Origin of the sequence: Janthinobacterium woesei, assembly GCF_051380875.1 — a bacterium.
Taxonomy (GTDB): Bacteria; Pseudomonadota; Gammaproteobacteria; order Burkholderiales; family Burkholderiaceae_D; genus Janthinobacterium.
Window position 1 is genome coordinate 227783 of the sequence record NZ_JBNYXW010000005.1, and the last position, 54777, is coordinate 282559.

The following is a 54777-nucleotide window of genomic DNA, read 5'->3' on the forward strand; positions in this document are numbered from 1 at the left end:
TGCCGGGGATGTCGGCCACGTATTCGAGCAGCAGGGCGAAGTCGGCGATGTCGCCGCCTTCCATCACGCCCCGGTAGGCGTTCACATTCTGGCCCAGCAGGGTGATTTCCTTGACGCCCTGGGCGGCCAGGCCAGCCACTTCCGTCAACACGTCTTCGAAGCGGCGCGAGACTTCTTCGCCGCGCGTGTAGGGCACCACGCAGTAACTGCAGTATTTGCTGCAGCCTTCCATGATGGAGACAAACGCCGAGGCGCCGTCCACCTTGGCTGGCGGCATGTGGTCGAACTTTTCGATTTCCGGAAAGCTGATGTCGACCTGCGAAGTGCCGCTGGAGCGGCGCAGGGCGATCATTTGCGGCAAGCGGTGCAGGGTTTGCGGGCCGAAGACCATGTCGACATACGGCGCGCGCTTGACGATGGCGTCGCCTTCCTGCGAGGCCACGCATCCGCCCACGCCAATCAATAGATTCGGGTTGGCGAGTTTGAGCTCGCGCAGGCGGCCCAGGTCGGAAAACACTTTTTCCTGCGCCTTTTCGCGCACGGAGCAGGTATTGAGCAGGATGACATCGGCTTCTTCGGGGTGTTCCGTGCGCACCAGGCCATCGGAGGCGCCCAGCACATCGGCCATCTTGTCCGAGTCGTACTCGTTCATCTGGCAGCCGAAGGTTTTAATGAATACTTTTTTCTGCATGGAGTCGGGTACTTTATTGGTTGTGAGCGGTAGTGCGCTGCAAATAAGAAGGCTGGGCAGGATGCGGCAGCGCAGGGCGTCGCTTAGGGCGGGGTGCCATGCAAGAGCGCGTGGATGACCGGCCGGGCGCACCTGGCTGCCCGGTGGCAGGCTCGCTGCAAGTTCAGGCCATAGTTTAGCGTAAATCGCCTGGTCCGGCCATGTTGCACTTACCTTGCCGACAAGGTTTCGGCGCGCCTGCGCCGCTCATTGCAGTGATGCCATAAAGCATTTGTTACCATATAGCATCATTGATTTGTAACAAGTTGCTGCAAAGCCTTGTGTGCGGCCGCAGGCGTCCTAATGTGTTGAAATGGCATCGTTGTTTACGCAACCAGCACCTTAATTGATATTTAACAATCGAGAAGGTTGTGCAAGGCGCAGATGCTGCCTGTTTGGACTAGTATATTGTCTCATATGCAATTCATTTCAGCCAATTGCAGTACGTTTTACTCACGCGGCAAGCTGTGCACGTCGGCTGGACGTGGCTGTGCGAGTCCTGTGCAGGCAGCACGATAGGAGGTGTAGGGGCTGACGGTTTTTGAAATACTTTTAAACACTCTAAGCCAGCCTTAAGTTCGTATCGCCATTCTTTCAACATTCACTAGACGAGGAAAAATCATGGCACATCATGCATTAGCATCGCAAGAGACTTACAACCCTAACCACCTGCTGGACATTCTGCTGAGCAAGATGCAGTTGAAAAACGACGCAGCCCTGTCGCGCCTGCTTGAAGTGGCGCCACCGGTCATCAGCAAGATTCGCCATCACCGCTTGCCGGTCGGCGCTTCCCTGCTGATCCGCATGCACGAAGTAACGGGCATGAGCATCCGTGACCTGCGCGACTTGATGGGCGACCGCCGCACCAAGTATCGTTTGTCCGACGCCCAGGGCCGTCCAAAAGCGGAAGACCGCGGCGATGCGCAAGAATCGAATTACGCGCACTGATGTGGTGGTCGCGCGCTGACTGTGCCGCTTGCATATTTGCTGGTGGTAACAGGCTGGCGTGGACCGGGCAGAATGGAAGTAAAGCAGTACCCATAGCGGCTTTCGCCTCGCAGCGAGAGCCGTTTGCGTTTACGGCGTTTACGGCTTTGCTTGCTGAATCAGCTTAATAATGCCGTCGTAATTTCGTCGTAGCGCAGTTCCGTTTCGCGGAACAGTTGCAGATACGTTTCCTCTTCCAGGCCCAGCGCCTCCCACGCGACCAGCGAGACGCGCGGCACCATGTCGTCGCCCGCCTGCGCCAGGTCCAGCGCGCAGACGATGGCATTGGCCACGTGGATCAGCGCTGCCAGGAAACCGGCGCCCGGCGTTTCCGGTTGCAGATAGTTGCCGATTGCCAGGCGCATGGTGTCGGAAAAATTCCAGTGCTCGGCCAGCGCCACGCCCGCCTGCACGTGGTCCACGCCCAGTACGCTTCGCTCGGCCTCGAGCAGGCTGCAATCGTTCGCCGCCTGATGCGCGATCACTTGCGCGTACTGGGCGGGAAAGCTGCTGACCAGCACCAGGCGGCCGATGTTGTGCAGCAAGCCGGCCGTAAAGGCGTAATCCTGGTTGAAGCGGATCTGCCGCGCCAGCACCTTGGCGCAGCCAGCCGTGGCCACCGAATGGCGCCAGAAGGCCTTGTCGTCGAAGCCCGGACAGCGTCCTTCCGGGAAGCAGCCGGTAATGGCGGCCGAGGTGATCAGGCTGCGCGTGGTCTGGAAGCCCAAGTACGTGATGGCTTGCTGGATGGTGGTGGCTTTTACTTGCAAGCCGTATTGCGAGGAGTTGGCCAGGCGCAAGGTTTTCGCCGTCAGGGCCTGATCGTACGAGACTTTTTTTGCCAGCACGGAAATATCCACGTCTTCCTGGTCGATGCTGTTGAGCAGTTCCATCACCACGGCGGGCAGCGAAGGCAGGTCGTCGAGGTGGGCGACGATGTCGTCGAACGTCAGCTGGGCACTCATGCCGCGCCTCCCGTGTCCAGGCGGTACGCCGTCACATAGCTGCGCAGCAAGGTGGTGGCGGCCTCCCCGGGATCGTCCGGATCGTGCTTGCGGAACAGATAAGCCAGCCGTTCGCGGTAGGCTGCCTGCTGTGCGGCCACTTCCTCGGGCGGCGGCGGCGGCGCCTGGATCGGCAGCATGTCGATGCCATGGCGCGGCATCAGGGCCAGCATATTTTCTGTCAGTACCGCGCCTTGCGGCAATAGTACCTGTCCATGCGCATCGAGCAAGACATCCGACAAGACCATGCCAGGACGAACTTGTTCCAGGGGTAGATGTTGATGCGTGACCGCCATGACGACTCCTTTGATGATTGCGGGATATTACCATTGCCTTGGCGCAATGTCTCAACCTGCATCAATGTCCGTGCTGATGACAGGGCTGCTGTAAATCTTGCCAATAAGCATGTCATACCGTACATTTCATCCAGGCTGTTGCATTGCTGACGTATCTGCGCCCGCGCCGCGGGCCGGCGGCTGGCCCCGGGAGTGTTGATTGATGGTGAGTATCCAAGTCCGGCTGACCATGCTTTTTGTCGTGATCGTCACTCTGGTGCTGGGCATTTCCGGCAGCTATACCCAATATACCCTGAGCAAGGAGCTCGAATCGGGCAGCGCGCGCCTGCGCAGCGGCGTGCTCACGCGCTTGCAGACCAGTTTGCCTTCGGCCCTGTGGGACCTGGATAAATCCAAGGTCGACAGCATCGTCGCGGCCGAAATGCTGCCGCCGGAACTGGTCGGCATCCGCGTGTATGACGCTTCGGTGGGCCTGTTCGCGGGCGAAGTGCGCGACGCCACCGGCACCCTGGTGCCTTTGGAGGCGGAGGTGGCCATCGGCGGCACGCCCGTCGAGGCGCCGCTGGTATTTCGCGATGCCATGGTGGCCACCGGCGCCAAGCCGGTGATCGTGGGCAAGGTTATCGTCAATTTCAGCCGCGAGCAGATCGAGGCCACCTTGCGCAGCGAAGTGCGGCGCAAGGTGGTGGAGGTGTTGCTGCTTGACATCATTCTCGTGGGTGCCCTGGCGCTGAGCCTGCGCATCGTCTTTGGTCCCTTGAAACAGTTGCGCGACGGCTTGGTCGATCTGGCCACGCGCGGCAGCGACGAAGTCGAGGAGCTGCCGGAAAACCGGCGCGACGAACTGGGCGATGTGATTCGCGGCTTCAATGCCGTGCAGCGCAAGCTCAAGTCCATTATCGAAGGCAGCCGCCAGGCCGAAGATGTGGCGCGCCGTTCGCAGCAGGAAACGGCGCAGGCCATGGATGAGCTGCGCCGCGCACAGGAATCGTTGCTGCAGTCGGAGCGGCTGGCGTCGCTGGGCAGCCTGGTGGCCGGCGTGGCGCATGAAATCAATACCCCGGTCGGCATCGCGCTGACCAGTGCTTCCGTGCTGAAGGAAGCCACCGATGCCATCAGTGCGAAGGTGGCGGGCGGCGTCGTGAAGAAGACCGATATCGTGCGCTACCTGGAGACGGCCGGCGAGAGCGCGCGTTTGATCATGAACAATGCCTACCGCGCCGCGCACCTGATCCACAGCTTCAAGCAGATTGCCGTCGACCAGGTCAGCGAGGCGCGCCGTTTGTTCGAATTGCGCGACTATATCGGCGAAGTGATATCGAGCCTGCAGCCCACCTTGAAAAAGACGCGCATCGCCATCGATATCGATTGTCCGCCAGACATCATGCTCGACAGCTATCCCGGCGCGCTGGCGCAGGTACTGACCAATCTGGTGCTCAACTGTGTCGAGCACGCCTTCGATGCGGACACGGCCGGCAGCATCCATATCGGCGTGCGCCCCGACGGCGGCTGGATAGCCATGCAAGTGCGCGACAATGGCCGCGGCATCGCGCCGGACATGCTCGACCGCGTCTTTGACCCGTTTGTCACCACGCGGCGCGGGCAGGGTGGCACGGGACTGGGTCTGAATATCGTATTCAACTTGATTGCCAAGCAGTTTGGCGGCACCATCACGGTCAGCAGCACGCTGGGGCAGGGCGCCGTGTTCCTGCTGCGCCTGCCCAAGGTGACGCCGTTGCCGGAAGGCGCTGCCAGCGCAGCGGCCGGCCTGGCATAGGCAAGGAGAAAAGCATGGAAAATGGTCAAAACAGTCAGCAAGTGGCATTCTTGCGCGGTATCAATGTGGGACGCGGCAAGCGGGTGGCCATGGCCGACTTGCGCAAGCTGCTGGGCGACCTGGGCTTTGCACAGGTGCGCACGGTGCTCAATAGTGGCAACGTGGTGTTTGACGCCGGCAAGGTGGCGCCAGCGGACGCTGCCGCACGCATCGAAGAGGCACTGGTGCTCAAACTGGGCGTGGCGGCGCGCGTGACGGTGTTGTCGGCCAGCCAGTTTGCCGAACTGATGGCGCAAAATACCCTGGTACCGGCGGCCGATGCGGCCCGTTTGCTGGTGCTGGTGCTGAACAATCCGGCCGATGTGCAGCGCCTGGCGCCGCTGTTGCAGCAGCCGTGGCAGCCGGAAGCGCTGGCGCTGGGCCAGTGGGCCGCGTATGTCTGGTGTCATGATGGCGTGCTGGCCAGCAAAGTGCTGGCGGCGCTGGGCGCCTTGCTGGGTGATGGCGTCACCTCGCGCAACTGGGCTACCATGCTTAAATTGAAACTATTGCTGGACGGGCCCGAAGTGGCCGCGCATGCCAGCGTCAAGGAGACATAATGGCGCACATTACTGGGCAATTCGACGTTGCCATCAGCCCGGAAACGTTGTCGGACACGGCCGCGCAGTCCGGATTGGGGCGTTTGTCGCTGAATAAGCGCTACCACGGCGCCCTCGATGCCAGCGCGCAGGGCGAAATGCTCAGCGTGCGCGCCAGCGTGGCCGGTTCGGCCGGCTATGTGGCGCTGGAGCGGGTCGACGGCACTCTGGACGGACGCCGGGGCAGTTTTTATCTGCAGCACAGCGGCAGCATGACGCGCGGCACTCCTACCTTGTCGGTCACGGTGGTGCCCGATACGGGCACGGGCCAGTTGCTAGGCCTGTCTGGCAGCCTGGCCATCCGCATCGAAGGCGGCAAGCACTATTACGACTTCAGCTACGACATTTCTGAGGTGCAATGAACTGGGATATCGTCAAGGGCGTCTTGATTTTGCTGCTCGCCGTCAGCGTGGTGGGCACGGCCTTCGTACTCATTTCCGCATCCGGCCCGGACAAGGCGGGCTGCATCGCGCGCGCCCTGAAGTCAGGCATTCCTGTCGGTAATATCGAAAGAGTCTGCCGCTTGCTCGACAAGTGACGCCGCTAAAAAAAATCCGCGCAAGGCGGAATTTTTTTACGGCAGTGCTATCGCACCGTCAACATTGGGTCAGCTATCGAATTTTTCCTGTTTTTCACTGTGCATGCCAAACGCCAGCAAGCCCAGTCCCACCAATAACATCGAGACCATGCTCGCTTCGGGCACGGGCGGCGGCACGTTCGCTTGCTGTGCGGCCGGGGGCGCGGCGGCTTTGAACGGCGCCAATGGATTCTGGTGCGCGCCAGCGCTGCTCCAGTGCATGGCTGCATTGACGCTGTCGCCCTGGGCCAGCAGGCGCGCATACGGCAAGTCCGGCGTTTCCCAGCCGGTATAGTTATTCAGGCTGATGCTCTCATCGATCGCGATACGCTCGCCTGCTTCACGCAGCTTGCCGGCGTCGCTGACTGCCGCCGCGCTCCATGCACTGGCCGACAGCGCCAGCATGGCCACGCAAAGCGGCTGAATTATCCTCATCTTGATCTCCCTGGTTCACTGTTTGGCGCAGCCGAGAGCGGCTTGCGCATGGACAGACAATGCGCCTGTACGGGGGCGCATCATGATTTTTCTGTTGACACCTTATTACATCACAATTCATGGCAATTTTGCTACATATATTTGTTATTTATTACGAATATTTATCATTATGATAGCTGCAATGCTATCGTTGCCACGCACTTCGCATGAGCCCGCTATCGGGCGGAAAACACTGTTGTTTTCTGGAGCGAATGGCCAGCAGGAAAACAATATATTGATTAATATATTGTTTATCGGATGATGTTCAACACTACCGCCTGTGGGAGGGCATGATGGAAACTGTCGCAACGCAAGAAGCAGATTACAACCTCGACGCCATGCGCGAATCGGCCTATAAGGCCAGCTCGCTGCTCAAGACCATGGGCAATGCCGACCGCTTGATGCTGCTGTGCCAGCTATCGCAGGGCGAGCATTGCGTCAGTGACCTGGAGCAAAAAGTGGGCATCGGCCAGCCGACCTTGTCGCAGCAGCTTGGCGTGCTGCGCGAAGAGATGCTGGTGGCCACACGGCGCGACGGCAAGCAGATTTATTACCGCGTCTCCAGCGCGCCCGTGCTGGCCGTGCTGCAAGTGCTGTATGCGCAATTTTGCGCGCCACGGCCCCTGTTCAACGACGAAGCGTACTGAGATCTGCCATGCATATCGACTGGCAGCACTTCACGCCGTGGGTTTCGCTGGCCGGCGGCATGCTGATCGGCCTGGCTGCCGCGATGTTGATTTTATTCAACGGCCGCATCGCCGGCATCAGCGGCATCGTGGGCGGCGTGCTGCGTCCGCGCCAGGGCGACCTGGGCTGGCGCATCGCCTTTCTGGCCGGCCTCATCGCCACGCCCCTGCTGTGGCAGTGGTGGCACTCCTTGCCGCCAGTGCAGATCGACGCGGGCACACCTGCCCTTGTCGTCGCCGGCTTGCTGGTCGGCGTGGGCGTACGCTATGGTGCCGGCTGCACCAGCGGCCACGGCGTGTGCGGCCTGTCGCGTTTGTCGCCCCGCTCGCTGGCGGCCACCGTCGCCTTCATGGCGGCCGGTTTCCTGACCGTCTATCTGCTGCGCCACGTATGCTGAAAATGGTGTTCTCCCTGTTGAGCGGCCTGGTCTTTGGCGTGGGCCTGATCGTCTCCGGCATGAGCAACCCGGCCAAGGTGCTGGGTTTTCTCGACCTGGCCGGCGCCTGGGACCCGTCGCTGGCGTTGGTGATGGGCGGCGCCATCGCCGTTGCCATGCCCGCCTTCTGGCTGGCGCGCCGGCGCCAGCAAGCGATCCTGGGCGGGCCCATGCAATTGCCGGGCGCGCGCCAGATCGACCGGCGTTTAGTGCTGGGCAGCCTGGCCTTTGGCGCGGGCTGGGGCATTGCCGGTTTCTGTCCCGGTCCCGCCCTGGTATCCCTGCTGGCAGGGCAAGCCAAAGCCTGGATATTCGTGTGCGCCATGCTGGCCGGCATGGCCCTGTTCGAGGTGCTGGAGTGGAACAAGGCACGCCGCAAGGCTGCGCCTGCCGCCTGAGACGGTACAATCTGGCGCATCGCCACTCAGGATGCCCCACTTACCATGAAGACCGTGATTCAACGAACAAGCATGCGCGCCGCCTTGCTGTGCAGCGTGCTGGCGCTGGCTGCCTGCGGCAGCTTGCTGAAGAAAGAGGCGCCACCGCCGTCCGCGCCCGTGGCCGACACCTTGCCCAATCCGCAAGTGCTGCTGCTGGGCGAGGTGCATGACAATGCGCAAGGCCACCGCCTGCGCATGGCCGAACTGCAGCGCCGCGTGGCTGCCGGCTGGCGTCCCGTCATTGTCATGGAGCAGTTCGACCGTGAAAACCAGGCATTGCTGACGCGCGCTGCGCGCGAATGCGCCGACCCCGACTGCATCATCCGCGTCATGGAACAGCCGCGCTGGGACTGGAGCTTGTACCGGCCCGTGCTGGACCTGGCCATCAGTTACCAGTTGCCCCTGATCGCCGCCAATCTGTCGCCCGTGGATGCTTCGCGCATCGTGCGCGATGGCATCAAATGGTCGATGCCGCAGGCCATGCTTGGTACGTATCTGGCCACGCCCGTGCCGGCCGATATCCTGGAAGGGCAAAAGAAGGAAATCCAGGAAAGCCGCTGTAATATGCTGCCCGACATGATGCTCGACGGCATCGTCAACGCCCAGGTGGCACGCGATATCTGGATGGCTAAGCTGATCCGTGACCAGGCGCCGCGCGATGTGGTGTTGTTGGCCGGCAATGACCACGTGCGCAAGGATATCGGCGTGCCCCGCTGGCTGAAATTGGCCGACCCGCAACTGAATGTGCGCAGCATCGGCTACCTGGAGCAGGGCGGCAGCAGCTACCGGGGGGCGTTTGACTTGACGCAAACCATGGCGCCGCAGCTGCGGCCTGACCCTTGCGCGAAGTTTAAATAATCATTGCTGCACACGCACCAGGGCGCTGACCCGGCTGGCCGTTTCCAGCAGTTTCGGCAAGCTGTGCTCCAGCAGATGCGCCACGGACGGCCCCGCCGTCTGGCCGCTGACATTGATCGCCGCCACGACTTTGCCGCTGCGATCGAACACCGGTGCGGCCAGGGAGACCAGGCCCTGTTCCAGTTCCTCTTGCACCAGGCTCCAGCCCTGGCGGCGCACCTGGGCAATTTCTTCCATCAATGCATCGATATCGACCAGGGTGGCCGGCGTCAGTTTCAATAAGGCTATCTTCGACAGGCGCGCGCGCAGGGCATCGGGCGCCAGGCCTGAGAGCAAGACCCGGCCCATCGAGGTGCAGTACGCGGGCAAGCGGCTGCCGATGCCCAGGTTGATCGACATGGTGCGGTGCGCGGACAGGCGCACCACGTAGACGATGTCGTCGCCGTCGAGCACGCTGGCCGAGCACGACTGGCGCAAGGATGCCATCAATGCTTCCAGCAGCGGCTGCGCCTGCGTCCACACTGGCAAGGAAGACAAGTAGGCGTAACCTAGGTCCAGCACCTTCGGCGTCAGACGAAACAGCCGCCCGTCCACTTCCACATAACCGAGATGCAGCAAGGTGTGCAGGATGCGCCGCGCCCCGGCGCGCGTCAGTTGTGCGCGCTCGGCCACTTCGCTCAGGGTTTGCCGCGGCGCCTCGGCGCCGAAGCTGCGCAGCACGGCCAGGCCGCGTGCAAACGATTGCACATAGCTGTCGCCGGGACGCGGCGCGGCGTCGGTCGCGGCGGGTTCTTCAGCGGAAAGTGAGGCGGTGCGGCGTTCGCTCATGGGGATTCCAATTCGTCAAGGTGGCAATTATAGCCATGTGGGTGGTCGAAACGGCAAATTGACAAGCGCGGTAATCAAGCATATTCTCACGAATAAGTTCTAAATGCGAATATTTGTTCTACCTACGAACAAATGACTGACTGGTTTTATTTGGAGGAGACAGAAGATGATCGATAAACTGCGTTCCAGCGTCCTTGATGCGCTGGCCGATATTCACGATGGCGCCACCGTCATGATTGGCGGCTTCGGCGGCGCCGGCCAGCCAGCCGAGCTGATCGATGGCTTGATCGCCCACGGCGCGCGCGAGCTCGTCATCGTCAACAACAATGCGGGTAATGGCGATACGGGCCTGGCTGCGCTGCTAAAAAACGGGCAAGTGCGCAAGATCATCTGCTCGTTCCCGCGCCAGGCCGATTCCCACGTGTTCGACGCCCTGTACCGCGCGGGCAAGCTGGAGCTTGAATTGGTGCCGCAGGGCAACCTGGCCGAGCGCATCCGCGCCGCCGGCGCCGGCATCGGCGGCTTCTTTACGCCCACGGGCTATGGCACGGACTTGGCCAAGGGCAAGGAAACGCGCGAAATCGACGGCCGCATGTATGTGTTCGAGTCGCCCATCCACGCCGACTTCGCCCTGATCAAGGCCGAGCAGGGCGACCGCTGGGGCAATTTGACTTACCGCAAGACGGCGCGCAACTTCGGGCCGATCATGGCCATGGCCGCCAAGGTCAGCATCGCTTCCGTACATGAGGTGCTTGACCTGGGCAGCATCGATCCCGAACACGTCATCACGCCGGGCCTGTTCGTGCAGCGCATCGTGCAAGTGCCGCGCACGGCCACCGGCCCCGCCGGCTTCAAAGCCGCTTGAAAGAGAGTCAACAATGAATAAATGGAATCGAGACCAGATGGCGGCCCGCGTGGCGGCCGATATTAATGAAGGCGCCGTGGTCAACCTGGGCATCGGCTTGCCGACCCTGGTGGCAAACCACTTGCCGGCTGGCGCGGACATCATCCTGCACAGCGAAAACGGGGTGATCGGCATGGGTCCGGCACCGGCGCCCGGCGAGGAAGACTACGACTTGATCAACGCGGGCAAGCAGCCCGTTACCTTGTTGCCCGGAGGCAGCTATTTCCACCACGCCGACAGCTTTGCCATGATGCGCGGCGGCCACCTGGATATTTGCGTGCTGGGCGCCTTCCAGGTGTCGGCCACGGGCGACCTGGCCAACTGGCACACCGGCGCGCCAGACGCCATTCCCGCCGTGGGCGGGGCCATGGACCTGGCTATCGGTGCGAAGAAAACCTGGGTCATGATGGAACTGCTGACCAAGGCGGGCGAGAGCAAGCTGGTGCAAAACTGCACCTATCCTCTGACGGGCATCGCCTGCGTCAGCCGCATCTACAGCGACCTGGCCGTGATCGACCTGTCGCCCGAGGGCGCCGCCGTGATCGAGCTGGTCGACGGCATCAGCTTTGAGCAGTTGCAAGCCTTGACGGCCGTGCCGCTGACGGACGCCCGCTAATTCACTATCAATAAACTTTCTTGGAGGAAAGCACATGACTCACGCCTATATCTGCGACGCCCAGCGTACGCCATTCGGCCGCTACGGCGGCAGCCTGTCCGGCGTGCGCGCCGACGACTTGGGCGCCGTGCCCATCCGTGCCTTGATGGCGCGCAACCCGAACGTGGACTGGGAAGCCGTTACCGACGTGCTGTACGGCTGCGCCAACCAGGCGGGCGAGGATAACCGCAACGTGGCGCGCATGGCGGCCTTGCTGGCCGGCTTGCCGATTGCCGTGCCGGGCGCCACCCTGAACCGCCTGTGCGGCTCGGGCCTGGACGCGGTCGGCAGCGCGGCCCGCTTCATCAAGAGCGGCGAGGCGGGCTTGATGATCGCCGGCGGCGTGGAAAGCATGAGCCGCGCACCGTTTGTGATGGGCAAGGCCGACAGCGCCTTTTCACGCGGCATGAAAATGGAAGACACGACCATCGGCTGGCGCTTCGTCAATCCCCTGATGAAGGCGCAATACGGCGTCGACTCGATGCCGGAAACGGCGGAAAACGTGGCGACCGAGTTTGGCATCAGCCGCGCCGACCAGGATTTGATGGCCTTGGCCAGCCAGGTAAAAGCCCTGGCCGCGCAAGAGGCGGGCGTGTTCGACAGTGAAATTTGCCCCGTCAGCATCGCCCAAAAGAAGGGCGAGCCGATTATCGTCAGCCGCGATGAACACCCGCGCGCGACCACCCTGGAAACATTGACGAAGCTCAAACCCGTCGTGCGTGCGGACGGCACGATTACGGCCGGCAACGCTTCCGGCGTCAACGATGGCGCGGCGGCCCTGCTGCTGGCCGACGAGGCCAGCGCGGCGCGTTTCGGCCTGACGCCGCGCGCGCGCGTGGTGGCCATGGCGACGGCTGGCGTGGCGCCCCGCGTCATGGGCATCGGTCCCGCACCGGCCACCCTGAAAGTGCTGGCCATGACGGGCTTGACGATGGCCGACTTCGACGTCATCGAACTGAACGAAGCGTTTGCCGCGCAGGGCCTGGCCGTGATCCGCCAGCTGGGTTTGCGCGACGACGATCCGCGCATCAACCCGAACGGCGGCGCGATTGCGCTCGGCCATCCGCTGGGCGCCTCGGGTGCGCGCCTGGCCATGACGGCCGTCAACCAGTTGCATCGCACGGGTGGGCGCTATGCATTATGTACCATGTGCATCGGCGTCGGCCAGGGCATCGCGCTGGTGCTGGAACGGGTCTGATCGTTCCTTTGGATAATGCAGTCAGTAAGTATTTATGCGTATGGCCAGTGGCCGCGCAGCGCTATTACTAGCGCGTATGATGTAAAACCAGCCTGGGCAATCAGGCTGGTGTTGGCTTTTTTACACGAACAATAAGACTGATATGACTACCCCCGATACTTCGCACGACATTGCACAGCTGACTTCCCAGCAGCGCATCAAGGCCATCATTGGCGCTTCCTCCGGTAACCTGGTCGAATGGTTCGACTTCTACATTTATTCCTTCTGCGCGCTGTACTTCTCGCACGCCTTCTTCCCTTCCGGCAACGCCACCACGCAGCTGCTGCAGACGGCCGGTATCTTTGCCGCCGGCTTCCTCATGCGCCCCGTGGGCGGCTGGCTGTTTGGCCGCATCGCCGATAAATACGGCCGCCGCCAGTCGATGATGATTTCCGTGCTGATGATGTGCGGCGGCTCGCTGATGATCGCCGTGTTGCCCACCTATGAAACCATCGGCGCTTTCGCCCCATTCCTGCTGCTGGTGGCGCGTCTGTTCCAGGGCTTGTCCGTGGGTGGCGAGTACGGTACCAGCGCCACCTACATGAGCGAAGTGTCGGAACCGGGCAGACGCGGTTTCTTTGCCTCGTTCCAGTACGTGACCCTGATTGGCGGCCAGCTGCTGGCGCTGCTGGTGCTGGTGGTTCTGCAGCAATTGCTGACCCTGGAAGAGTTGCGTGCCTGGGGCTGGCGCATCCCGTTCGTCTTTGGCGCGCTGGCGGCACTGGTTTCGCTGAACCTGCGTAAATCGCTGACGGAAACGACCACTGCCAGCGAGCGCAAGGACAAGGACGCGGGCAGCCTGCGCGGCTTGCTCAAGCACAAGCGCGCCTTCGTCACCGTGCTGGGCTTCACGGCCGGCGGCTCGCTGGTGTTCTACACCTTCACTACCTACATGCAGAAATACCTGGTCAACACGGCCGGCATGGATACCAAGACGGCCAGCGCCGTCATGACCTGCGCCCTGCTGGTGTACATGATCTTGCAGCCCGTGTTCGGCGCCTTGTCGGACCGTATCGGCCGCCGCACCTCGATGCTGTTCTTCGGCGGCCTGGCCACCCTGTGCGTGCTGCCCATCATGCATGCGCTGAAAGACGTCACCAGCCCGTACGCGGCGTTCGGCCTGATCATCATCGCCCTGGCCGTGATCAGCTTCTACACCTCGATCAGCGGCTTGATCAAGGCGGAAATGTTCCCCATCGAAGTGCGCGCGCTGGGCGTGGGCCTGTCGTATGCGGTGGCCAACGCCCTGTTCGGCGGCTCGGCCGAATACGTGGCGCTGCAGTTCAAGGCCTGGCACGTGGAAGAGTACTTCTATTGGTACGTCACCGGCATGTGCCTGATTTCCTTCATCGTCGCCATCCGCATGCCGGACCCAAGCCGCTCGGGTCTGCTGAAATAAATGTTGGCGTAAAATAAGTGGCACTGCGTGGGCGGCACCGCGGTGCCGCCTTTTTTCTTCCCGCCTTTCCACCGTGCCGATCAGGAGTTTCCATGCCGTATGTTATTCCCGCGCCCATCCAGCCCAGCGTACCCGTCACCGGCAGCGACGCCAGTTTCCCCGTCCACCGCGTGTATTGCGTGGGCCGCAACTATGTCGACCACGCCAAGGAAATGGGCCACACGGGCCGCGAGGCGCCGTTTTTCTTCATGAAGCCAAGCGACGCCGTGCTGCCGGTAGCGGCGGGCACGACGGGCGAACTGCCGTATCCATCGCAAACGCAGGATTTCCAGCACGAAATGGAGCTGGTAGTGGCCATCGGCAAGGGCGGCAGCGATATCGCCGTGGCCGATGCGCTGAGTCACGTGTGGGGCTACGCCGTGGGCCTGGACATGACGCGCCGCGACTTGCAGGGCGAAGCGAAAAAGCTGGGCCGCCCCTGGGATACGGGCAAGGCGTTCGAACATTCGGCGCCCATCGGCCCTATCACGCCTATCGAGCAGGCGGGCGATATCGGCGCTGCTGCCATCACCCTGCGCGTGAATGGTGATCTGCGTCAAAGCAGCAGCATCGGCATGCTGATCTGGAATGTGGCCGAAACTATCGCTGACCTGTCGACATACTTCCGCTTGCAGCCGGGAGACCTGATCTACACGGGCACGCCGGCCGGCGTGGCGGCCGTGCAGCGCGGCGACGAGCTGGTGGGCGCCATCGACGGCCTGGATACATTGCGCGTAAAAATTGTATAAATAAGCGTCCTGGCGCACAGCACGGCAAGCCCGCATGGCATAGCATCGCCCTGCGGGCTTTATTTTGACTCAGGAGACAGTCATGATGATGGATAGCTATTCTGTAGCGCAACCGGCGCGTGCCGAGATCGACGCCTTGACGGGCCCGGCCTTGCTGGAATTCGGTACGGGCTGGTGCGGCCATTGCCGCGCCACTCAGGCGCCACTGGCGGCCGCTTTCGAGCAGCATCGCGCAGTGCCGCATATTCGCGTGGAAGATGGCCCCGGCCGGGCACTGGGGCGCTCGTTCAGAGTCAAGCTGTGGCCAACCCTGATTTTCCTCAAGGATGGCCAGGAAGTGGCGCGCCTGGTGCGTCCGCTCGACGGCGCGGAGATCAGCCAGGCGTTTGCCCTGATCGGTGCATAGTTTCTTGCCGCACAGCAGCACTGCGCGTATCATAGGCCGCTACAGCAAGATCAACCGCATCCCTGACCGGATGTAGGCGCGATCATCGCCGGCCCGCTCCACCCGGAGGGGCCGCAGGCAAGGATTCACCACAAATGACCGATGCCGCGATGCCGATGCGCGGGTCTGGTACGGAATGCCTGGCGATACGCCGGGCCTGAACCACGTCGCACATCCCCTGACGACCTTCCTGCCGTGCCCCGGATAACCGGAGGCGCACGACCGTTGTTTCTCTAATCAGCACTGATCGCAGCGCGATGACGCGCGTTTGTTCACCGTTGCCTGCCGATAATGGCGGCGTGTTGCTGCGTGGAATTTGTTTGCGAATTTAATAGCAAATTCGCAGTAAATACACCCGCGCACGGCTATGATATGGCAACAGCGCGCCTAGACACGTGCTGTGCTGCTGCCTGAAAAAACATCCAGAGAATGGCCTTTAGACACCCTCCCCAAGGAGCGCAGTAAATGAGCACCCCCCCCAAGAAAAATTCCCCCGGCACGGTGCTGTTCGCCAGCCTGATCGGCACTACCATCGAGTTCTTTGACTTTTATATCTACGCCACCGCCGCCGTGCTGGTGTTCCCGAAACTGTTCTTCCCTGCCGGCGACCCGTCGGCCGCCGTGCTGCAGTCGCTGGCCACGTTTGCCATCGCCTTCTTCGCCCGCCCCATCGGCTCGGCCGTGTTCGGCCACTTCGGCGACCGAGTCGGCCGCAAGGCCACCCTGGTGGCAGCCTTGCTGACCATGGGTATTTCCACCGTCATCATCGGTTTGCTGCCCACGTATGCCGCTATCGGCACCATGGCGCCGCTGCTGCTGGCGCTGTGCCGTTTCGGCCAGGGCCTGGGCCTGGGCGGCGAATGGGGCGGTGCGGTGCTGCTGGCGACGGAAAATGCGCCACCGGGCAAACGCGCCTGGTACGGCATGTTCCCGCAACTGGGCGCGCCGATCGGCTTCTTCCTGTCGGGCGGCATCTTCCTGCTGCTCAGCGAAACCTTGACCGATGAGCAATTCTTCAGCTACGGCTGGCGCATTCCCTTCCTCGCCAGCGCGCTGCTGGTCGTCGTCGGCCTGTATGTGCGCCTGAAGATCACGGAAACGCCGGACTTCCAGAAAGTGCTCGACAAGAACGAACGCGTGAAATTGCCCGTGGCCACCGTGTTCAGCCAGCATGGCCGTATGTTGTTCCTGGGCACCATTATCGCCCTGGCCACCTTCGTGCTGTTTTACCTGATGACGGTGTTCGCGCTGAGCTGGGGCACGACCAAGCTGGGCTTCACGCGCAAGGAATTCCTCATCGTGCAGCTGTTTGCCGTGCTGTTTTTCGCCTTGACGATTCCATTCTCGGCCGTGCTGGCTGACCGCCGCGGCCGCCGCACGACCATGATCTGGGTCTCCGTTGCCATCGCCATCTTCGGCCTGGTGCTGGCGCCCATGTTCGGTTCGGGCGTGACCTGGGAAGTGACGCTGTTCATGGCCGTCGGCCTGGGACTGATGGGCATGACCTACGGTCCGCTGGGCACCATGCTGTCCGAGCTGTTCCCGCCCGAAGTGCGCTACACGGGCGCTTCGCTGACGTTCAACCTGGCAGGCATTTTGGGCGCCTCGCTGGCGCCCTACATCGCCACCTGGCTGGCCACCAACCATGGCTTGCAATACGTGGGTTACTACCTGTCGCTGGCGGCCGTGCTGACCCTCGCCGCATTGTTGATGGTAGGCAAGCCAAGAGCGGGCAAGGAAGCCTGGGAATAAGGGCGTAGTCTGCAGATGAAAAAAACCGCCAGTTCTGGCGGTTTTTTTTCATGCTGCCGGTGTTACCACTGCGGCGTGTACTTCAGGGTGAACTGCACGTTGCGCGGATCGCCAAAGTAGTTGTTGCCACCCGTGTCGTTATACGCGGGGATGACGTAGCGCTTGGCGAAGACATTGTTGACATTGAGCCGCGCTTCAGTTGCGTGGCCAGCTGGCTGTTCCAGCTGCCGTACAGGCATTTCTAGCGCATATCGTACGTGCTGACGGAGGTCGTGCCGCGCGCGGCTGCGTAGAAATGAAAAAACCCGCCGCTGCGCGAGGCAGGGACGGGTTGATCAATACTGCAAATTCTTGGTGGTGATAGGTGGACTTGAACCACCGACCCCAGCATTATGAATGCTGTGCTCTAACCAACTGAGCTATATCACCAAACAGACCGGCGAAACCGGATGCTGGTTATGCAGCAATGGCCCAGTTTGACTGCCGCTGGGCCATTGCTGATTGTTCTTTGGTGGTGATAGGTGGACTTGAACCACCGACCCCAGCATTATGAATGCTGTGCTCTAACCAACTGAGCTATATCACCCAACAGCCGAGCATTATCCGGTCTTCCCATTTCCTTGTCAATGCTGGCGCAGAAAAATGTGCGGATTTTTCTGTGTCCGCAAGGGGTATGGTTACTTTAGCAATGGCTGGATCTGCGCCAGCATGGCCGCAGCCGGGTCGGCGTCCAGGCAATCGATGACGATACGCTGCGGCATCGAGCGCAGCCAGGTCAGCTGGCGCTTGGCCAGCTGGCGCGTGGCGATGATGCCCGTTTCGCGCAAGGCGGCGCGGTCGATACGCCCGTCCAGGTAATCCCAGGCCTGGCGGTAGCCCACGCAGCGCATGGATGGCAAGCCCGGATGCAGGTCGCCGCGGCGGCGCAAATGCCCCACTTCATCGAGCAGGGCATCGTTCTTCAGCATGGCGTCGAAGCGCGTGGCGATGCGCGCGTGCAGCACGGCGCGGTCCGAGGGTTCCAGCGCGAACGACTGCAACTGGAACGGCAGCACGGTCTTTTCGCGCAGGGCCAGCAAGGCCGACATGGGCTGGCCGGACAAAACGATGATTTCCAGCGCGCGCTGGATGCGCTGCGCGTCGTTTGGTGCCAGGCGCGCGGCCGTGACGGGGTCTTGCCCGGCCAGGCGCGCATGCATGGCGGGCCAGCCGATGGCGGCCGCTTGCTCTTCCAGCTGGGCGCGCAGCGCGGGATCGGCGCCCGGCAAATCGTCGAGGCCATCGGCCAGGCCCTTGAAATACAGCATGGTGCCGCCGACCAGCAGCGCCAGCTTGCCGCGCGCCGTGATGTCGCTCACCAGGCGCAAGGTGTCGTTGCGGAACTGCGCCACCGAATAGGCGTCCAGCGGGTCGATGATGTCGATCAGGTGATGCGGCACGCAAGCCAGTTCGTCGGCCGTGGGCTTGGCCGTGCCGATATCCATGCCCCGGTAGACGAGGGCCGAATCGACGGAAATGATCTCGGACGGGATGGCCTTGGCGATGGCCAGCGCACTGGCCGTCTTGCCGCTGGCCGTGGGGCCCATGATAGCGACGGCCAGGGGGAGGTGTTGGGTGATTGTCATGGTGTTTTGTGATGTGTTTGCGATGGCCACCCCAGCTTGTGCCGTTGGGGTGAAAGTTACTGCCCGCGCAGGAAGAGTTTGTCTAGGGCGTTAATCTCGACCTGCACCCACGTCGGCCGGCCGTGGTTACACTGGTCGGCGCGTTCCGTGCTTTCCATCTGGCGCAAGAGGGCATTCATTTCCTGTACCGACAGGATGCGGTTGGCGCGCACGGCCGTGTGGCAGGCCAGGGTGCCCAGCAATTCGTTCTGGCGCTCGATCAGCACGCGCGAGCCGCCGTATTCGCGCACGTCGCGCAGCACGTCGCGCGCCAGCGTTTGCGCGTCGGCGTTTTTCAGCAGCGTCGGCACCGAGCGCACGGCCAGGGTGGTGGGCGAGATGGCTGCGATGTCAAAACCCAGCGCCTTTAACGTTTCCTGGTTTTCATTCGCGGTCGACACTTCGATGGCGTCCGCATAAAACGTCACGGGGATCAGCAAGGCTTGCACCTGCATGTCCTGGCCGGAAACCTGCGCCTGCAGCGCGTTTTTCAGCTGTTCGTACAGGATGCGTTCATGCGCGGCGTGCATGTCGACCAGCACCAGGCCCGTGGTGTTTTGCGCCAAAATATAAATGCCGTGCAGCTGGGCCAGGGCAAAGCCCAGCGGATACTCTTCGCGCGCCATCGCTTCGGGCGAGGCGATATACGGTTCCACCTGCGTGACCGGCGAGCTGGCTACGCCGCTGCCGCCGAACAGGGCGCCATAGGCCGCCGTGTCCTGGGCGACACCTGGCGCATCGGCAAAGAACGGGTGGCCCGCGCCGGGCGTTGTCGGGGCATAAGTATGCGTAAATTGCGCGCCAAACGAGGTTTGCGTCTGTTCGCGGCGCCAGATGCCGGGGGCGCCATCGCCACTCAGGGTGGAGGCGGCCGGCAAGGGTGCTGGCACGCTGCCGAATGCCGTGGCCGAGGTTTGCGCCAGGGCACGCTGCACGGCGTGAAAAACGAATTGGTGCACCGAGCGGCTGTCGCGAAAGCGCACTTCGATCTTTGACGGATGCACGTTGACGTCCACCAGGGCCGGGTCGAGGTCGAGCGCCAGCACGTAGGAGGGGAAGCGGTCGCCATGCAGCACGTCCTGGTAGGCCATGCGCACGGCATGCACCAGCAGCTTGTCGCGCACGAAGCGGCCGTTGACATAAAAGAACTGGCCGTCGGCGCGTGCCTTGGAAGCCGTCGGCAAGCCGGCAAAGCCGTGCAGGCGCAGGGTGCCGGCCGATTCGTCCAACGCCAGGCGCGCTTCGGCAAAGTCATTGCCCAGGATGTGGGCGCTGCGCCTGGCCAGTTCGCTGATATTCCACTGGTCGATGGTGCGGCCATTGTGCGACAGCGAGAACGAGACGTCCGGCCGCGCCAGCGCGATGCGGCGCACGACTTCGGCGCAGTGGCCGTATTCGGTTTGTTCCGATTTTAAAAATTTGCGCCGCGCAGGGGTGTTGAAGTACAGGTCCTGCACATCGACCGTGGTGCCGTGCGCGCCCGACGAGGGCGAGACACTGCCATTGTGCGAGCCGACGATTTCCCACGCGTGGGCTGCGTCAGCCGTGCGCGAGGTCAGCGTGACGGCGGCCACCGAGGCGATCGAAGCCAGCGCCTCGCCGCGAAAGCCCAGGGTGCCGACGTTTTCCAGGTCGCTGAGCGACGCGATCTTCGATGTGGCATGGCGCGCCAGGGCCAGCGGCAATTGATCTTTATCAATGCCGCGCCCGTTATCGGTGATGGCGATGCGTTTCACGCCCCCTTCTTCCAGGCGCACGGTGATCTGCGTGGCGCCCGAGTCGAGCGCATTTTCCAGCAGTTCCTTGACCACGGCCGATGGCCGCTCGACCACCTCGCCGGCGGCGATTTGTGAAATCAACTGGTCAGGCAGGGCCTGGATCGGGCGGTGGGGCGTGATGGGAGCGTTCATGCGTTGATTATACCCGGGGTCAGTTTCTTCGAAATCGGAATGCATCCCATTGGCATGCATTCTCCTTCAGGGGCTGACCCCTAGCATTTGCCTCGCGGGGCTACTTCGCCACCTCGCGCACCGGGATAGGCGCATTGCACAGGTCGATATGGCCGGCGGCGACCTTGCTCCACGGGCCGCCGCGGTTGCGTTGCGCTTCGAGCACGGCCTGGTAGGCGGCGCTATCGGTGCGCATCACTTCCAGGTTCGTGCGCTGTGCGAAAGGCACGCTGGCGGCCAGGCGGATGGCCTTGATCGGCACGTTTTTCCCGGGACTGTCATAAAACCCCATGGGCGCCGTGCCGCGCGGCAGGGTGGACAGCAGCGCCATGCCGGCGACGACGCGCCCGACGACGGTGATGTCGCGGTCCAGGTGGCGCGGCGACTGGCCGATGACGGCATACAGCTCGGTGCCGCCGCCGCTGTCGCTACCCACGTCGCGTCCTACGCCGACGGTGGCGTAGCAATGCGTGAGCCAGGCCGTGCCGCTTTTCGGGTCGCGCGCCGACGGAAAGCCGTTCGAGTGCCCCACTTGCGGCGCATAGCCGTCGGCATCCGGCAGGCGCGTGAAATTGGTGATCTTTGTCATTGGCACCGTAAATTCGCCGGGCAGGGTGCGCTGGGCATGCAGGATGGGTTTGGGGCTCTTTTCATTCGGATCGCCCCACTGCACCACCCAGTTATCCTGCGCGCGGGTGATGGCCAGGCCGTCGTAATACTGCTCGGCCACCAGGGCCTTGATGTTGGTCACATGTTGCGGCGCGAATTCGGGCGCCAGCTCCAGCACCACCCGGCCGGCCGGAATGTCCAGGTACAAGGTGTTGTCCGGGTCCAGCGGACGCCAGTCGGATGGTGCCGATGCCTTGATCGCGTCGGCGACGCTGGCCTTGGCGGGCAGTTCGGCCGGGGCCTTGATCTGGGCAGGTGCTGCGTGGGCAGGCAACTGGGCAAGGCCCAGCACGGTGGCCATGGTCAGGCCGCTGAGTGGATGCAGACGCATGTTCTTTCCTGTTCTCTCCTGGCCGGCACGGGTTGCGCCGGTCAGAAAGTGTATACCGGAATGGCAATATTTCGCTGAAAAAACATTGCATGTGGCAATTCTGGCGGCCGCGTGCAAACACGGCGTTTCCTTAACCTTTCCTTAAAATGCGACACCGCCACGGGCGCTGCCGAATTAATCACGAAATATCGCGCCGGGGACTGCCGTTGCGCTGGCTGGGTGGTGTATGATTCCGCCGCTACCTTTAGGGAAAAATTTATGGATTTTGTGCAATTCCTCGACATGATCGTCCATGTCGACAAGACGCTGGGCATCTTGATCGAACAGTACGGCACCCTCGTGTATGCGGTGCTGTTTGCCATTATTTTTTGCGAAACAGGCCTCGTGGTTCTGTTTTTCTTCCCTGGAGACACGCTATTGTTTATCGCCGGCGCGTTTTGCGCGACGGGACAAATGCACCTGGGCTTGCTGATCGCCTTGCTGGTGACGGCCGCCATTACAGGCAATACGCTCAATTACTGGATCGGCGAGGCCATCGGGCAAAGGGTGTTTACCCACGATTACCGCTGGATCAACAAGGATGCCATGCGCCGCACGCACGACTTCTTTGAAAAGCATGGCGGCAAGACCATCATCCTGGCCCGTTTCGTGCCGGTGGTGCGTACTTTTGCCCCGTTCGTCGCCGGCATTTCCGACATGACGCATGCACGCTTCCAGATGTACAACGTGACGGGCGCCCTGTTGTGGGTGATTGGCTTGGTGACGGCTGGCTATTTCTTCGGCAATATCCCATGGATCCGCGACCACCTGACTCTGATCGTGCTGATTGGTGTTGGCGCCGCCGTCGTGCCGGTGGTACTGGGCGGCTTGTGGAAACTCTACAAGCGCATGGCCGGCAAGTCGGCTTAAGGCCCTATTGATCCAGGGTAAACACGCTGCGGCACCGCCCGCAGTTGCCCTGGATCAGGTTTTTCTCTTCGGTGTTTCTGTTTTACTCCTGCTTTGATTCAAGTTTTATGGCTTTCCAGCCGTAAACCAGAGGGTATTCTTACTTTCTGGATTTCCATGCGACATTTGAGCGCTCTGTTAGCTTGCAGCCTTGCCGTGTTGACTGCCATGGCAAGCGCCAACGATGCCCCTGCTCCGGCCAGCGCCCCCATGTCGGCCTCGGCGCGCGCGGCCGCCATGAAAACCCTGACCGAATCGGTCAAGGGCAAGGATGGCAAGGAGGGCAAGGTCGCCGTCACGGTAGCGCCCACGGCGCGCGAGAAGGAGGACGCGGCCGAAGTCGACCTGTCCGAACGCATCGCGGCGCGGCTGGCGGAAATGCGCGCCACCCAGGCAGCGCGCGCCGCCGCCCGCGCCAAGCGCGCCGCCGTGGCGAAAGCGGTGCCACCGCCGCCACCACCCGTGCCGCGCGGCACGCACTGGTCGTACGAGGGCGAGAGCGGTCCGGCCAACTGGAGCAAGATCAATGTCGACTGGGCCAAGTGCGGCAATGGCAATCGCCAGTCGCCGATCGACATCCGCGATGGCATGAAGGTGGAACTTGAGCAGATCAGCTTCGACTACCACCCGTCTTCATTCAACGTGGTCGACAACGGCCACACGGTGCAGGTGGGTGTCAGCGGCGGTAATTACATCACGCTGCAGAACCGCATGTTCGAGCTGCAGCAATTCCATTTCCACCGTCCGTCGGAAGAGCGCATCAATGGCAAGGCGTTTGAAATGGTGGTGCACCTGGTGCACCGCGACGCCGAAGGCCGGCTGGCCGTGCTGGCCCTGCTGCTGGAGCGGGGCACGCCGCAAGCGACCATCCAGACCGTCTGGAACAACCTGCCGCTGGAAAAATTCGAGACCATGCAGCCCGCCATCCTGCTTGACCCGGCCGAGCTGCTGCCGGTGCGGCGCGACTACTACACGTATATGGGGTCGATGACGGAGCCGCCCTGCAGCGAGGGCGTGCTGTGGGTGGTGATGAAGCAGCCGGTGCAGGTGTCGGCGGCGCAGATGGCGCTGTTCAGCCGTTTGTATCCATTGAATGCGCGGCCGATACAGCCAGCTAATGGCCGCATCATCAAGGAATCCAATTAAACAAATTCCAAGTGCTGGCGCCCTGTCCACTCGGCGCCCGCCGCCAGCAGATCGGGCTGGATCAGCGCTGGCTCGATGCAAATGAAACGCGGATACTCGTCGTCGGCCAGGTCGGGCAGGTTGGCGGCGTCTTGCGCGCCGGGATTCCACACGACGGCGTCCGTGAAGCCCTGCTGCTCCAGGCGCAGGGTAGATGCCCCTGACTGCAGGGTCAAGGCACCCGGCAGCTGGTAGTAGATGCGGTCGAGCTTGTCGGCAAACTGCAGGAATTCTTCCGCTTGCAGGGCATCCTGCGGCGTCTCGTCCGAATAGCGCACGCGCTGCAAGCCGCCAACGCGCGCCTGGCTCAATTGATCGATCGCAAAGTAGCTATGCAGGGCGGCCGAGAACGGGAAGGCCTGTTCGCCCGTGTTGTGCACGCAAAGGCTCAGGTCCAGCGCTTGCGCCTTGACGGCCACGCGCAGGCGCAGGGTGAAGGCGAACGGCCAGGCGGCGGCAATCGCCTCTGGCAAGTCGGTGTGGTGCAGCACGAATTGCGCAAATACTGCGCCATCGGCATCGCCAGTCGCTTCCAGCTGCCAGGTCGCTACGCGTGCAAAGCCGTGGCGCATGCCCGTGCCGCGCGCGCCAAACTGGGGAAAGATCACCGGCACGCCGCCCCGGATGGCGCGGCTGCCGTCGAGGTTTGACGCGCGGCTGCAAAACAGGCGTTCCTGGCCATCGCTGGTCTGCCACGAGACCAGGTGGCCGCCATACAGGGTGACGGTCGCCTGCGCGCCGTCGGCCGCACGGATGGTCACGGCCGGCAGCTGGCCAAAGGTACTCTTGCTCATGCTTGTTTCCATGTCAGGTCAAACGGCTTTTCGCCAGCGGCGGATTCTTCGCAAAGTAATTCCTGATGCCAGTGACGATGGCGTCCGCCATCTGGTCCTGGTAGCCGTTGTCGGTCAGCTTGGCTTCTTCTTCCGGATTCGAGATGAAGGCTGTCTCGATCAGGATGGAAGGGATATCGGGCGCTTTCAGCACGGCGAAGCCGGCTTGCTCGACGGAACCCTTGTGCAGGCGGTTGATGCCGCCGATTTCGCGCAGCACGGCCTTGCCCAGCTTCATGCTGTCATTGATCTGCGCCGTCGTCGACAAATCGAGCAGCACGCTGGCCAGCTGCTTGTCGTGGTTCTTCACGTTCACGCCGCCGATCAGATCAGCCTGGTTTTCCTTGTTTGCCAGCCAGCGCGCGGCCGTCGAGGTGGCGCCCTTTTCTGACAGCACGAAGACGGACGAGCCGCGCGCCGTCGGCTGGATGAATGCATCGGCGTGGATGGAGACGAACAGGTCGGCCTGCACCTTGCGCGCCTTTTCCACGCGCATACCCAGCGGGACGAAGAAATCGGCGTCGCGCGTGAGCATGGCGCGCATGTTCGGCTGCAGCTCCAGCTTGGTTTTCAGGCGCTTGGCAATGGCCAGCACCACGTCTTTTTCGCGGCTGCCCTTGCTGCCAATGGCGCCAGGATCCTCGCCGCCGTGGCCAGGATCAAGCGCGATGGTAATCATGCGCACCACCTTTTGGCCCGGCAAGGGACGCGCTTCAGGGCGCTGTTCCGGGCGGATGTCGGGCACGGGCGGCACAATGGCCACTATTGGCGGCGCGACGGCCACGGGCGGCTTGCCGCTGTCGGGCAGCGGCAGCGCGGGTGGCGGCGTATGCGTGCCGGCCATCGGTGGCTTGGCCGGGTCGCTCGACCAGTCGCCCTTTTCGATCATTTGCGCGATCAGGTCTGGCTCGTGCACGGGGTACAGGTCGAAGATCAGGCGGTGGTTGTAGGAGCCGGCCGGTGGCAGGGTAAACAGCTGCGGCGTGACTTCTTCCTTCAGGTCGAACACCAGGCGCACCACGTTGGGCCGGTTCTGGCCCACGCGCACTTGCTTGATGTACGGATCGTTCGACTGGATCTTCGCTACCAGGCCTTTCAGCGTGGGATTGAGTTCCAGGCCTTCGATGTCGACTACCAGCCGTTCTGGGTCTTTGACGATGAAGTGGGTCGCCTTGAGGATGCTGTCGTTTTCCAGGGTAACGCGGGTGTAGTCCTCGGCAGGCCAGACGCGCACGGCGAGAATTTGCGCTGCCATCGCCGACATCGGCGCGAACACGGACAACAACAGGGTGCCGCCGGCCTTGAGTACCGTGCGCCGGGTGATCGGTGAGGTTATCAAAGGTTCGGGGCGAATTTGAGACGGTGAAGGCATGACAGACCCAATTCAGAAGACGCTTGCAATTCTACATCACGTCCTGTGCCTGCAACGCTCAAATAAATATTCAGGTCGGCAGGCGGCAGTACCGGCTCGGCTTTCTCCGGCCATTCGACGATGCAGATATTGTGGCCGTTGAAGTCTTCGCGAAAGCCTGCGTCGAGAAATTCCTCAGCGCTGCCCATGCGGTACAGGTCGAAATGGATGACGTTGACGTTCTGGCCATCGAGCTGTACCGTGTACGGTTCGGACAGGGTGTAGGTGGGGCTTTTTACGTGACCCGCATGGCCTGCTGCATGCAGCAGGGCGCGCGTGAGGGCTGTCTTGCCGGCGCCCAGGTCGCCGTGCAGGTAGATTGCCAGGCCGGGCGCCAGAGCGCGCGCCAGCGCACCACCCAGCGCGGCGGTACCGGCTTCGTCATGGAGATGGGCTTTGAAGTGTTCGGTCATTGTCTTCGGTATCGCATAAAATAGAGGCTCATGCCATTGTAACCGCCTAACCGCCCGCGTCACCGCCGCCTCGCCTAAAGTCTCCTATGTCTGCCACCGTCACCGATCTCGCCTCCCTGGCGCGCACCATCAAAGAATGGGGGCGCGAGCTGGGTTTTGCCGAGGTGCGCATCGCCGACGTCGATTTGTCGCACATGGAAGCGGGACTGCAGGCCTGGCTAGCCGCAGGCTATCACGGTGAAATGGACTACATGGCCAGCCATGGCATGAAGCGCGCCCGCCCGGCCGAACTGGTGCCCGGCACAGTGCGCGCCATCAGTGCGCGCATGAATTATCTGCCGCCGGCGCTGGGCCCCGAGTGGCGCGAACACGAGGCTGCGCGCGAGGCCGATCCCACGGCGGCCGTGATCTCCGTATATGCGCGTGGCCGCGATTACCACAAGGTGATGCGCTCGCGCCTGCAGCAGCTGGCCGAGCGCATTAAGGGAGAGATCGGCGACTTCGGCTACCGCGTCTTCAGCGACTCGGCGCCCGTGATGGAAGTCGAACTGGCGCAAAAAGGGGGCTTGGGCTGGCGCGGCAAGCACACCTTGCTGATCAACCGCCAGGGCGGCTCCTTTTTTTTCCTCGGCGAGATTTTGGTTGACGTGCCGCTGCCCGTCGATCCGCCTGAAACGCCGCACTGCGGCCAGTGCTCGGCGTGCATCAGGGTATGTCCCACGCAAGCGATAGTGGGGCCGTACCAGCTCGACGCGCGCCGCTGCATCTCCTACCTGACCATCGAATTGAAGGGCGCCATTCCCGTCGAGATGCGCCCTTTGATCGGCAACAAGGTGTATGGCTGCGATGATTGCCAGACCGTCTGCCCGTGGAACAAGTTCGCCCAGCGCGCCGTGGTACCGGACTTTGACGAGCGACGCAATCTGGGCAGCGCCGGCATGGTGGAGCTGTTCGCCTGGACGGAAGAACAATTCAACCGCGCCATGGAAGGCAGCGCGATTCGCCGCATCGGCCACGAACGCTGGCTGCGCAACCTGGCAGTCGGCATGGGCAACGCGGCCGCCAAGGCGCATGGGCAGCCTGACATCGTCGCGGCCCTGCTGTCGCGCCGCGAGCACCCGTCGGCCATCGTGCGCGAACACGTCGAATGGGCGCTGGCGCTGCACGGCGTCGCCTAGGCACTATTCAGGCTTGTTTCAGGCGCAGGGCCGACCAGTCGGCGTCGATGGCGATCATCGCCACGCTATCGAGTCCCAGTGCCTGCGCGTAGACGCGGATGTCATCGCGGTGGATGTCGCTGCCCGCCTTGCTGCCGCCTTTGCGGTACGCCAGCCACACGGCGCCGCCCGGCGCCAGGCATGTCTGTGCCTGCGGCAGCCAGTGTTCCAGTTCTGCGCGGCTGCGCGCAAACACCAGTATCCAGTCAGCGTCTGCCCCTTCCTTTACCCACAGCTCCGGTGGCAGCTGCGCCAGCAAGGCGGCATGCTCGCCGCCGTCATTGAGCACGGCCAGGGCCTTGGCATTCTTGACATACATCTTTTCCGGGACGTTTTTTTCAGGCATGGCGGTGGCGTATTGGTCGTGGAAAACCGAGCATAGCAAACGCCCGCGCCTGCGCGCCAGAAAATTGTTCCTTGACTTATCGATATATCGTTATAAAATGGCGATACTTACTAACGATATATCTTTAAAGAGAAAACATGAGAAACTCACACCACGCAGAACATGGCCAGAATGGCCATCACCATCATCACGGCCATTGCGGCCAGCAGCACCAGCACCACGGCGAGCAGCGCCACGAACATCATCATGGGCACATGAGCATGCACGGCCGCGGTCCGCGCGGTTTCGACAAGCGCGGCGACGGCATGGGCCACGGCGGCCCCGGCGGACGCGGCGGCGGTCGCGGCGAACGGGCGGAACGCGTCTTTGGCCGCGGCGACTTGCCCCTGATCGTGCTGGCGCTGATCGAAATCAGCCCCCGTCACGGCTATGAAATCATCAAGGCCATCGAAGAGCGTTGCGGCGGCGCCTACGCCCCCAGCCCCGGCGCCATCTATCCGACCTTGACCTTGCTCGAAGAGCAAGACCACGTGACATCGAGCGAAAGCGCCAGCGGCAAGAAGCTCTACACCATCACGGACCTGGGCCGTACGTATATCGAGGAAAACCGCGCGCAGGTGGACGGCATCCTGGCCCGCCTCGACATGTTTGCCCGCGTTGCGGCGAGAAGCGCCTTGCCCGAGCGCGTGCACCAGGGCATGCATACCTTGAAACACGCGCTACTGCTCAACAAGAGCAACTGGAGCGAGGCGGAAGCCGAACGCGTGGCGGCCGTGCTGGAGCAAGCGGCAAATGCCATCATCGATGGCCAATGAACCCACTTTGACAAGGAACCAGAACATGATTACCGCACCCCAATCGACCCCACGCGCGCACGCCATCGAGCGCGTGCGCCATGACTTGAAACTGCGCGTGCTCACCGTCGTGCGCACCGAGCAGCTGACGGCGCACATGCGCCGCGTCACCCTGGCGGGCGGCGACCTGGAAGGCTTTGTCTCGCCCGCGCATGACGATCACGTCAAGCTGTTCTTTCCCGCACCCGGCGAGCAAGCGCCCATGTTGCCCGTGCTGGGCAATGGCCCGAATGCCATCGAGTATGCCGAAGGCGCGCGCCCCATCGCCCGCAACTACACGCCACGCCGCTACGACGCCGAGCGGCGCGAGTTGGAAATTGACTTCGTGCTGCACGGCGACGGTCCCGCGGCGACCTGGGCGGCGCAAGCCAAACCTGGGCATACCCTGGGCGTGGGCGGCCCGCGCGGCTCGATGCTGGTGCCGCTCGATTTCGACTGGTATGTATTGGTGGGCGACCAGACGGCCTTGCCGGCCATCGCCCGCCGCCTGGAGCAGTTGCCGGCCACGGCGCGCGCCATCGCCGTGATCGAGATCGTTGAAGATGGCGAACAGATCGCACCCGAGTGCACCGCGCAGCTGGAACTGCACTGGGTGGCGCGCAATGGCAGTAAAGGAGCGTTGCTATTGGATGCGCTGCGCAAGATTACACTGCCGTCAGACGGCGACGGCTACGTCTGGGTGGCCACGGAGCACGCCCAGGTGCTGGACTTGCGCCGCCATTTTCTTGCGGCGGGGCTGCCGAAGCAGCATCTGCATGTGGCCAGTTATTGGAAGCATGGTGTGGAAGAACACCACGAGCGCCACGACGATTGAGAAAACGCCCATGGCGGCGTGGCGCGTCCTTGCCGTACTAGCGTACTGTCTGCGGACGCGCGCCTTGCCCTGGGCGTTTTCTCGGCGCCGCCAATCCAACATCACTGGATTTACTTCAACAATCCCGCCAGCTCCACCGCCGTCTTGACCTGCATCTTGTCGAAGATATGCGCGCGGTGGACTTCCACGGTGCGCATGCTGATGCCCAGCTTGTCGGCCACTACCTTGTTCATCTTGCCCGCCAAAATCAGGTCCAGCACTTCGCGTTCGCGCGTCGACAGGGTGGCCAGGCGCGCGTGCACGGCGGCCAGTTCGCCCGCCTGGCGCGAATTGGCCAGGCCTAGCTGCACGCGGTCCATCAGGTCGTTGTCGTTGAACGGTTTTTCAAAGAAATCGAAGGCGCCCCGCTTCAGGCTGTCGACGGCCATCGGCACATCGCCGTGGCCGGTGAGGAAAATTACGGGCAGGCGCGCCGTCAGGTCGCGCTTGACCAGCTGGTCGAACAGGGCGATGCCGTTCATGTCGGGCATGCGCACGTCTAGCAGCACGCAGTCGCCATTCGCGTCGAACGTGCCGTCCAGGCTATCGAGGAAGTGCTGGGCGCTGGCATAACTGCGCGCCTCGATGGCGCGCGAGGCGGCCAGCCAGGACAGGGAGTCGCGTACGACCTCTTCGTCGTCAATGATGTGTAGCATGGTTTCTCCGGCTTGTCGTCGTTGTCGGTTAGTGCGGCGCGCGCGGCACGGCCGGCACGCTGAAGGTAAAGATGGTGCCGCCAGTGGGGTTGGCGCTGAAGGTCAGCGCGCCGCCGTGAAATTCGATGGCGGTACGGCAGATGTTCAGTCCCATGCCCATGCCTTCGGACTTGGTCGAGAAAAACGGCGAAAACAGCCGTTCGGCCACGTCTTGCGCGATGCCGTGCCCGTGGTCGATCACGTCCACCGTCACCATGTCCTGCTGCGCGTCGTGGCTGGCCCGCAGGCGCATGATACGCCGTCCCGGCGCCGCATCCTGCATTGCCTCGATGGCATTGCGCGTCAGGTTCAGCAGCACTTGCTCGATCATCACGGGGTCGGCGCGCAGCAGCGGCAGATCCAGGGGTATCTCTTCCTGGATGGTGACATAGTATTTGCGCGCCTGCAGGTCGATCAGCGCGCGGATGCCGTCGAGCAGGGTGCGGATGGCCACGTCCTGGCGCTGCGGTTCGCTCTTGCGCACGAAATCATGCACGCTGCGGATGATCTGGCCGGCCCGCTGCGCCTGTGCGCCAGCGTGTTCCAGCGCCGGTTTCAGGGTGGCCGGATCGAGGGGCGCACCGCTGTCGATGGCGCGCCGGATCAGGTTCAGCGCGCCCGTGGTGTAGCTGGAAATGGCCGCCAGCGGCTGGTTCAGCTCATGCGCCAGCATCGATGCCAGTTCGCCCATGGTGGCCAGACGCGAGCTCGTTTGCAGTTTTTCCTGCTGCTGGCGATTCAGTTCCTCGACGCGCTTGCGGTCCGAGATATCGAGCACGGAACCCATCCAGCCCGTTTGCTTGCCGTTCTTGTCCACCAGCGGCGCTTCGAAGATCAGCACCGGCACATGGGTGCCGTCGGGGCGCTGGAAATAGGTTTCGAATTGCGGCGTGACGTTGCCGGCCAGCGCCTTGACGAAGCGCTGCTGGTATTCCTCCATCGCTTCAGGCACCCAGTAGGGCATGGGCGGCAATCGGCCGAGAATTTCCTCGGGCGGATAGCCGACCATCTGGCAAAACGCGGGATTCACATACGTGACGCGTCCTTCCAGGTCGCGCGCGCGCATGCCCGTTACCAGCGAGTTTTCCATCGCCGTGCGAAACAGCATTTGCTGGCGCAGCGCGCCTTCGGCCGTCAGGCGGCGCGCAATATGGCGCCACAGGGCCAGCAAGCTCCACAGCAAGCCCAGCGAGAGGGCGATGACGGAGCCGACCAGCAAATTTGGCAGCAGCTTGGGCTGGCTTTTCACGCTGTCGGTAAACAAGGTGATGTTGGCGCCGGGGACGTCGAGCGCGCGCTTGTGCGTATACACGCCGTGGCCGGGACCGGCGGCGGCGCGCCGCGCCAGCACCTTGTCGTCGGGACCGATCAGCGAAATCTGGTTATCCTGCGCAAACCACCACGGCACCATTTCATCGAGCAGGCTGCTGATCTGGTAAGTGGCCACCAGGCTGCCCGCATAGCGCTGGCCGTCGAACAGGGGCTGGTGATAGTCCATCAGCATGGCCCTGGGCGGCGCGTCGGGAAAGCCGCTGTGCTGCGCTGGCTGGGCATACTGGCCCCGGTGCAGCCGGCGCGCGTTGTCGCCTGTCGTTAGCGATGCAGGCGAGAGTATCGCGCGGGCCTCCTGCGGCAGCGTGCTGTCGCTCGACGCCAGCACCTTGCCGCCGGCATCAAGCCAGACCACGCGCTGCAGCTCGCGTCCGTTGCGCAGCATCTGTTGCAGCCGTTCGCGCACCCGCGCTTGCGGCACGACGCCACTGGCAATGTCGGTGCCCAGGTTGTACAGGCTTTCCTCGTTGCGCGCCAGCTGGAAGCGTATTGTCTGCTCCACCCACAGCGTGTCGGCGATCAGCTGCTCCTGGCGTTCATTGCTTTCCATCTGGCGTGCCTGCCATGGCAGCCAGAACAGGATGGACAGGAACAGCAGCAGCAGCATGACCGGCAGCAGCCAACGCAACGGACTGGTAAACTGCAGGCGGCGCGCGAAGGTGAGTGGTATTTTCATGGCTCGCAGGGTAGCGCGTTCTTAGGTCGAAACTATTGTGGTTAACCACAATGGCTTCGTTGATTTCTTTCGCACATTATCGGCGCAGATCAATCATAAGGCATCTGATATCGCCACGGAGACTGCAATGCAAATGAAATCCATGCTGGCCATGCTCTGCGTGGCGATCGGTGCTGGCTTTGGCGCTCCCGCCCGGGCACAGGCGCCCATCGTCATCAAATTCAGCCACGTGGTGGCGCCTGATACGCCGAAAGGCCAGGCCGCAGAGCGCTTCAAGATGCTGGCCGAAAAGGCCACCCGCGGCAAGGTCAGGGTGGAACTGTATCCTAATAGCCAGCTGTACAAGGATAAGGAAGAACTCGAAGCGCTGCAGCTGGGCGCCGTGCAGATGCTGGCGCCTTCGCTGGCCAAGTTCGGCCCGCTGGGCGTGAAGGAATTCGAAGTCTTCGACCTGCCCTATATTTTCCCTACCAAGACGGCGCTGTACAACGTCACCGAAGGCGACATCGGCAAGGGCTTGCTGAAAAAGCTGGAACCGAAGGGCATCACGGGCCTGGCCTACTGGGATAATGGCTTCAAGGTGATGTCGGCTAACAGGCCGCTGCACCATCCGGCCGATTTCAAGGGCTTGAAGATGCGCATCCAGTCGTCGAACGTGCTCGATGCGCAGATGCGCGCGCTGGGTGCCAATCCGCAGGCGCTGGCATTTTCGGAGGCTTACCGTGCACTGCAGACGGGCGTGGTCGACGGCACGGAAAATCCGCCATCGAATATGTACACGCAAAAGATGCATGAAGTACAAAAACACCTGACCGTCTCCAATCACGGCTACCTGGGCTACGCCGTCATCGTCAACAAGAAGTTCTGGGATGGCTTGCCATCCGATATCCGCGGCCAGCTGGAAAAAGCCATGAAGGAAGCGACCACGTTTGAAAAGGCCATTGCCCAGACCGACAACGACAAGGCGCTCGAAGCGATACGCAAGAGCGGCAAGACGCAGATCTACACCTTGACGTTGCAGGAGCAGGCTGAATGGCGGCGCGCCCTGGCGCCCGTGCAGAAAACCATGGAAAACCGCATCGGCAAGGAATGGATTTCCGCGATCAACAAGGAAAGCGCGAAGTAGGCGCCGGCCGTGCCATGGCCTGATGGCTTACCACAAATGCCAGCGTAGCTGGAAATTTAATTTAAGGCTAAAGCATCGGTCCCCATGCTGGTGCAAAAAAAGTCGATTCGCCCGATTAAATACGTTATGATGGGCGGCCTTACGGGGAAACACGTATAAGCATATACGCTCCGGTAGCAAGGTGAGAGTACAGAATTAGTGGCACGGTTGGTGGGGGAGTGGTCTATAAAAACGGTATTGATACCGGGGATATATTGAGGAGACACACGTTTCACAGAAGTTGTTGAGTCATAGCTGTCTGCGGCCACAAGCCGGCACCGGCGGACCCAAACGACCGGGAACGTGAAGCAATATTTGAAGCGCACCGATTGGTGCGCTTTTTTTTCGTGCTGCGGAAACCTCCGCCGGCGTGCCAGAAGACGGTGCATAATCGTCCGGAAGGGCCTTTTTGGTGCATCTGGTTGCATATTTGCCACACTTGAATAATGAGCAGTAGATGAAAAAACAACAGGGCAGTGAGCTGTTCAGTGCCATCCTTGCCGCACCGTTCGGCGCCATGGGCGTGCGTGCGGACGGTGGGCAGCTGCGCGAACTGGTCTACCTGCCGCCGCACTTTGCCGAGAAAGAGGCGCAAGATGCCGTCTCGGAACAGGCTTGTTTGCAACTGGCACGTTATTTCCTTGAACCCGATGCACCGTTCGACCTGCCGCTGGCAGCGCTGGGCAGCGTTTTCCAGCGCAAGGTATGGACGGCCATCGGGCAGATCCCGCGCGGCCAGGTGCGCACCTATGGCGACGTGGCGCGCCTGATCGGCTCGGCGCCGCGTGCCGTAGGCCAGGCCTGCGGCGCCAACTGGTTTCCCGTGCTGATCCCCTGCCACCGCGTCACGGCCGCCAGCGGCTTGGGCGGCTTTGCCCATCACGACGACGCCATGGGCTTTCACCTAGGCGTCAAGCGCTGGCTGCTGGCGCACGAAGGCGTGGCGGCTTATTCATGATGAACAGCTTGCTGGCACCCGACAACGCCACCCTGATCGATGAATTTTGCGACAGCCTGTGGCTGGAAGATGGCCTGTCGAAAAATTCGCTCGATGCCTACCGGCGCGACATGCGATTGTTCGCGCGCTGGCTGGAAGTGGCGCATCCCGGGCGCGACAGCCTGTACGATGTGTCCACCGCCGACATCGAAGCGTATTTCGCCGCCCGCCACGACGAGAGCAAGGCGACATCGTCGAACCGGCGATTGTCCGTGCTGAAGCGCTTTTACCAGCTGGCCTTGCGGCACAAGCGTATCGCCGTCGACCCGTGCCTGAAAATGGTCTCGGCCAAGCAGCCGGCGCGCTTCGTGCATACCTTGAGCGAAGCGCAGGTGGAAGCCTTGCTGGCGGCGCCCGACGTGAGCACGCCGCTGGGCCTGCGCGAACGCACCATGCTGGAGCTGATGTATGCGAGCGGCTTGCGCGTGTCGGAACTGGTGGACTTGAAATCGGTGGAACTGAGCTTGAACGATGGCGTGCTGCGCATCACGGGCAAGGGCAGCAAGACGCGCCTGGTGCCGTTCGGCGAGCAGGCCCGGCTGTGGATAGAGCGCTACCTGAAAGAGGCGCGCGGCGTGATACTCGACGGCCAGATGGATGACGCGCTGTTCGTCACGCGGCGCGGCGGCGCCATGACGCGGCAAATGTTCTGGGTCATCATCAAAAAACATGCGCTGCATGCCGGCATCACGGCGCCGCTGTCGCCGCACACCCTGCGCCATGCGTTTGCCACGCACTTGCTGAACCATGGCGCGGACTTGCGCGTCGTGCAATTGTTGCTGGGTCACTCCGATATTTCCACCACGCAGATCTATACGCATGTGGCCCGCGAGCGCCTGAAACTGCTGCATGCACAGCATCATCCCCGTGGCTAAACATTTGGTGTTTGGCCCAACTGCGTCATAATGTGTGTTATGCGGTTATCTGTAACAACAAAAAACTAAAGAGGTAGTAAATGGCCAAGACAAATTTCCAATACGAAAAACGGCAAAAAGAGCTGGAAAAGAAGAAAAAAGCCGAAGAAAAAGCCAGGCGCAAGCTGGAAGCGAAAAACAATCCGAAGTCGGCCGATGGCACTGAAGGCGAAGAATCGGACGCGGATGCGGATGCGGATGCGGACGATGCCGATGACGCCGCCGAAAGCGACGCTCCTGCCCAGCCTCAGTAACTCCCTGCTGTTGATTGCCGGTGCGGCATCGCCGCGCCGGTTCCCTCCGGCGTGCATCGCAGGCCTTGCTGGCGAGCACCTGCCGCCAGCCGTTCTTCCCAGCTCCCTGCCGTAACGACCGATATTTCCTGGGGAAACCGCCGCGTCGTCCCCGCCAATGCGGGGACGGTGAAGGCGACTGGTGGATCAGTGGGCGGCGCCGGGAGATGGCGCCTTACCGTCTTCGGCAGCATGCGCGTGGTCATCGCTGCCACGCAAGAAGCGTGCGGCGCGCTTGCCCAGACTATCGAGGTAGGTGTAGGCGACGGGTACCACCACCAGGGTCAGGATGGTCGAGGTGATGACGCCGCCGATGACGGCGCGGCCCATCGGCGCCTGCGATTCGCCGCCATCGCCCATGCCGATGGCCATCGGCAGCATGCCGAAGATCATCGCCAGGGTGGTCATCAGGATGGGGCGCAGGCGCACCTGGCCCGCTTCCATCAGCGCCTCGAACTGCCCCAGCCCTTCGCGCTGGCGCTGGTTGGTAAAGTCCACCAGCAAGATGGCGTTCTTGGTCACGAGGCCCATCAGCATGATGAAGCCGATCACCGAGAAGATGTTCAGCGTGCTGCCCGTCACCAGAAGGGCCAGCAGCACGCCGATCAGTGACAGCGGCAAGGACACCATGATGGCGATCGGCTGCAAGAAGCTGCCAAACTGCGACGCCAGCACCAGGTAGATGAAAAGCACGGCGATGCCCAGCGCCATCATGGCGCCGCCCATGGTTTCGGCCATCTGCTGCGCATTGCCGGCCACGTCGAAGCGCACGCCGGGCGGCAGGTCGATGGACTTGATCGCCTTTTGCACATCGGCGTCGACGTCGCCGGCAGGACGGTCCTGCACGCCCGCATAGATGGCCACGCGGCGCTGCAAGGCCTGGCGTTTCAGCACTTGCGGGCTGGACGATGGCACGAAGTCGACCACCTGGCGCAGCGGGATCATGATCGGCTTGCCGTTTGCATCAAGCTTGCTCGACGCCAGCGACAGGTCGGCCAGGTCGGCCACCTTTTGCCGGCCTGATTTGGGCAGTTGCACGTTGACGTCGTAGTTTTGCCCGTCGCCAGCTAACCAGTGGCTGACCGTGTCGCCCGCCACGAAGGGGCGCAGCGCATTGCCGATCTGCTGCACCGACAGTCCCAAATCGCTGGCCAGCTCATTATTGATCTTCACCGTGGTCGATGGATTGGCGCCTTCCTGGCTGTATTCCATGTCGGCCAGGCCCTTGATTGAGCGCATCTTGTCCATCAAACGGTGCGCCACTTCATCGAGCTTGCCTTCGTCCGTGCCCAGGATGGCGATGAAGATGGGACGGTTGCCCACCGACAGGGTGATGCCGGCAATCGGCGCCAGGCGTTCGCGGATCAGCTTTTCCAGTTCCTGCTGCGAGCGGCGCTTGTGCGTCTTGATATCCGTCAGCTTCAGGTTCACGTCGGCCGCATTGCGGCCATCCTGGGTGCCCACGTTGGCCACCAGGCTGTCGATCTCGGGGAATTCCTTCAAGGCCGCTTCCACCTGGCGCACTTTGGAATCCGTGTATTCGAGGCTGGAACCGACGGGCGTCTTGAAGCGCAGGTTGACCCAGCCCTGGTCCGTTTCCGGGAACATCTCGCCACCGATCATGGGCACGAGCATCAGGCTGCCCGCGAACAGCGCCACGGCGGTCGCCAGGGTGGTCTTGCGCCAGCGCAAAGCCACAGCCAGCACCTTGCCATAGCCTATGTGCAGGCGGTCGATGCCGGTCTCGATCCAGGCCATGAAGCGGCCCAGCCACGGCGCGTACTTGAAGCGGTCCTTGACGGGATCGCGCCAGACGGACGACAGCATCGGGTCGAGCGTGAAACTGACGAACAGCGACACCAGTACGGCCACCGCCACGGTAATGCCGAACTGCAGGAAGAAGCGGCCGATGATGCCGTCCATGAAGGCCACTGGCACGAACACGGCGACGATGGCAAACGTGGTGGCCATCACGGCCAGGCCGATTTCATTGGTGCCGTCGTTGGCTGCCTTGTAGTGGCTCTTGCCCATGCCCAGGTGGCGCACGATGTTTTCGCGCACCACGATGGCGTCATCGATCAACAGGCCGATGCACAAGGAGAGCGCCATCAGGGTCAGGAAGTTCAGCGTGAAGCCAAACGCCTTCATGGCGATGAAGCTGGCCAGCACGGAGATCGGCAAGGTCAATCCCGTGATGATGGTGGAGCGCCACGAGTGCAGGAACAGGAAGACGATCACCATGGTCAGCACGGCGCCTTCGATGATGGTGCGCTTGACGTTATCGAGCTGGCTTTGCACGCGTGCCGATTCGTCGTCCAGCACGCGCAGGGTAATATCGGGCGGCAGGGTTTTTTGCAGGTCGGCCGCCACTTTCAGGATGCCGGTGCCCACTTCGACCACGTTGGCATCCTGCACCTTGGTAATTTCCATGGTCACGGCTTGCTGGCCGTTCATGCGCGAGATCGACAGTTCTTCCTGCTCGCCATCGACGACAGTGGCCACCTGGTCCAGATAAACGGGGCCGATGGCGCGGCGCGCCACGATGATCTTGCCAAATTCGCGTGCATCCTTGATCTTGCCTTCCACGCGCACCAGTTGCTCGGCCGCGCCATGGCTGATGGAGCCGGCTGGCAGGTTGGTGTTGGTGGCCTGGATGGCGCGGATGACTTCGTCGACGCCGATGCCTTGGGCATTGAGTTCGATCGGTTTCATGCTGATGAGGATCTGGCGCGCACGCAGGCCGCGCAGCTTGACTTGCCCCACGCCGGCGACGCCCTGGAAGCGCTTGCTGATGATCTGTTCCGTCATGGTCGACAGTGCGCGCAGGTCATGCCCGGTGGAGGTCAGCACGATGGTGGCGATGGGGCGCTCGTTATCGCCTTCGGCACGGGCGATGAACGGGTCCTTGGCCTCTTTCGGGAAGCGCGGGCGCACCAGGGCCACCTTGTCGCGCAAGTCCTGCATGGCCTTGTCCATATTCGTCGACAGCTCGAATTCCAGGTAGACGCCGGCGCGTCCTTCCCACGAATTGGCGCGGATGGTCTTGATGCCGCTGACGGTGTTGACGGCGTCCTCGATGGGGCGCGTGATGTCGTTTTCCACCGCCTCGGGCGACGCGCCCGGGTAACTTACTTCGATGGCGGCGAACGGGAGCTGCACGCTGGGCATGCTTTCCACGCCCAGGCCGCGGTAGGAGAACACGCCCAGCACCACCAGCGCCACCATGACCATGGTGGCGAAGACGGGGTTCTGTATGCTGATTTTGGTCATCCACATGGCTTAATCCTTGCGTGCCAGTACGGCCGCCTGCGCGGCAGGGGCGGCGGCTGGCGCGGCGAAGGTCACGCCGTGGCCCGGCTTCACGCCATCGAGCCTGGCGACGATGACTCTGGCGCCTGGCACCAGGCCTGAGGTGACCTCGGCGTAGCCTTCATCCTCGTTGCGCAGGCCCAGGGTGACAGGCTGTTCGACCACCTTGCCTTTCACCAGCGCATACACCACCGTGCCCTGTTTTTCATTGCGCACGGCCGTCAACGGCACCAGCGGCGCCACGGCCGAGCGCTCGGTGACGATGCTGCCCTTGGCGAACATGCCGCCGCGCAGCGCGCCATCGGCATTGTCGACGGCGATATACACCAGCATGGCCCGCGAGCCGCTCTCGGTGGTGGGGTTGATGCGCGTGACCTTGCCGGCAAAGTCGCGTGCACCGAAGCCATCGACCTTGAAATGCACGTCCTGGCCCAGCTTGATGCGGGGGATGTCTGCGCTGGGCACGGGCGCTTCCAGGGTCAGCTGCGCCAGGTTGACGATGGTGTAGACGGGCATGTCGGGCGCGACTTTTTCGCCGGCCTGCACATGGCGCTTGCTGACGATGCCGGCCAGCGGCGCGCGAATGACCGTGTCGGCCAGCGCGATGCGCGCCAGATCGAGCATGGCGGCGTTCGATTTGACGCCGGCGCGCGCCAGGTCGACCGAGTTTTGCGTGGTGTCATACGCCGTCTGCGAAATGTACTTTTGCTTGAGCAGCGCCTGGCTGTTCGCTTCATTCTTGGCCGCCATCGACAATCGCGCCTGCGCTTCGTCGAGCATGGCTTGCTGCTGCGTCAGGCGGGCGCGCTGGTCGGCCGCATCGAGGCGCACGAGGATTTGTCCGGCGGACACGCTCTGGCCTTCTTGCAAGGTCGTTTCGTGGATGACGCCCGAGACCTTGGCCTTGATGGTCGCCTGCGTCAGCGGCGCCAGCGAACCGGACAGGGGCAGGCTGATGGCCAGCGCGCGCGCATCGATGGCGGCCACGTCGCCCTGCGCCAGTTCATGCACGGGCGTCTTGTCTTGTTCCTTTTTCTTGCTGGCCTGCTGTTCGGCCGCCTTGGCAGCTTGCTGCCTGGCTTGCATCACCGTCCAGCCGCCGCCAGCCAGGCCCAGCGCGACAACGACGAGAAGGGGCGCGCGCCAGCGACGGCGGCGCTTGGCTGCAAGGGGGGATGCCGGTGGCAATGTCTCGTTTTTCATAGGTCTTTTAGTCTGGAGGGGCGGCGCGGGGAATTCGGGTAGCGTATCGCCGTGGCGGCCGCAGGCAGCACGCCTGCCGCTGCGGTCGTTCACGGCGATACGCATGTTGCCACTTTAGGAAGATTCAAGCGTGGCCGCCATCGCCATGCGACAGATTGCACAAAAACGGGGATGGAATGCAAAAAACGCCGACCAGGGACCAATGCCGGCATGCCACCAGGCTTGGGCAGCGTCATAAGCCGCGCGGGCGCCGGGCCAGCCGTGGGCCAGGGAGGCCGCCTCGCTGCGCGTCATATCAGGGGCGCTATGCCCTATGCCAGGGCGCTGGCGAAGTTGTTACATTAGTCAATGTTTCCCAGGAGTTTGATGCGCGTCACTACCTGGCCATGGTCGGACGCTTGCGGCAGGCCCAGCAGTAAATGGTCGTTCAGATAGTGCACGTCCTGCACCACGCCGATGGCGCGCGGCGAGGCGGGGTGGAAGTGTTCGGACACCAGGATGTGGTCGATCGTCATGTAGGCGCTGTCGTGGATATTCGTGTAGCCCACGTGGCGCAAGGCATCCTGGCGCAGCTGGATGGCGTTGCAGTCATACAGGCGCTCGCGCATTTCTGCGCCCGCTTCGCATGGCGCGCCGGCGCCCATGACGATGGACGTGGTGACGGCATTGGCGATGTCGTTAAAGTCGCCCAGCACGATGCGCGGCCGGCCGCTGCGGCCCAGTTCGCTTACCAGCACGCGCAGGGCCACCGCTTCCGCGCCGCGCCGCTGCAGCGAACGCAGGTTGGCCAGGGCGTAGGACAGCGCATCGCTGCCGTCGCCATGGCGGTAGTCGGGCCGGCGCGACTTCAAATGCAGCACCACCACGTCCGTCAGTTGTCCGCCGGGCAAGAGTACCTGTACATGCAGGGGCGCGCGGGCGAAGCGGCACGCACTCTCGGCGGCGGCGTGGCTGTCGGCGGGTAGCGCCACGCCAGCAGGAAAATTCACACAGGCAATACCGGGGCCGGCCAGCGGCAAACGCGACACCAGCGCCACCGTGGGCAGCATGCGCCCGGCAGCGTCCGCCGCATCGTAGCCGGCCTGCACGGCTTCGCGGTAGTGGCGCGTACGCGACAGCACGTCGCGCAGGGCCGCTTGCGAGAAAATTTCCTGGAAACCGATCACGTCGGCGTCGAGCAGGTCGATCTGCCGCGCCGTCCACTCCGCCTTGGCCACGTATTGTGCCGGGCTCAAAGGTTCCAGGTTGTCATACAATTTTGCCCCGGCGGGGGCCAGGTTGCAGACATTGAATGTGGCAAAGCGGATTTCTTGCTGCATAATTAGCGCTCCTCACTGAACGATCAGCGTATCACGCATGGCTAAAAAAGAGCATATTTCCGAAACCCAGGCGACGCAGATGCTGCGCAAGCATCAAGTTTCCTTCGAAGAACACCCCTATCCGTATGAAGAGCACGGCGGCACCAGCGTCTCGGCGCGCGAGCTGAACGTGCCTGAGCATGCCGTGATCAAGACCCTGGTGATGCAGGACGAGGCGGCGCGGCCGATGATCGTGCTCATGCATGGCGATTGCAAGGTCTCGACCAAGAACCTGGCGCGCGCCATCGGCTGCAAGGGCGTCGAGCCATGCAAGCCCGAGGTGGCGCAGCGCCATTCCGGCTACATGATCGGCGGCACGTCGCCATTCGGCACCAAAAAGGCCATGCCCGTGTATGTGGAGCAATCCATCCTGGAGCTCGAACGTATCTATATTAATGGCGGGCGGCGCGGTTTCCTCGTCTCGCTGGCGCCGCAAGTGCTGCTCGATTTGCTCCATGCCAAGCCGGTGCAGTGCGCCTTGTCCGATTAAGAAAACCGGGCGCCGCCCTGTCCTTGGGCTGGGCGCTGGTGTATATTCTGCTGCCCCAGCCTCGATGCTGGTGCAATAAACATAATAAAGGGAAGAAATGAATCCAGTAATCACAACCGTGGCAATGACAGTGGCAGCTTACTTGCTCGGCTCGATTTCGTTTGCCGTGGTGATGAGCAAGGTCTTCGGCATTGCCGATCCGCGCACCTATGGCTCGAAAAATCCGGGCGCCACCAATGTGCTGCGCAGCGGCAACAAGGCTGCCGCCATCATGACCCTGCTAGGCGACGGCGCCAAGGGCTGGCTGGCCGTGTTCCTGGCCGACCGTTTTGCCAGCGCGTTGGGCGTGGGCGACACGGCCGTGGCCCTGGTGGCCATCGCCGTCTTCCTCGGCCATCTGTGGCCCGTGTTTTTCCGTTTCGTCGGCGGCAAGGGCGTGGCCACGGCGCTGGGCGTGTTGCTGGGCATCAATACATGGCTGGGCCTGGCTACCCTGGCCACCTGGCTGATCATCGCCTACGCTTTCCGCTATTCCTCGCTGGCGGCGCTGGTGGCGGCCCTGTTCGCGCCGTTTTACTACGGTTTGCTGTTCGGCGTCGATCCCATCTTGCTCGCTGTCATCGTCATGAGCGTGCTGCTGGCCTACCGCCACAGCCAGAATATCGCCAACTTGCTCGCTGGTAAGGAAAGCCGGATCGGCGGCAAGAAGGACGCGGCCAAGGCGGCTGGCAAGAAGAAGTAAGCGCTTGATTTCCGGCGGCCCGCACGCATATGCTGTGCTTGCGGCGCCGCGCGGTGCGGCCGCCACCGACTCGCGCAAAGGTTGCCCACCATGTCTTCCAGCAACAATCCCACCCCCATCCCCATCCGTATTGATTTCGTCTCCGACGTCTCCTGCCCCTGGTGCGTGATTGGCCTCAAGTCGCTGGAGCAAGCACTGGGCAATTTGCACGATAGCGTCCAGGCCGAGATCCATTTCCAGCCCTTCGAGCTGAACGCCAACATGCCGGCCGAAGGCCAGGACATCGGCGAACATATCGCCGAGAAATATGGCTCTACCCCTGAACAGATGGCGCAATCGCGCGAAGCGATCCGCGCGCGCGGCGAGCAACTGGGCTTTACTTTTGCCATGGACAAGCGCGGGCGCATCTACAACACCTTTGACGCGCACCGCTTGCTGCACTGGGCCGCTCTGGAAGGGCGCCAGAAAGCACTGAAAATGGCCCTGTTCGACGCCTACTTCACGCAAGGGCAGGATCCATCCTCGCACGCGGTGCTGCTGAAAGTGGCGGGCGACGTGGGGCTCGATACGGCCAGGGCGGCCGAGGTGCTGGCGTCCGACGCCTACGCGGACGAAGTGCGGGCGCAGGAAAAGTTCTATCAGCAAAACGGCATCAACTCGGTGCCGGCCGTCATCATCAACGAGCGCCACCTGATTTCCGGCGGCCAGCCACCCGAGGTGTTTGAACAAGCCTTGCGCCAGATCATCAGCGGCGCCTGAAGCGGGCGCCAACGGCGCGCGCCATGGCGGCTAATTCGGCTACACTCCGCACAGGAGGATAGTCAAATGCCAACAGCGACCTGGAATGGCGCCGTCATCGCGCAAGCCACCGACGCGCAGGTAGAGCTCGTCGAAGACAATGTGTACTTTCCTTTGTCTGCGGTGAAGCAGGAATACTTGCGTCCCAGCAGCCACACGACGCTCTGTCCATGGAAGGGCACGGCCAGCTATTACGACCTCGTCGTCGATGGCCAGGCCAATGCCAACGCGGCCTGGTACTACCCCCAGCCCAAGGATGGCGTCAAGCAAATTGCCGGCCATGTCGCCTTCTGGCGCGGCGTCAGCGTTTCGGGCTGACGTTTCTCCACTTAAAATGACAAGAAAGCAGACGATGGATCTACGCCTCGCCGTGTACCAACTCGCCTTGGACTATGCGCTCGATGCCCGGCAAACCCGGCAATTGCAGGACGTGGCCGGCTTCCAGCGCGAACCTGCGCGCCTGGCTTACTGGCTGCCGCGCGGCGTGGCTGTGCTGGGCGCCGCGCTGCTGGGCATGGGGCTGATTTTCTGGGTCGCTGCCAACTGGGAGGAACTGGGCCGCATGGGCCGCTTTGCCTTGCTGCAAGGCGTGTTTGCCGCCGCCTGCGTGGGCGCGTTTGCCGTGCCGAAGGCGCGCACACCGCTGCTGCTGGTGGCGCTGCTGGCCATCGGCGGCCTGTTCGCGTATTTCGGCCAGACCTACCAGACGGGCGCCGATCCATGGCAATTGTTTGCCGTCTGGGCCGGGCTGGCGCTGCCGCTGTGCCTGGTGGCGCGCAGCGACGTGCTGTGGACACCGTGGATGCTGATACTCTCGACGGCCGCCACTTTGTGGATACAGGCGCATACGCATCACAGCTGGCACGTTGAATCGGCCGACCTGGGTATTTTCGTCACTGGCTGGCTGGCCGTGCTGCTGGCTTGCGCCTTTGTCTCGCCGTTGCTGGCGCGCTGGACGGGCGCCGGCACCTGGGCCTTGCGCCTGGGACTGGTGCTGGCCACCATCCTCATTACGGGCTCGGCGGTCAGCGCCCTGTTTGGCAGCGAGATCGAATCGCCGTACTGGGCCGGGCTGGGCTTGCTGGCCGTGGCCGCAGCACTCCTGGCGACCGGCAAGTTTTTTGATGTGTTTGGCTTGAGCGCCGTCGCGCTGGGCGTCAATACCCTGCTGGTGGGCGGCCTGGCGCGCAAGCTGCTCGATGGCGGTGGCAACGAAATAGGTAAGCTTGTCATGTTGGGCTTGATCGCCGCCGTCTTGCTGGCGCTGACCGTGCAAGGCATTTTGTGGCGCGCGCGCAAGGAGGCGCCATGAGCAGCACGAATAATCAGCGCGCCGACGCGCTCGATACCCTGATCGCCGACGCCACGCGTGCCGGCCTGTTGCCGTCCGGCGCCGCGCGGCCCGTGCAGGATGTACGGCCGTGGCCGCTGGTGCTGATGACGGCGTTCGGCGCCTGGCTGGCCGCCATTCCCCTGATCGCGGCGCTGGGCGTGGGCCTGGAAAGCGTGCTGCGCCATGGGCCAGGTGCGTATGTCGTGGCCGTCATCGTGCTGGTGGCTGCCGTGCTGCTAATACGCGCGCGTGGCGTGTCGCTGTTCATCGAGCAGCTGGCCGTGCCGTGCCTGCTGGTGGGCGGCGGCTTGCTGGGCTACGCCTTGTTCCGCGATTGCTCGACGCACAATGCCTCGCTTCTGCTGAGCCTGGCGTGCCTGCTGGTGGCGGCCGCCTTGCCGCGCGACTGGCTGCGCGTGCTGCTGGGGCTGCTTGCTTGTAGCTTGTTGGCCGTGGGCATGAACGGCTGGCTTTTTCATAATGATCCCACGGAGCTGTATATCGCCTGGATGCTGGCCCTGGCCATCTGGCTGGGCGTGCATTGGCTGCAAAAACAGGCTTTCAACGATGGCCGTGGCGCGCTCGTCGCCACGTTCCTGGAATCGGTGTCGACCGGCTGGGTGCTGGCGATCTTGCTGGGCCTGGTAGCGTGGTCGGGCATGACTTTCATGCTGGGCGCCAGCGTGGGCAGTGGTTTTACGGGTGAAGTGGCGCGTGAATTGACCCTGCGCCCTGAGGGCGGCTGGTACGCCGTGGTGCTCAATGGCGTCTCGGTGCTGCTGGCCGTGGCCGCTGCCGCGTGGCTGTTGACGCACTGGCCGTCGCTGCGCCAGTTGCCCGCCATCGGCGTGGCGCTGGTGCTGATCGTGCTGGCGTGGTGCATGCCTGCGCTGGGCCCCGTTCTGCTAATCCTTGCATATTGCCTGGCCAGCGGACGCAAGCGCGTGGCCGTGGCGGCAGCGCTGGCGCTCGCCTGGATCATCGGCAGCTTTTATTACCAGCTGGCCTGGCCGCTGGCCAGCAAGGCGGCGCTGCTGGCCGTGGCCGGCGCCGTGCTGTGCGCGATGGCGTGGCTGGCCACGCGCGGCAAGGTGCTGCACCTGGTCGATAGCAAATCTGCGGCCGTGGCCGGCAAGCCCGCCCCCGTGCGCCTGGGCTTGCTGGTGGGGCTGCCGGGGTTGGTGCTGGTGCTGGCGGTGGCGAATATTGGCATCTGGCAAAAAGAGCAACTGATTGCCAAGGGCCAAGCTGTCTTCGTGGAACTGGCGCCCGTCGATCCCCGCTCGCTGATGCAGGGCGACTTCATGCGTCTCAATTTCCTCAGCCTGGGGATGCTGGGCGCCGAAGTCTTCGCCGACAAGGGCGCCGGCCGGCCGCACGTGGTGGCCACGCGCGATGCGCGGGGCGTGGCCAATATTGTGCGCTTGCACGACGGCAAGCCGCTGGCGCAAGGCGAATTGCTGATCGAGCTGACGCCGAAGGACGGGCGCTGGGTGCTGGTCAGTGATGCCTGGTTCTTCAAGGAAGGCGAGGCAGCGCGCTGGGAAAAGGCCCGTTATGGCGAGTTTCGCGTCATGCCGGACGGGCGCGCCCTGCTGGTGGGCATGCGCGGGCCTGAGCTGGAAGCACTGTAGCGGCCACGTGCAGGGCGGCGTCCTGTAAAATTGCCCGATGGATAATATTACGCATTCGGTGATCGGCCTCGGGGTCGGCGAACTGGTACACCGTAGCTTGCCGCCCGAGCCGCAGGCCGCCGCACAGCGCACCCGGCGCGCGCTGTTCTTGTTTGCGGCCTGGTTTGCCAGCAACGCGCCCGACCTGGATCTGGTCCTGACCAGATTGTTGCCGCGCCCGTTCGGCTACATGCTGCATCACCGTGGCCACACGCACACCTTGCTGCTGGCGCTGCCGCAGGCACTGTTGCTGCTGGCCATGCTGTGGCTGCTGTGGCCCGGTGCAAGGCGTTTGCTCAGGGATAGCGTGCCCGCCCGCGTGGGCCTGGCGGCGTGTTTGCTGCTGGGCTTTTGTTTGCACATGGGCATGGATTTCCTCAATTCCTATGGCTTGCACCCGTTTTATCCGTTTAGCAGCCGCTGGCTGTATGGCGACATGATCTTCATTGTCGAGCCCATGTTCTGGGTCTTGCTGGGCGTGCCCGTCATCATGTCTTTGCGCTACAGCATTGTCAAAAGCGTGCTGCTGGCCGCGTTGGCGGCAGCCCTGTGCTTCTTTACCTATAAAACCTATCTGGCGCCTGCCGCCTTGCTCGTCTTGCTGGCGCTGGGCGTCGTCCTTGCCGTATTCCAAGGACGCGCCGGTGAGCGGGCGCGCGGGGCGCTGCTGCTGGCGTTCGCGCTGGCGGCCACCTTCATCGGCACGCAGGGCGTGGCCTCGGCCATCGGCCGCGCCCGCATCGAAGCGGCCGTGCAGCGGCTGGACCCGGGCACGCGCGTGTGGGATGTGGCGATGACGGCGTTTCCCAGCCATCCCTTGTGCTGGATCTATGTCACGCTCGACAGCAAGACAGATGTGTACACCCTGCGCCGCGGCACCCTGAGCCTGCTGCCCGCATCGCTGGCACCTGCCGCCTGCCCGGCTGGTCTGGCCGAGACGGGCCAGCCAGGACAGTCAGGCCAGCAGCTGGCTCCCGGCATCGCCATAGCCGCCCAGGCGACGGGCAGCCTGGCCACCCTGCGCGCCTTACAGGCAGATAATTGCTATGTTGACGCCTGGTTGCGCTTTGCCCGCATGCCCCGCCTTAATGCGGACAAGCTGACGGACGTGCGTTTCAACCCGGATATGTTGCCCAATTTCACGACCGTCGAGCTGGAGAAATTCCGCGCGCGACCGTGTCCGGCGTATGTGCCGGGCTGGGAGCGTCCCCGTGCCGACATGCTGGCCTTGTCCGAATAGGGGCGAGCAGCGAATGCAACACTGCCAATTTGGCAGGAGTACCACCACTGACATGGATGTGACATTATTTTGGAAGAGCAGCACGCCTTACCTTACTTAAGAGAAACCCTGCTGTTTCTCGCCCTGGCCGGGATATTTATTCCCTTATTGCAACGCCTGAAAGTTAACCAGGTGCTGGGTTTCCTGGCTGTCGGCGCCCTGTTCGGCCCGTTTGGCTTCGGCCTGTGGGCTGGCGACTTCACCTGGCTGACGTATTTCTCGTTTGTCCGTGCCGAGCAGGTCAGCGGCCTGGCCGAGCTGGGCGTGATGTTTTTGATGTTCATGATCGGCCTGGAACTGTCGACGGAGCGGCTGTGGGCGCTGCGGCGCTGGGTGTTTGGCGCGGGCGTGGGGCAGGTGGCCGTCAGCGCCTGCCTGATCGGTGGCGTGGCGTATTATTTTGGCCTGTCGCTCGAAGCGTCCATCGTGCTGGGGCTGGTGCTGTCGCTGTCGTCCACGGCCGTGGTGATGCAGTTGCTCACCGATCAACGCTCCCTGCAGACACCAAACGGCCAGGCAGGCTTTTCCATCCTGATGTTCCAGGATTTGATGGTGGTGCCGTTGTTCATCCTGATCGACGTTTTCGCTAGCGGGCGCAGCGACGACCTGGCGTACCTGCTCAGCTTTGCAGCCGTCAAGTCGGCCGGCGCCATCCTGCTGATCTATCTGCTGGGGCGCAGGGTCATCCGCCCCTTGTTCCAGTTTTTCGTCAAGAAGCATCAGCCGGACGTCTTCATGGCCTTGACCTTGCTCAGTACGCTGGGCATCGCGGGCCTGACCTACCTGGCGGGCCTGTCGATGGCGCTGGGCGCCTTGCTTGCCGGGCTGCTGCTGGCCGAGACGGAGTTTCGCCATGAAGTGGAAGTGACGATCGAGCCGTTCAAGGGCTTGCTGATGGGCCTGTTCTTCATGTCGGTGGGCATGCAGATCGACGTGCGCGAAATCCTCAAGTCGCCGATCCTCATCCCGCTGGCCGTGCTGAGCCTGTTTGCCCTGAAAACCCTGGTCATCAGCGTGATTTTTCGCCTTGGCGGCTTTCACTGGGGGCGCGCCGTGGAAACGGGCGTGCTGCTGGGGCAGGGCGGTGAATTCGCGTTCATCGTTGTCGCGTATGCGCTGGGCACGAAATTGATCGGCCCGCAGGTGGCGCAATTTGTCATGCTGGTGGTGGGCCTGAGCCTGTTTGCCACGCCGGCGCTGGCGAAAGCGGCGCGCGGTTTTGGCAACTGGTGGGAAAAGCGCCACCACCATCAGCTGGCCGACCTGGCCGAAGGCGCCCGTCCGCCGCAGGGCAGCACCGTCATCATCGCCGGCTTCGGTCGCGTGGGGCAGTTGCTAGCCAAGGTGCTGACGGAACAGGATATCGCTTATGTTGCCATCGAGAATGATGCGCGCCTGGTGACGACCCTGCATCCGCGCGGTTTCCCCGTGTATTTCGGCGATGCGTCGCGCGCGGAATTGTTGCAAAAGGTCAATGCGGACCGGGCCGCTGCCGTGGTGCTGACCATGGACCATGCGGCGTCCGTGCTGCACGCCGTGAAATCGATACGCCGCGAATATCCGCTACTGCCCGTGTATGCGCGCGCCCGCGACGAGGCGCATGCGGTGGCGTTGATACAGGCCGGCGCCACCCTGGTCGTGCCCGAAGCATTGGAAGCGGGGCTGCAACTGACGGCCACCGTGCTGCAGACGGCGGGCTTCTCGGAGGCGCGCGCGGCGGACATCGTGCAAGCCGAGCGCGACAGGCGCAATGCGGTGCTGCTGGCCAAAAAGTCCCAATAGCCTGCGCGCCGCCATGCGCGGTGAATTATCTATACAATAATAGTATATGAGCAGACTATCCACATGAAAGCCGCGACAAAGAGCGGGGCAGCCCCCTTGACGCCGCAGCAAGTTGCCGCGCAGGAAACGCAACAGAAATATGGCAAGCCCGAACGGGGCTGGCGCGAAAAGGTGTACACCGTCATCTTCGAGGCGGAAACGCGCACGGGCCGCGCCTTCGACCTGGTGCTGATCGGCGCCATCCTGATCAGCGTGACGGTGGTCGTGCTCAGCAGTGTCGCCTCGGTGGCCGAGCGCTATGGCACCTGGCTGACAGCACTGGAATGGTTTTTCACCATCCTGTTCAGCATCGAGTACCTGGCCCGCCTGTCGTGCCTGCGGCACCCCGTGCGCTATGCCAAGAGTTTCTTCGGCGTGATCGACTTGCTGGCCATCGTGCCGACCTACATCGGCTTGCTGCTGCCGGGCGCGCATGTGCTGATCGATGTGCGCATCCTGCGCCTGCTGCGCATGTTCCGTATTCTCAAGCTGACCTCGTATGTGCATGAATACACGGTGCTGGGACGGGCCTTGCTGGCCAGCCGGCGCAAGATCCTCATCTTCCTGTCGTTCGTGATGATGGTGGTCTTTCTGCTCGGCACCGTGATGTATGTCGTGGAAGGGCCAGATAATGGTTTTAGCAGCATCCCGACGTCGATATACTGGGCCATCAGTACCATGACCACGGTGGGTTTCGGCGATATCACGCCGAAGACCGATATCGGGCGCACCATCGCATCTTTGATGATGCTGCTCGGCTGGGGCATCCTGGCAGTGCCTACCGGCATTATCAGCGCCGAAATGACGGTACAGCGCAGTTCCAAGCTGGTCACTACGCGTACCTGCCCCACTTGCCTGAAAGAAGGGCTCGATGACGATGCCCGTTTTTGCAAGAGCTGCGGTGTTACTTTGCCGCCGCTGGCATTTGATTAAACTTAAATAAAGGCCGACATGATTCCAGTTCGCCTGATCGCAACGGGCAAAGCCGTGCCCTCGCACAGTGTCACTTCCGAGAGCCTGGACCGTAAACTCGGCCACCCGCCCGGCTATATCCTGCGCAAGAGCGGCGTGCTGTCGCGCTTTGTCGCCGCGCCCGGCGAATCGCAAAGCCAGCTGGGCGCCGCCGCCCTGCGCGATGCGCTGAAGAATGCCAGCCTGCACCCGTTTGATATCGACTTGCTGATCTGCGCCTGCGGCGTGCCAGAGCAGGCGCTGCCGAACACGGCGTGCTTCATCGCCGAACACGCCGGCTTGCCGCCAGGCACGCAAAGCTTCGACGTCAACGCCAGCTGCCTCAGTTTCATGGCCGCCTTTCGCGTGGCCGCCTCCATGCTGGCCGGTGGCGCCTACCGGCGCATCGCCATCGTTTCGTCGGACCTGGCCTCGCGCGGGGTCGACTGGCGCGAGCCGGAAGCATCGATGATCTTTGGCGATGGCGCCGCCGCCGCCATCGTCGAGCGGGGCGACGGCAGCGCCGGCATCCGCGCCTACAAGATGGGCACGTACCCGGAAGGGCGGCGCTACTGTGAAATCCGTGGCGGCGGCACCGAGCGCAATCCCCGCAACGGCTGCGAGCCGGGCGACTACCTGTTCCGCATGGATGGCAAGGCTGTGTTCCGCCTGGCAGTGAAAGTCATGCCAGATTTCCTGGCGCAATAAATACAGGAGTCGGGTGCGGGCCTGGAGCGGGTGGACGTGGTCGTGCCGCACCAGGCCAGCCCGCTGGGACTGGCGCATGCGGCGCGCATACTCGACGTTCCCGATGCTAAAATCATCAAGATCTTTGAAACGCATGGCAACCAGGTGGCCGCGTCCTTGCCCACTGCCCTGCACGAAGCGGTGATGACGGGGCGGGCCGTGGCGGGCCAGCGTCTGCTGATGATGGGCACGGCAGCCGGCCTGACCATCGGCGGCATGGTCGTCGATTTATGAAGGTGGTGTGATGAGACGGATTCTGGTCACGGGCGCGACGGGTGGGCTGGGGCGCAATGCCGTGCGCACCTTGCTGGCGCAGGGCGTGGAAGTGCGCGCCACGGGCCGCAACCTGGCCGTGGGCCGCGAACTGGAACGCATGGGCGCGCAATTCGTGGCGCTTGACCTGGCGCAAGCCTCGCCGCGCCAGGTCGATGAGCTGGTGCGTGGCATGGACGCCGTCTGGCACTGCGCCGCGCTGTCTTCGCCGTGGGGGCCGGAGCGCGATTTCATCGCCGCCAATGTCACGGCCACGGGCCAGCTGCTGCGCGCAGCTTGCAGCCTGCACGTGGCGCGCTTCGTGCACATCTCCACGCCGGCCATCTATTTCGATTACCGCAACCGCTACGAAGTGCCGGAAACCTTCCGTCCCGATTCGTTTGTCAACGCGTATGCGCGCAGCAAGGCGATGGCGGAAAAGCTGGTGCAAGATTGCGTCGACCGCCAGCGCGCCATGACGTGCGTGATCCTGCGCCCGCGCGCCATCTTCGGCCCCTACGACCAGGTCCTGATTCCGCGCCTGGCGCGCGTGCTGCAGCAGCGCGGCGGCAAGCTGCCGCTGCCCAATGGCGGCGCGGCCACCATCGACGTCACCTATGTCGGCAATGTCGTGCATGCGATGTGGCTGGCCACCGTGCACAAGAGCATCGCTTCTGGCGCCGCCTTCAATATCACCAATGGCGAGCCGGCGCGCCTGTGCGACATCCTGCGCACGCTGTTCTGCGAGCATCTGCAGCAGCCGTTCCAGATCGTCAGCATGCCCTACCGCCTGCTGGCGCTGGCCGCGCGCGCGATGCAATTTGCTTCGCGCTTTACGCGGCGCGAACCGTCCCTCACGCCCTACAGCCTGGGCGCGCTCAGTTTCGACATGACGCTCGATAACGCCAAGGCGCGCAAGGTGCTCGGCTACCGCCCCATCGTCAGCCTGCAGGAAGGCATCGCCCTGACGGCGCAGTGGATGCGCCAGGAAGCGGCGGCGCACAAGGTGGGCAAGGAGCGTAATGGCTAGCATCACCGCGTTTCGCGTCGGCCACTGCACTCATCCATCGTGCATGGTCTTGAAAGGCAGCGGGCTGGCCAGCCGCTGCTTTCCCTCGCGCGCTTATTTGATCGAAACCCGCGCTGGCCTTTACCTGTGGGATACCGGCTACGCCGAACACTTCCGCACCGCCACCTCCAGGGGCGTGTACCGCATGTACGCGTGGGTGACGCCGATTTCCTTCGACGCCCACGAATCGCTGCAGGGCCAGTTGCGCGCGCATGGCGTGGCGCCCGGCGACATCTACACCTTGCTGCTGTCGCACTTCCACGCTGACCACATTGCCGGCATGCGCGACTTTCCCGGCGCGCGGCTGATGTGCTCCAAGCCGGGCTGGGACGCCGTGCGCGGCTTGTCTGGCGTGGCCGCCGTGCGCCAGGCCTTCGTGCCCGAGCTGCTGCCGCCCGACATTGCCGCGCGCCTGAGTTTTGTGGAAAGCGTACCCGAGACGGCCTTGCCTACCGCCCTGCAGCCATTCACCATGGGGCGCGACGTCAGCGGTACGGGCGAAATCTACATCGTCGACTTGCCCGGCCATGCTGTCGGGCATATCGGCGCCTTCGTGCTGCAGGACGGTGGCTGGACCTTGCTGGCATCGGACGCCGCCTGGGTGCCGGAAAGCTTCCAGCAGTTGCGCGGACCGTCGGAACTGTCCTTCCTCATCCAGCATCGGCGCGCGCCGTATTACGCCACCTTGAATCGTTTGCACCAGTTGCATCGCTCCGGAAATGCGCAGATCCGCATCACGCATGAAGACACGCTCGGCTATATTCCTGCATCGATCACTGTGGCGGGCCGCCCGTGAAGCGCATCGTCTGGCTATTGCTGGCGTACTGGCGCACGCGCCGCCTGCGCTTTGCCGGCCGCGCGCAGCTGGAACGCTACCAGCAGAAGCAGCTGGCGTCCTTCATCGCCACCCTGTGTGCGCGCAGCAGCTACTTTGCGCCATACCGCAGCCTGCCTTTGGCGCAGTGGCCCACAATGAACAAGGCGCTGATGCTCGAACATTTTGATGCCATGAACACGGCAGGCATCACGCTGGCGCAGGCGATGGATGCCGCCATGGCGGCCGAACATAGCCGCGACTTCACGCCCGCCGTGGGCGACGTCACGGTGGGCCTGTCCTCTGGCACCTCGTCGCGGCGCGCCGTGTTTACCGTCAGCCCCCGCGAAAAGGCACAGTGGGCGGGCGTGATGCTGGCCAAGGCGCTGCCCGACGGCCTGTTTTCCGGCGAAAGGGTGGCGCTGTTCCTGCGCGCGAACAGCAATCTGTACACGGCCGTGCGCTCGCCGTGGCTCACATTCGCCTTCTACGATTTGTTCCAGCCGTTTGACGCCCTGTGCGCGCAGCTTGTGCAATATCAACCTTCCGTGATCGTCGCGCCGGCCCAGGTGCTACGCCAGCTGGCCTTGGGCGTGATCGAAGGCAAGCTGGCGCTGGCGCCGAAAAAAGTCATCTCGGTGGCCGAAGTGCTCGAAGCGCAAGACCGCGCGCTGATCGTGCAGGCGTTCGGCGCCGTGCATGAAATCTACCAGGCGACGGAAGGCTTTTTGGCCAGCTCCTGCGAACATGGCGTGCTGCACCTGAACGAGGAATACGTGCACGTCGAGCCGCAGTGGCTTGATGTGGAACAGGGTGAGCAGCGGCGCTTCGTGCCCGTGATTACCGACTTTACGCGCATCACGCAGCCCATCGTGCGCTACCGGCTCGACGACATCCTGATCGCACGCGCCACGCCATGCCCGTGCGGCCGCGCCACGCGCGCCATCGCCGGCATCGAAGGGCGCTGCGACGACATGCTGGTGCTGGCGTCCATGCGTGCTGGCGAGACCATTTCTGTCTTTGCCGACGTGCTGACGCGGGCCTTCGCGCAAGCCTTGCCGCCAGACGCAGACTACCGCCTGCTGCAATCGGGCGTCGCGGCCTTGCAGCTGCATGCGGCGCTCGATGTTGCTGGCCTTGCGGCCTTGCGCGACCGCCTTGAAGGCGTACTGCGCGCCCTGGGCGTGGCCGTCGAGCGCCTGGCCTGGACGGTCAGCGACACGCTGCCGCCCTTTGATCCCACCATGAAACGGCGCCGTATTCAACGCCTTGTGAGCGCAT

Annotated in this window: 57 protein-coding genes and 2 tRNA genes (2 of these 59 only partly in view); 39 read left to right on the forward strand and 20 right to left on the reverse strand. The window is 63.0% G+C overall.

The features are described 5' to 3' along the window. Window positions 1–691 carry the 5' portion of a tRNA (N6-isopentenyl adenosine(37)-C2)-methylthiotransferase MiaB gene (gene miaB, locus ACQ4W6_RS07255; RefSeq protein WP_436566499.1) on the reverse strand. It extends 677 nt beyond the left edge of the window, so the window shows 691 of its 1368 coding nt (coding positions 1–691); it begins with the start codon at window positions 689–691; its stop codon lies off the left edge, out of view. Window positions 692–1351: 660 nt separating this feature from the next. Between miaB and ACQ4W6_RS07260 the strand changes: the two genes are divergently transcribed. Continuing rightward, a complete protein-coding gene (locus ACQ4W6_RS07260; protein ID WP_071322071.1) occupies window positions 1352–1678 on the forward strand; it encodes a hypothetical protein in 327 nt (108 codons plus the stop codon). 158 nt (window positions 1679–1836) lie between these two features. Here the strand turns inward: ACQ4W6_RS07260 and ACQ4W6_RS07265 are convergent, their stop codons facing one another. Together ACQ4W6_RS07265 and ACQ4W6_RS07270 are read right to left on the reverse strand one after the other, a co-directional pair. After that, window positions 1837–2682, reverse strand: a complete 846-nt coding sequence (locus tag ACQ4W6_RS07265; RefSeq protein ID WP_436566500.1) for an HDOD domain-containing protein — start codon at window positions 2680–2682, stop codon at window positions 1837–1839. Further along, the gene (locus ACQ4W6_RS07270; RefSeq protein ID WP_436566501.1) at window positions 2679–3017 is read right to left on the reverse strand and encodes a hypothetical protein; all 339 of its coding nucleotides are present in this window, start codon (window positions 3015–3017) and stop codon (window positions 2679–2681) included. The genes ACQ4W6_RS07265 and ACQ4W6_RS07270 overlap by 4 nt, the downstream gene beginning before the upstream one ends. Before the next feature lie 202 nt (window positions 3018–3219). Between ACQ4W6_RS07270 and ACQ4W6_RS07275 the strand changes: the two genes are divergently transcribed. From ACQ4W6_RS07275 to ACQ4W6_RS07290, 4 genes are read left to right on the forward strand one after another with little or no spacing between them, the layout of a single operon-like run. Continuing rightward, window positions 3220–4794, forward strand: a complete 1575-nt coding sequence (locus ACQ4W6_RS07275) for a sensor histidine kinase (protein WP_436566594.1) — start codon at window positions 3220–3222, stop codon at window positions 4792–4794. 14 nt (window positions 4795–4808) lie between these two features. Next, window positions 4809–5393, forward strand: coding sequence for a DUF1697 domain-containing protein (locus tag ACQ4W6_RS07280; protein ID WP_436566502.1), 585 nt, complete (start codon window positions 4809–4811; stop codon window positions 5391–5393). Further along, window positions 5390–5794, forward strand: a complete 405-nt coding sequence (locus ACQ4W6_RS07285) for a DUF3224 domain-containing protein (RefSeq protein ID WP_436566595.1) — start codon at window positions 5390–5392, stop codon at window positions 5792–5794. Before ACQ4W6_RS07280 ends, ACQ4W6_RS07285 begins: the two co-directional genes overlap by 4 nt. Next, entirely contained in the window at window positions 5791–5970 is a 180-nt protein-coding gene (locus ACQ4W6_RS07290) for a hypothetical protein (RefSeq protein ID WP_436566503.1), read from the forward strand. The genes ACQ4W6_RS07285 and ACQ4W6_RS07290 overlap by 4 nt, the downstream gene beginning before the upstream one ends. Before the next feature lie 69 nt (window positions 5971–6039). Here ACQ4W6_RS07290 and ACQ4W6_RS07295 read toward each other — a convergent pair whose 3' ends face one another. Next, the gene (locus ACQ4W6_RS07295; protein WP_436566504.1) at window positions 6040–6444 is read right to left on the reverse strand and encodes a hypothetical protein; all 405 of its coding nucleotides are present in this window, start codon (window positions 6442–6444) and stop codon (window positions 6040–6042) included. Between the two features lie 332 nt (window positions 6445–6776). Between ACQ4W6_RS07295 and ACQ4W6_RS07300 the strand changes: the two genes are divergently transcribed. Genes ACQ4W6_RS07300 through ACQ4W6_RS07315 form a run of 4 tightly spaced genes read left to right on the forward strand, consistent with a single transcriptional unit; the run spans window position 6777 to window position 8904 of the window. Continuing rightward, window positions 6777–7130: an ArsR/SmtB family transcription factor gene (locus tag ACQ4W6_RS07300; protein WP_436566596.1), complete on the forward strand. Its 354-nt coding sequence runs from the start codon at window positions 6777–6779 to the stop codon at window positions 7128–7130. A gap of 8 nt (window positions 7131–7138) precedes the next feature. Further along, on the forward strand, window positions 7139–7567 hold the full coding sequence (locus ACQ4W6_RS07305) for a YeeE/YedE family protein (protein WP_436566505.1): 429 nt from the start codon (window positions 7139–7141) through the stop codon (window positions 7565–7567). Further along, on the forward strand, window positions 7561–8004 hold the full coding sequence (locus tag ACQ4W6_RS07310; RefSeq protein WP_436566506.1) for a DUF6691 family protein: 444 nt from the start codon (window positions 7561–7563) through the stop codon (window positions 8002–8004). Before ACQ4W6_RS07305 ends, ACQ4W6_RS07310 begins: the two co-directional genes overlap by 7 nt. 45 nt (window positions 8005–8049) lie before the next feature. Next, a complete protein-coding gene (locus ACQ4W6_RS07315) occupies window positions 8050–8904 on the forward strand; it encodes a ChaN family lipoprotein (RefSeq protein ID WP_436566507.1) in 855 nt (284 codons plus the stop codon). On the opposite strand, the gene ACQ4W6_RS07320 is transcribed toward ACQ4W6_RS07315, so the two are convergent. Then, window positions 8905–9732, reverse strand: a complete 828-nt coding sequence (locus ACQ4W6_RS07320) for an IclR family transcriptional regulator domain-containing protein (RefSeq protein WP_436566508.1) — start codon at window positions 9730–9732, stop codon at window positions 8905–8907. A 166-nt stretch (window positions 9733–9898) separates the two neighbouring features. Between ACQ4W6_RS07320 and ACQ4W6_RS07325 the strand changes: the two genes are divergently transcribed. From ACQ4W6_RS07325 to ACQ4W6_RS07355, 7 genes are all read left to right on the forward strand, one after another. After that, window positions 9899–10597 (forward strand): 3-oxoacid CoA-transferase subunit A, encoded by a 699-nt coding sequence (locus ACQ4W6_RS07325; RefSeq protein ID WP_436566509.1) that lies wholly within the window; start codon window positions 9899–9901, stop codon window positions 10595–10597. A gap of 13 nt (window positions 10598–10610) precedes the next feature. Then, window positions 10611–11252: a 3-oxoacid CoA-transferase subunit B gene (locus ACQ4W6_RS07330; RefSeq protein ID WP_436566510.1), complete on the forward strand. Its 642-nt coding sequence runs from the start codon at window positions 10611–10613 to the stop codon at window positions 11250–11252. 34 nt (window positions 11253–11286) lie between these two features. Further along, entirely contained in the window at window positions 11287–12489 is a 1203-nt protein-coding gene (gene pcaF / locus ACQ4W6_RS07335) for a 3-oxoadipyl-CoA thiolase (protein ID WP_436566511.1), read from the forward strand. A 142-nt stretch (window positions 12490–12631) separates the two neighbouring features. Beyond that, window positions 12632–13927 carry an MFS family transporter gene (locus ACQ4W6_RS07340; RefSeq protein ID WP_436566512.1) on the forward strand — a complete coding sequence of 432 codons (1296 nt, stop codon included), beginning with the start codon at window positions 12632–12634 and terminating at the stop codon, window positions 13925–13927. 92 nt (window positions 13928–14019) lie between these two features. Continuing rightward, on the forward strand, window positions 14020–14715 hold the full coding sequence (locus tag ACQ4W6_RS07345) for a fumarylacetoacetate hydrolase family protein (protein WP_436566513.1): 696 nt from the start codon (window positions 14020–14022) through the stop codon (window positions 14713–14715). An 85-nt stretch (window positions 14716–14800) separates the two neighbouring features. Then, window positions 14801–15121 carry a thioredoxin family protein gene (locus ACQ4W6_RS07350; protein WP_436566597.1) on the forward strand — a complete coding sequence of 107 codons (321 nt, stop codon included), beginning with the start codon at window positions 14801–14803 and terminating at the stop codon, window positions 15119–15121. Between the two features lie 504 nt (window positions 15122–15625). Further along, on the forward strand, window positions 15626–16912 hold the full coding sequence (locus tag ACQ4W6_RS07355) for an MFS transporter (RefSeq protein ID WP_436566514.1): 1287 nt from the start codon (window positions 15626–15628) through the stop codon (window positions 16910–16912). Window positions 16913–16974: 62 nt separating this feature from the next. Here the strand turns inward: ACQ4W6_RS07355 and ACQ4W6_RS07360 are convergent, their stop codons facing one another. The 6 genes from ACQ4W6_RS07360 to ACQ4W6_RS07385 all read right to left on the reverse strand — a co-directional run bounded on the left by ACQ4W6_RS07360 (window position 16975) and on the right by ACQ4W6_RS07385 (window position 21525). Beyond that, on the reverse strand, window positions 16975–17151 hold the full coding sequence (locus ACQ4W6_RS07360; RefSeq protein ID WP_436566515.1) for a hypothetical protein: 177 nt from the start codon (window positions 17149–17151) through the stop codon (window positions 16975–16977). Window positions 17152–17264: 113 nt separating this feature from the next. Beyond that, a tRNA-Met gene (locus ACQ4W6_RS07365) sits at window positions 17265–17341 on the reverse strand. A gap of 80 nt (window positions 17342–17421) precedes the next feature. Next, window positions 17422–17498: transfer RNA gene (locus ACQ4W6_RS07370), tRNA-Met, on the reverse strand. Between the two features lie 91 nt (window positions 17499–17589). Next, window positions 17590–18537, reverse strand: a complete 948-nt coding sequence (gene miaA / locus ACQ4W6_RS07375) for a tRNA (adenosine(37)-N6)-dimethylallyltransferase MiaA (RefSeq protein WP_436566516.1) — start codon at window positions 18535–18537, stop codon at window positions 17590–17592. A gap of 56 nt (window positions 18538–18593) precedes the next feature. After that, the gene (gene mutL, locus ACQ4W6_RS07380) at window positions 18594–20486 is read right to left on the reverse strand and encodes a DNA mismatch repair endonuclease MutL (protein WP_436566517.1); all 1893 of its coding nucleotides are present in this window, start codon (window positions 20484–20486) and stop codon (window positions 18594–18596) included. A gap of 100 nt (window positions 20487–20586) precedes the next feature. After that, the gene (locus ACQ4W6_RS07385; RefSeq protein ID WP_436566518.1) at window positions 20587–21525 is read right to left on the reverse strand and encodes a peptidylprolyl isomerase; all 939 of its coding nucleotides are present in this window, start codon (window positions 21523–21525) and stop codon (window positions 20587–20589) included. A 258-nt stretch (window positions 21526–21783) separates the two neighbouring features. Here ACQ4W6_RS07385 and ACQ4W6_RS07390 point away from each other — a divergent pair, with 258 nt between their 5' ends. Together ACQ4W6_RS07390 and ACQ4W6_RS07395 are read left to right on the forward strand one after the other, a co-directional pair. Continuing rightward, complete coding sequence (locus ACQ4W6_RS07390; protein ID WP_436566519.1) at window positions 21784–22434, forward strand: VTT domain-containing protein; 651 nt, start codon at window positions 21784–21786, stop codon at window positions 22432–22434. A 207-nt stretch (window positions 22435–22641) separates the two neighbouring features. Further along, window positions 22642–23619: a carbonic anhydrase gene (locus ACQ4W6_RS07395; protein WP_436566520.1), complete on the forward strand. Its 978-nt coding sequence runs from the start codon at window positions 22642–22644 to the stop codon at window positions 23617–23619. On the opposite strand, the gene ACQ4W6_RS07400 is transcribed toward ACQ4W6_RS07395, so the two are convergent. Genes ACQ4W6_RS07400 through tsaE form a run of 3 tightly spaced genes read right to left on the reverse strand, consistent with a single transcriptional unit; the run spans window position 23616 to window position 26315 of the window. Continuing rightward, complete coding sequence (locus ACQ4W6_RS07400; protein ID WP_436566521.1) at window positions 23616–24452, reverse strand: D-hexose-6-phosphate mutarotase; 837 nt, start codon at window positions 24450–24452, stop codon at window positions 23616–23618. The genes ACQ4W6_RS07395 and ACQ4W6_RS07400 overlap by 4 nt on opposite strands. A gap of 13 nt (window positions 24453–24465) precedes the next feature. After that, window positions 24466–25863: an N-acetylmuramoyl-L-alanine amidase gene (locus tag ACQ4W6_RS07405; protein WP_436566522.1), complete on the reverse strand. Its 1398-nt coding sequence runs from the start codon at window positions 25861–25863 to the stop codon at window positions 24466–24468. Further along, window positions 25827–26315 carry a tRNA (adenosine(37)-N6)-threonylcarbamoyltransferase complex ATPase subunit type 1 TsaE gene (gene tsaE, locus ACQ4W6_RS07410; RefSeq protein ID WP_436566523.1) on the reverse strand — a complete coding sequence of 163 codons (489 nt, stop codon included), beginning with the start codon at window positions 26313–26315 and terminating at the stop codon, window positions 25827–25829. Before tsaE ends, ACQ4W6_RS07405 begins: the two co-directional genes overlap by 37 nt. An 86-nt stretch (window positions 26316–26401) precedes the next feature. On the opposite strand from tsaE, the gene queG reads away from it, so the two are divergent. Next, window positions 26402–27493 (forward strand): tRNA epoxyqueuosine(34) reductase QueG, encoded by a 1092-nt coding sequence (queG, locus tag ACQ4W6_RS07415; protein WP_436566524.1) that lies wholly within the window; start codon window positions 26402–26404, stop codon window positions 27491–27493. Window positions 27494–27500: 7 nt separating this feature from the next. On the opposite strand, the gene ACQ4W6_RS07420 is transcribed toward queG, so the two are convergent. Then, window positions 27501–27878 (reverse strand): DUF3052 family protein, encoded by a 378-nt coding sequence (locus ACQ4W6_RS07420; protein WP_436566525.1) that lies wholly within the window; start codon window positions 27876–27878, stop codon window positions 27501–27503. Between the two features lie 254 nt (window positions 27879–28132). Here ACQ4W6_RS07420 and ACQ4W6_RS07425 point away from each other — a divergent pair, with 254 nt between their 5' ends. Further along, window positions 28133–28693 (forward strand): PadR family transcriptional regulator, encoded by a 561-nt coding sequence (locus ACQ4W6_RS07425; RefSeq protein WP_436566526.1) that lies wholly within the window; start codon window positions 28133–28135, stop codon window positions 28691–28693. Between the two features lie 25 nt (window positions 28694–28718). Continuing rightward, entirely contained in the window at window positions 28719–29546 is an 828-nt protein-coding gene (locus ACQ4W6_RS07430) for a siderophore-interacting protein (RefSeq protein WP_436566527.1), read from the forward strand. Window positions 29547–29656: 110 nt separating this feature from the next. Here the strand turns inward: ACQ4W6_RS07430 and ACQ4W6_RS07435 are convergent, their stop codons facing one another. Beyond that, a complete protein-coding gene (locus ACQ4W6_RS07435; RefSeq protein WP_436566528.1) occupies window positions 29657–30241 on the reverse strand; it encodes a response regulator transcription factor in 585 nt (194 codons plus the stop codon). A gap of 28 nt (window positions 30242–30269) precedes the next feature. Next, entirely contained in the window at window positions 30270–32288 is a 2019-nt protein-coding gene (locus ACQ4W6_RS07440) for a PAS domain S-box protein (RefSeq protein ID WP_436566529.1), read from the reverse strand. Window positions 32289–32415: 127 nt separating this feature from the next. Here ACQ4W6_RS07440 and ACQ4W6_RS07445 point away from each other — a divergent pair, with 127 nt between their 5' ends. The 4 genes from ACQ4W6_RS07445 to ACQ4W6_RS07460 all read left to right on the forward strand — a co-directional run bounded on the left by ACQ4W6_RS07445 (window position 32416) and on the right by ACQ4W6_RS07460 (window position 35618). Beyond that, window positions 32416–33414: a TRAP transporter substrate-binding protein gene (locus tag ACQ4W6_RS07445; RefSeq protein ID WP_436566530.1), complete on the forward strand. Its 999-nt coding sequence runs from the start codon at window positions 32416–32418 to the stop codon at window positions 33412–33414. Between the two features lie 496 nt (window positions 33415–33910). Continuing rightward, a complete protein-coding gene (locus ACQ4W6_RS07450) occupies window positions 33911–34411 on the forward strand; it encodes a methylated-DNA--[protein]-cysteine S-methyltransferase (RefSeq protein ID WP_436566531.1) in 501 nt (166 codons plus the stop codon). Next, a complete protein-coding gene (gene xerD, locus ACQ4W6_RS07455; RefSeq protein WP_436566532.1) occupies window positions 34408–35325 on the forward strand; it encodes a site-specific tyrosine recombinase XerD in 918 nt (305 codons plus the stop codon). The genes ACQ4W6_RS07450 and xerD overlap by 4 nt, the downstream gene beginning before the upstream one ends. A gap of 80 nt (window positions 35326–35405) precedes the next feature. Continuing rightward, entirely contained in the window at window positions 35406–35618 is a 213-nt protein-coding gene (locus ACQ4W6_RS07460) for a hypothetical protein (RefSeq protein WP_436566533.1), read from the forward strand. Window positions 35619–35804: 186 nt separating this feature from the next. Here ACQ4W6_RS07460 and ACQ4W6_RS07465 read toward each other — a convergent pair whose 3' ends face one another. The 3 genes from ACQ4W6_RS07465 to ACQ4W6_RS07475 all read right to left on the reverse strand — a co-directional run bounded on the left by ACQ4W6_RS07465 (window position 35805) and on the right by ACQ4W6_RS07475 (window position 41488). Continuing rightward, complete coding sequence (locus ACQ4W6_RS07465) at window positions 35805–38933, reverse strand: efflux RND transporter permease subunit (protein WP_436566534.1); 3129 nt, start codon at window positions 38931–38933, stop codon at window positions 35805–35807. A 3-nt stretch (window positions 38934–38936) separates the two neighbouring features. Continuing rightward, the gene (locus ACQ4W6_RS07470; RefSeq protein ID WP_436566535.1) at window positions 38937–40169 is read right to left on the reverse strand and encodes an efflux RND transporter periplasmic adaptor subunit; all 1233 of its coding nucleotides are present in this window, start codon (window positions 40167–40169) and stop codon (window positions 38937–38939) included. Between the two features lie 341 nt (window positions 40170–40510). Then, on the reverse strand, window positions 40511–41488 hold the full coding sequence (locus tag ACQ4W6_RS07475; RefSeq protein ID WP_436566536.1) for an endonuclease/exonuclease/phosphatase family protein: 978 nt from the start codon (window positions 41486–41488) through the stop codon (window positions 40511–40513). A gap of 37 nt (window positions 41489–41525) precedes the next feature. On the opposite strand from ACQ4W6_RS07475, the gene ybaK reads away from it, so the two are divergent. The 14 genes from ybaK to ACQ4W6_RS07545 all read left to right on the forward strand — a co-directional run. Beyond that, window positions 41526–42017 carry a Cys-tRNA(Pro) deacylase gene (gene ybaK, locus ACQ4W6_RS07480; protein ID WP_436566537.1) on the forward strand — a complete coding sequence of 164 codons (492 nt, stop codon included), beginning with the start codon at window positions 41526–41528 and terminating at the stop codon, window positions 42015–42017. Window positions 42018–42141: 124 nt separating this feature from the next. Continuing rightward, entirely contained in the window at window positions 42142–42759 is a 618-nt protein-coding gene (gene plsY, locus ACQ4W6_RS07485; RefSeq protein WP_436566598.1) for a glycerol-3-phosphate 1-O-acyltransferase PlsY, read from the forward strand. Window positions 42760–42849: 90 nt separating this feature from the next. Beyond that, window positions 42850–43518 carry a DsbA family oxidoreductase gene (locus tag ACQ4W6_RS07490; RefSeq protein ID WP_436566538.1) on the forward strand — a complete coding sequence of 223 codons (669 nt, stop codon included), beginning with the start codon at window positions 42850–42852 and terminating at the stop codon, window positions 43516–43518. Between the two features lie 66 nt (window positions 43519–43584). Continuing rightward, entirely contained in the window at window positions 43585–43875 is a 291-nt protein-coding gene (locus tag ACQ4W6_RS07495; RefSeq protein WP_436566539.1) for a DUF427 domain-containing protein, read from the forward strand. A gap of 34 nt (window positions 43876–43909) precedes the next feature. Continuing rightward, window positions 43910–44869, forward strand: a complete 960-nt coding sequence (locus ACQ4W6_RS07500; RefSeq protein WP_436566540.1) for a DUF2157 domain-containing protein — start codon at window positions 43910–43912, stop codon at window positions 44867–44869. Continuing rightward, window positions 44866–46524, forward strand: a complete 1659-nt coding sequence (locus tag ACQ4W6_RS07505) for a GDYXXLXY domain-containing protein (RefSeq protein WP_436566541.1) — start codon at window positions 44866–44868, stop codon at window positions 46522–46524. The genes ACQ4W6_RS07500 and ACQ4W6_RS07505 overlap by 4 nt, the downstream gene beginning before the upstream one ends. 37 nt (window positions 46525–46561) lie before the next feature. Beyond that, window positions 46562–47803: a metal-dependent hydrolase gene (locus ACQ4W6_RS07510; protein ID WP_436566542.1), complete on the forward strand. Its 1242-nt coding sequence runs from the start codon at window positions 46562–46564 to the stop codon at window positions 47801–47803. 69 nt (window positions 47804–47872) lie between these two features. Then, window positions 47873–49624, forward strand: a complete 1752-nt coding sequence (locus tag ACQ4W6_RS07515; protein ID WP_436566543.1) for a cation:proton antiporter domain-containing protein — start codon at window positions 47873–47875, stop codon at window positions 49622–49624. Window positions 49625–49687: 63 nt separating this feature from the next. Next, complete coding sequence (locus tag ACQ4W6_RS07520) at window positions 49688–50596, forward strand: ion transporter (RefSeq protein WP_436566544.1); 909 nt, start codon at window positions 49688–49690, stop codon at window positions 50594–50596. Between the two features lie 18 nt (window positions 50597–50614). After that, window positions 50615–51322: a 3-oxoacyl-ACP synthase III family protein gene (locus ACQ4W6_RS07525; protein WP_436566545.1), complete on the forward strand. Its 708-nt coding sequence runs from the start codon at window positions 50615–50617 to the stop codon at window positions 51320–51322. After that, window positions 51323–51595: a 3-oxoacyl-[acyl-carrier-protein] synthase III C-terminal domain-containing protein gene (locus ACQ4W6_RS07530; RefSeq protein WP_436566599.1), complete on the forward strand. Its 273-nt coding sequence runs from the start codon at window positions 51323–51325 to the stop codon at window positions 51593–51595. It abuts the gene before it with no gap. Window positions 51596–51605: 10 nt separating this feature from the next. Next, on the forward strand, window positions 51606–52643 hold the full coding sequence (locus ACQ4W6_RS07535; protein WP_436566546.1) for an NAD-dependent epimerase/dehydratase family protein: 1038 nt from the start codon (window positions 51606–51608) through the stop codon (window positions 52641–52643). After that, complete coding sequence (locus ACQ4W6_RS07540) at window positions 52636–53478, forward strand: MBL fold metallo-hydrolase (RefSeq protein WP_436566547.1); 843 nt, start codon at window positions 52636–52638, stop codon at window positions 53476–53478. Before ACQ4W6_RS07535 ends, ACQ4W6_RS07540 begins: the two co-directional genes overlap by 8 nt. Beyond that, window positions 53475–54777: the 5' portion of a F390 synthetase-related protein gene (locus ACQ4W6_RS07545; RefSeq protein ID WP_436566548.1), read on the forward strand. 17 nt of this gene lie beyond the right edge of the window; only the first 1303 of its 1320 coding nucleotides appear in the window; the start codon lies at window positions 53475–53477; the stop codon falls past the right edge of the window. The genes ACQ4W6_RS07540 and ACQ4W6_RS07545 overlap by 4 nt, the downstream gene beginning before the upstream one ends.

Bases quoted from the DNA above. Each gene is read 5' to 3' on its own strand.
- ACQ4W6_RS07260 (WP_071322071.1), top strand. From the start codon at position 1,352: ATGGCACATCATGCATTAGCATCGCAAGAGACTTACAACCCTAACCAC.
- ACQ4W6_RS07265 (WP_436566500.1), bottom strand. From the start codon at position 2,682: ATGAGTGCCCAGCTGACGTTCGACGACATCGTCGCCCACCTCGACGAC.
- ACQ4W6_RS07270 (WP_436566501.1), bottom strand. From the start codon at position 3,017: ATGGCGGTCACGCATCAACATCTACCCCTGGAACAAGTTCGTCCTGGC.
- ACQ4W6_RS07275 (WP_436566594.1), top strand. From the start codon at position 3,220: ATGGTGAGTATCCAAGTCCGGCTGACCATGCTTTTTGTCGTGATCGTC.
- ACQ4W6_RS07280 (WP_436566502.1), top strand. From the start codon at position 4,809: ATGGAAAATGGTCAAAACAGTCAGCAAGTGGCATTCTTGCGCGGTATC.
- ACQ4W6_RS07290 (WP_436566503.1), top strand. From the start codon at position 5,791: ATGAACTGGGATATCGTCAAGGGCGTCTTGATTTTGCTGCTCGCCGTC.
- ACQ4W6_RS07295 (WP_436566504.1), bottom strand. From the start codon at position 6,444: ATGAGGATAATTCAGCCGCTTTGCGTGGCCATGCTGGCGCTGTCGGCC.
- ACQ4W6_RS07300 (WP_436566596.1), top strand. From the start codon at position 6,777: ATGGAAACTGTCGCAACGCAAGAAGCAGATTACAACCTCGACGCCATG.
- ACQ4W6_RS07305 (WP_436566505.1), top strand. From the start codon at position 7,139: ATGCATATCGACTGGCAGCACTTCACGCCGTGGGTTTCGCTGGCCGGC.
- ACQ4W6_RS07310 (WP_436566506.1), top strand. From the start codon at position 7,561: ATGCTGAAAATGGTGTTCTCCCTGTTGAGCGGCCTGGTCTTTGGCGTG.
- ACQ4W6_RS07315 (WP_436566507.1), top strand. From the start codon at position 8,050: ATGAAGACCGTGATTCAACGAACAAGCATGCGCGCCGCCTTGCTGTGC.
- ACQ4W6_RS07320 (WP_436566508.1), bottom strand. From the start codon at position 9,732: ATGAGCGAACGCCGCACCGCCTCACTTTCCGCTGAAGAACCCGCCGCG.
- ACQ4W6_RS07325 (WP_436566509.1), top strand. From the start codon at position 9,899: ATGATCGATAAACTGCGTTCCAGCGTCCTTGATGCGCTGGCCGATATT.
- ACQ4W6_RS07330 (WP_436566510.1), top strand. From the start codon at position 10,611: ATGAATAAATGGAATCGAGACCAGATGGCGGCCCGCGTGGCGGCCGAT.
- pcaF (WP_436566511.1), top strand. From the start codon at position 11,287: ATGACTCACGCCTATATCTGCGACGCCCAGCGTACGCCATTCGGCCGC.
- ACQ4W6_RS07340 (WP_436566512.1), top strand. From the start codon at position 12,632: ATGACTACCCCCGATACTTCGCACGACATTGCACAGCTGACTTCCCAG.
- ACQ4W6_RS07345 (WP_436566513.1), top strand. From the start codon at position 14,020: ATGCCGTATGTTATTCCCGCGCCCATCCAGCCCAGCGTACCCGTCACC.
- ACQ4W6_RS07350 (WP_436566597.1), top strand. From the start codon at position 14,801: ATGATGGATAGCTATTCTGTAGCGCAACCGGCGCGTGCCGAGATCGAC.
- ACQ4W6_RS07355 (WP_436566514.1), top strand. From the start codon at position 15,626: ATGAGCACCCCCCCCAAGAAAAATTCCCCCGGCACGGTGCTGTTCGCC.
- ACQ4W6_RS07360 (WP_436566515.1), bottom strand. From the start codon at position 17,151: ATGCCTGTACGGCAGCTGGAACAGCCAGCTGGCCACGCAACTGAAGCG.
- miaA (WP_436566516.1), bottom strand. From the start codon at position 18,537: ATGACAATCACCCAACACCTCCCCCTGGCCGTCGCTATCATGGGCCCC.
- mutL (WP_436566517.1), bottom strand. From the start codon at position 20,486: ATGAACGCTCCCATCACGCCCCACCGCCCGATCCAGGCCCTGCCTGAC.
- ACQ4W6_RS07385 (WP_436566518.1), bottom strand. From the start codon at position 21,525: ATGCGTCTGCATCCACTCAGCGGCCTGACCATGGCCACCGTGCTGGGC.
- ACQ4W6_RS07390 (WP_436566519.1), top strand. From the start codon at position 21,784: ATGGATTTTGTGCAATTCCTCGACATGATCGTCCATGTCGACAAGACG.
- ACQ4W6_RS07395 (WP_436566520.1), top strand. From the start codon at position 22,642: ATGGCAAGCGCCAACGATGCCCCTGCTCCGGCCAGCGCCCCCATGTCG.
- ACQ4W6_RS07400 (WP_436566521.1), bottom strand. From the start codon at position 24,452: ATGAGCAAGAGTACCTTTGGCCAGCTGCCGGCCGTGACCATCCGTGCG.
- ACQ4W6_RS07405 (WP_436566522.1), bottom strand. From the start codon at position 25,863: ATGCCTTCACCGTCTCAAATTCGCCCCGAACCTTTGATAACCTCACCG.
- tsaE (WP_436566523.1), bottom strand. From the start codon at position 26,315: ATGACCGAACACTTCAAAGCCCATCTCCATGACGAAGCCGGTACCGCC.
- queG (WP_436566524.1), top strand. From the start codon at position 26,402: ATGTCTGCCACCGTCACCGATCTCGCCTCCCTGGCGCGCACCATCAAA.
- ACQ4W6_RS07420 (WP_436566525.1), bottom strand. From the start codon at position 27,878: ATGCCTGAAAAAAACGTCCCGGAAAAGATGTATGTCAAGAATGCCAAG.
- ACQ4W6_RS07425 (WP_436566526.1), top strand. From the start codon at position 28,133: ATGAGCATGCACGGCCGCGGTCCGCGCGGTTTCGACAAGCGCGGCGAC.
- ACQ4W6_RS07430 (WP_436566527.1), top strand. From the start codon at position 28,719: ATGATTACCGCACCCCAATCGACCCCACGCGCGCACGCCATCGAGCGC.
- ACQ4W6_RS07435 (WP_436566528.1), bottom strand. From the start codon at position 30,241: ATGCTACACATCATTGACGACGAAGAGGTCGTACGCGACTCCCTGTCC.
- ACQ4W6_RS07440 (WP_436566529.1), bottom strand. From the start codon at position 32,288: ATGAAAATACCACTCACCTTCGCGCGCCGCCTGCAGTTTACCAGTCCG.
- ACQ4W6_RS07445 (WP_436566530.1), top strand. From the start codon at position 32,416: ATGCAAATGAAATCCATGCTGGCCATGCTCTGCGTGGCGATCGGTGCT.
- ACQ4W6_RS07450 (WP_436566531.1), top strand. From the start codon at position 33,911: ATGAAAAAACAACAGGGCAGTGAGCTGTTCAGTGCCATCCTTGCCGCA.
- xerD (WP_436566532.1), top strand. From the start codon at position 34,408: ATGATGAACAGCTTGCTGGCACCCGACAACGCCACCCTGATCGATGAA.
- ACQ4W6_RS07460 (WP_436566533.1), top strand. From the start codon at position 35,406: ATGGCCAAGACAAATTTCCAATACGAAAAACGGCAAAAAGAGCTGGAA.
- ACQ4W6_RS07465 (WP_436566534.1), bottom strand. From the start codon at position 38,933: ATGTGGATGACCAAAATCAGCATACAGAACCCCGTCTTCGCCACCATG.
- ACQ4W6_RS07470 (WP_436566535.1), bottom strand. From the start codon at position 40,169: ATGAAAAACGAGACATTGCCACCGGCATCCCCCCTTGCAGCCAAGCGC.
- ACQ4W6_RS07475 (WP_436566536.1), bottom strand. From the start codon at position 41,488: ATGCAGCAAGAAATCCGCTTTGCCACATTCAATGTCTGCAACCTGGCC.
- ybaK (WP_436566537.1), top strand. From the start codon at position 41,526: ATGGCTAAAAAAGAGCATATTTCCGAAACCCAGGCGACGCAGATGCTG.
- plsY (WP_436566598.1), top strand. From the start codon at position 42,142: ATGACAGTGGCAGCTTACTTGCTCGGCTCGATTTCGTTTGCCGTGGTG.
- ACQ4W6_RS07490 (WP_436566538.1), top strand. From the start codon at position 42,850: ATGTCTTCCAGCAACAATCCCACCCCCATCCCCATCCGTATTGATTTC.
- ACQ4W6_RS07495 (WP_436566539.1), top strand. From the start codon at position 43,585: ATGCCAACAGCGACCTGGAATGGCGCCGTCATCGCGCAAGCCACCGAC.
- ACQ4W6_RS07500 (WP_436566540.1), top strand. From the start codon at position 43,910: ATGGATCTACGCCTCGCCGTGTACCAACTCGCCTTGGACTATGCGCTC.
- ACQ4W6_RS07505 (WP_436566541.1), top strand. From the start codon at position 44,866: ATGAGCAGCACGAATAATCAGCGCGCCGACGCGCTCGATACCCTGATC.
- ACQ4W6_RS07510 (WP_436566542.1), top strand. From the start codon at position 46,562: ATGGATAATATTACGCATTCGGTGATCGGCCTCGGGGTCGGCGAACTG.
- ACQ4W6_RS07520 (WP_436566544.1), top strand. From the start codon at position 49,688: ATGAAAGCCGCGACAAAGAGCGGGGCAGCCCCCTTGACGCCGCAGCAA.
- ACQ4W6_RS07525 (WP_436566545.1), top strand. From the start codon at position 50,615: ATGATTCCAGTTCGCCTGATCGCAACGGGCAAAGCCGTGCCCTCGCAC.
- ACQ4W6_RS07535 (WP_436566546.1), top strand. From the start codon at position 51,606: ATGAGACGGATTCTGGTCACGGGCGCGACGGGTGGGCTGGGGCGCAAT.
- ACQ4W6_RS07540 (WP_436566547.1), top strand. From the start codon at position 52,636: ATGGCTAGCATCACCGCGTTTCGCGTCGGCCACTGCACTCATCCATCG.